Genomic DNA, 45,898 nt, shown 5'->3' with positions numbered 1-45,898 from the left:
CTCCCTCACATTCTCCCCCACCCCCCACCCACCCGCTATCTGTCACAACCACCCACTGGGGGCCGCCCCCTGTCAGCGGGGGCCCGACCCTCTGTACTCGGCACTCTGCCTGGTCAGCGGCTTGATCATGCTGTCCGGACTGAAGTGCCCCCGGCAGGATTCGAACCTGCGCACCCGGCTCCGGAGGCCGATGCTCTATCCCCTGAGCTACGGGGGCGTATCGCTGTGTTGCTCGGCGACGGGTGAAACACTACCAGCTTCGGCGGGGTGTCCGTGAACAGGTATTTCCACCGGGTCGCCGTGCGTGCCGCGCCGGCAGCGGAGGCGTCCGCCGCGCCGTCCGCCGGGGCCGTCCGGGTGCCGGCCGTCCGCCACCCGTCCGGGGGCGGAAGTGGGCAAAACCCGGACGCAGCCCCGTCTCCCGACCTACCCTCGGAGTGTGTCAGGGGCTTGTGGCCGCGTGCTTGTTGTCGATGACAACAAGGTCATCCGGCAGTTGATCAGGGTCAATCTTGAGCTTGAGGGCTTCGAGGTCGTGACCGCGGCCGATGGTGCCGAGTGCCTGGATCTGGTGCACCAGGTCTGCCCCGATGTGATCACCCTCGATGTCGTCATGCCCCGGCTCGACGGCCTGCAGACCGCCTCTCGGCTCCGCTCCGATCCGCGGACCAGACATCTGCCCGTCGCGATCGTGAGTGCCTGCACGCAGTACGAGGTGGAGAACGGTGTTGCCGCAGGGGTCGATGCGTTCCTGGCGAAACCCTTCGAGCCGAGCGAGCTGGTGCGGCTCGTGCGGCAGTTGGCGGACCGCGGGACCCCGCATGCCGTCGACGGCATACGAGGCGCCGGGAGGGCGGGAAGCGCGGCGGGCTGACCGCATGGCGAAACCGGGTCGCGGAACGCCCCCCTTCCTCCCCTACGCTTGTCCCGTGACCCCCGCCGATCTCTCCAGGACCGTGCTGCACGCTGTGCGCCGCGCGGTCGACGAGGACGCCTTGCGCGCGCCCGTGCCCGCGCGCGTGCGGGTGGAGCGGACACGGCCCGGCGGCAGCGGGGACTACGCCTGCGCCGTCGCCCTGCAACTGGCCGCGACCGCCGCACGGCCGGCCAGGGAGGTCGCCGAGATCCTGCGGGAACGGGTCGCCGGTACACCCGGGATCCGGCGGGTCGAGGTCACCGGACCCGGGTTCCTGAACTTCACCCTCGACGCGTCGGCCGACGCCCGGGCACGTGAGGCGCTCGTACAGGACGTGCTGGAGCGGGGCCTGCGGTACGGGCACGGGGACGTGCTCGCCGGGGACGTCCTGCAGCTCAGCCACGCCCGTGAGGTCCGGGCCGCGGTCACCGCGCACGCTCTGCGCACTCTCGCCCGCTCCCAGGGCGCACTCGTGCGCACCAGCTGCGACACGTCGCCCGACCCCGACTGGGCGCGACTGGGCGTCCGCGTCGACGCCACGGGGAAGCCGCCCACCCCGCTCACCGTCGTCCGGCCGGTACCCGCCGGTGCCGGTGCGGGGGCGCTGCTGGAGCGGCTCGGACCCGACGCCACCCGGTGGGGGCTGCTCCGGCCGGCCGGGCACGACCGGGCCCTGCTCGGCGGCGAGCTGCTCGTCCAGACGGCCGGCAATCCGCTCTTCCTGGTCCGCTACGCCCGCTCCCGGGCCCACGCGCTCACCCGTGGCGCCGCGCTCCTCGGCTTCGACGGCTCGTACGACGAGGACGTCGACGCGCCCGTACTGCTGCGCGCGCTGGCCGACTACCCCGAGGCCCTCGCCGCCGCCGCCCGCCACCGCGCGCCCGACCGGGTCGCCCGGCACCTCGAGGACGTCGCGCACGCCTTCTTCGACTTCCAGGACTCCACGCCGCCGCTGCCCGTCGGCGACGAGAAACCCTCGGCCGCCCACCGCTCCCGGCTGGCCGTCGCCGAAGCCGCCGGGACGGTGCTCGCAGGCGGCCTGACCCTGCTCGGCATCAGCGCACCCGAAGTCCTCTGAGAGATCCGAGAGAGCAGAGCAACACGATGAGCCGATCCGCACACCCCGCCGGTCCCCGCCACGCCGACGTGCTGACCGAGGGTCACTACACGGCCCCGGCCGCCGACCTCAACGTCCTCGACGAGAAGGTCTGGGCCCGCACCGTCTCCCGCGACGACGACGGCGTCGTCACCGTCGGAGGAATCGAAGTGACCCGGCTGGCCGAGGAGTTCGGGACACCCGCCTACTTCCTCGACGAGAGCGACTTCCGCGCCCGCTGCCGGGCCTGGGCCGACGCGTTCGGGCGGGACGCCGACGTCTTCTACGCCGGAAAGGCGTTCCTTTCGCGGGCCGTCGTGCGCTGGCTCCAGGAGGAGGGGCTCAACCTCGACGTCTGTTCCGGCGGCGAGCTGACCACCGCCCTCGACGCCGGAATGCCCGCCGAACGCATCGCCTTCCACGGCAACAACAAGACGGTCGCCGAGATCGAGCGCGCCGTCGCGGCAGGCGTCGGGCGGATCGTGCTCGACTCCTTCCAGGAGATCGCCCGCGTCTCGCACGTCGCTCAGCGTCTGGGCAAGCGGCAGCGCGTGCAGATCCGGGTGACGGTCGGAGTCGAGGCGCACACCCACGAGTTCATCGCCACCGCGCACGAGGACCAGAAGTTCGGCATCGCGCTGGCCGGTGGCCAGGCGGCCGAGGCGGTGCGCCGGGCGCTCACCCTCGACGGGCTCGAACTCATCGGTATCCACTCGCACATCGGCTCGCAGATCTTCGACATGGCCGGCTTCGAGGTCTCCGCCCGGCGCGTGGTCCAGCTGCTCGCCGAGGTGCGCGACGAGCACGGTGTGGAGTTGCCGGAGATCGACCTCGGCGGTGGCCTCGGCATCGCGTACACCTCCGAGGACGACCCGCGCGAGCCGCACGAGATCGCCAAGGCCCTCGGTGACATCGTGACCCGCGAGTGCGAGGCGGCCGGCCTCGCGACCCCGCGGATCTCCGTCGAGCCGGGGCGCGCCATCGTCGGACCCACCGCGTTCACGCTGTACGAGGTCGGCACCATCAAGCCCCTCGAAGGACTCCGTACCTATGTGAGCGTCGACGGCGGGATGTCGGACAACATCCGTACCGCGCTGTACGACGCCGAGTACACCGTCACGCTCGTCTCGCGCCGCTCCGACGCCGAGCCGATGCTCGTCCGTGTCGTCGGCAAGCACTGCGAGAGCGGTGACATCGTGGTCAAGGACGCGTTCCTGCCGTCCGACCTCGCGCCCGGCGATCTGATCGCGGTGCCGGCCACCGGTGCCTACTGCCGTTCCATGGCGAGCAATTACAACCACGCGCTGCGCCCGCCCGTCGTCGCCGTGCGCGACGGAGAGGCGCGCGTGATCGTCCGGCGCGAGACGGAGGAAGATCTCCTGCGTCTTGACGTCGGCTGATGAAATAGATGTCTCAGGATCCGGACGGGTAGCAGAAACTCCCGTCCGGTGAGTGAGACTGGTCCACACGTGAGCATGCATGAGAAACGAGGTCGGATGATGCGTACGCGTCCGCTGAAGGTGGCGCTGCTGGGCTGTGGAGTGGTCGGCTCAGAGGTGGCGCGCATCATGACGACGCACGCCGACGACCTCGCCGCGCGCATCGGCGCGCCGGTGGAGCTCGCCGGTGTCGCCGTCCGCCGTCCCTCGAAGGTGCGTGAGGGTGTCGACCCCGCACTGATCACCACCGATGCGACCGCCCTGGTCAAACGGGGCGACATCGACGTCGTCATCGAGGTCATCGGGGGCATCGAGCCCGCCCGCACACTCATCACCACCGCCTTCGAGCACGGCGCGAGCGTCGTCTCGGCCAACAAGGCACTGCTCGCCGAGGACGGCGCCGCCCTGCACGCCGCCGCCGAGCGGCACGGCCGCGACCTCTACTACGAAGCGGCCGTGGCCGGTGCCATCCCGCTCGTACGGCCGCTGCGCGAGTCCCTCGCCGGCGACAAGGTCAACCGGGTGCTGGGCATCGTCAACGGCACGACCAACTTCATCCTCGACAAGATGGACACCAGCGGCGCCGGATACTCCGAGGCGCTCGACGAGGCCACCGCCCTCGGGTACGCGGAGGCCGACCCGACCGCCGACGTGGAAGGCTTCGACGCCGCCGCCAAGGCCGCGATCCTCGCCGGTATCGCCTTCCACACCCGGGTGAGGATCGGCGAGGTGCACCGCGAGGGCATCACCGAGGTCACCGCCGCCGACATCGCGTCGGCCCGCCGCATGGGCTGCACCGTCAAGCTCCTCGCCATCTGCGAGCGCGCCGCCGACGGGCAGTCGGTCACCGCGCGCGTGCACCCCGCGATGATCCCGCTCAGCCACCCGCTGGCCTCCGTCCGCGAGGCGTACAACGCGGTCTTCGTCGAGGCGGAGGCCGCCGGGCAGCTGATGTTCTACGGCCCCGGTGCCGGCGGCTCCCCGACCGCCTCCGCGGTCCTCGGCGACCTGGTGGCGGTCTGCCGCAACAAGCTCGGCGAGGCCACCGGCCCCGGTGAGTCCGCGTACACGCGTCTTCCGGTCAGCCCCATGGGCGAGGTCGTCACGCGGTACCACATCAGCCTCGACGTGGCCGACAAGCCTGGCGTACTCGCCCAGGTCGCAACGGTCTTCGCCGAACAGGGCGTATCCATCGACACGGTTCGCCAGCAAGGCCGACAGGACGGAGGCGGCGAGGCATCCCTCGTCGTCGTCACCCACCGCGCGCCCGACGCCGCCCTCTCGGCGACCGTCGAGGCGCTGCGCAAGCTCGACACCGTGCGCGGTGTCGCCAGCATCATGCGTGTTGAAGGGGAGTAAGGACCCATGACCACCAAGGGCACCCACCAGTGGCGCGGCATCATCGAGGAGTACCGGGACCGTCTCCCGGTCACCGACACGACGCCGGTCGTCACACTCCGTGAGGGTGGAACGCCGCTCGTCCCCGCGCAGGTCCTCTCCGAGCGCACGGGCTGCGAGGTGCACCTCAAGGTGGAGGGCGCCAACCCCACCGGGTCCTTCAAGGACCGCGGTATGACGATGGCGATCACCCGGGCCAAGGAGGAGGGTGCGCAGGCCGTCATCTGCGCCTCCACCGGCAACACCTCCGCCTCCGCCGCCGCGTACGCGGTGCGTGCCGGCATGGTCTGCGCCGTCCTCGTGCCCCAGGGCAAGATCGCGCTCGGCAAGATGGGCCAGGCGCTCGTCCACGGCGCCAAGATCCTTCAGGTCGACGGCAATTTCGACGACTGTCTGACGCTGGCCCGCTCGCTCTCGGACAACTACCCCGTGGCGCTGGTCAATTCGGTCAATCCGGTCCGTATCGAGGGGCAGAAGACCGCGGCGTTCGAGATCGTCGACGCGCTCGGTGACGCCCCGGACATTCATGTCCTCCCGGTCGGCAACGCTGGCAACATCACCGCGTACTGGAAGGGTTACAGGGAGTACGCGGCGGACGCGATGTCCACACACAAGCCGCGCATGTGGGGCTTCCAGGCCTCCGGCTCCGCGCCCATCGTCCGCGGCGAGATCGTCAAGGACCCGTCGACCGTCGCCACCGCGATCCGGATCGGCAACCCGGCCTCCTGGCAGTACGCGCTGGCGGCGCGGGACGAGTCGGGCGGCTTCATCGACGAAGTGACGGACCGTCAGATCCTCTCCGCCTACCGGCTGCTGGCCTCCCAGGAGGGCGTCTTCGTCGAGCCCGCCTCGGCCGCGTCGGTTGCCGGCCTGCTCAAGGCCGCTGAGGAGGGCAAGGTCGACCCGGGCCAGAAGATCGTCTGCACGGTCACCGGCAACGGCCTGAAGGACCCCGACTGGGCCGTTGCGGGCGCCCCGCAGCCGGTCACCGTGCCGGTCGACGCGGCCGCCGCCGCGGAGAAGCTGGGCCTCGCGTAACCGCGACCACAGCAGCTCAGCCGCCCCCTTCCCCGGGGCGGAGAGCGCATAGGAGGCGTGCGACACGCATCGTGCGCCTCCTGTGCGCCCTATGTCGCCACGGAACCTTCCTTCGATAAGCTGTACCCAACCCGCCACGCCACACCTGCCGCGGTGTTGCCGTCGTGGCCATCGGGTTCTCCACAGGCTTTCGACACACTCGGCGCCACCATCCCCACCGCAACACCATCCCCACTGCTGCCTCACAAGGAGAGTCGTCGAAGCGATGGCCGGTCCCGCCTTCCGAGCCGCCGCCGTCCGGGTGCGCGTCCCCGCCACCAGCGCCAACCTGGGCCCGGGTTTTGACGCCCTGGGCCTGTCGCTGGGGCTGTACGACGACGTCGTCGTCCGCGTCGCCGACTCCGGCCTGCACATCGACATCGCCGGCGAGGGTGCCGAAACCCTGCCGCGCGACGAGAGCCACCTCCTCGTACGCTCGCTGCGCACGGCCTTCGACCTGCTCGGCGGACAGCCCCGCGGCCTGGAGATCGTCTGCGCCAACCGCATCCCGCACGGGCGCGGCCTCGGCTCCTCCTCCGCCGCCATCTGCGCCGGCATCGTCGCGGCCCGCGCCGTCACGACCGGCGGCGACGCCCGGCTCGACGACGCGGCGCTGCTGGAGCTCGCCACCGAGATCGAGGGCCACCCCGACAATGTCGCAGCCTGTCTGCTCGGCGGCTTCACGCTGGCCTGGATGGACGGCGGTGCCGCCCGAGCGATCAGGATGGACCCCTCCGATTCCATCGTTCCGGTGGTTTTCGTTCCGGGCAAGCCGGTACTCACCGAGACCGCCCGCGGACTGCTGCCGCGCACCGTCCCGCACGGCGACGCCGCGTTCAACGCCGGCCGTGCGGCCCTCCTGGTCGAGGCGATGACCAGGAGGCCCGAGCTGCTGCTGGCCGCCACCGAGGACCGGCTGCACCAGGAGTACCGGTCCCCGGCGATGCCCGAGAGCGTGGAACTCGTGAACCGGCTGCGCGCCGACGGCGTCCCCGCGGTCGTCTCCGGTGCGGGGCCGACCGTGCTGGCGCTCGCCGAGGCCGGTGCGGCCGACAAGGTCGCACGGCTGGCGGGCGAGGGATGGGCGGCCAACCGGCTCGCTCTCGACGCCCAGGGCGCGAGCGTGCTGCCACTCGCCCCGCAGTGAGAAGTGATTGCCGGTGAGTGAGAGGGGGAATGTTTGTTGGAGCCGGTAGTGTTAACCTCAAGTCTGCAATCGACGTCTATGTGGCGCGTTGCTTCGTGTCCCTTTCCGGGGCCACCATTTCTTCCGAGAGCCTCCCCAACTGCCTGAGCAGCCTGCCTGAGCAGTTTCGAGCACGCTCCGGAACCGGCACGACACCCCTCGCTTGTCCAGGAGTGGGCCGAGCAGGGGGATGCTCGCGCCGGACCCTTGCACATTCATCTCTCCGCCGTACCCGGCGGACCACCGCCCCGGCACGGTCCGCAAGATCAAAAGACCGCAGTCGGACAGCACAACCGGTCGCCGAGCCAGAAGGCCGACGTCCGCTCCAGGGAAGGACCCTTCGTGAGCGACACCACCGATCTGATGGGCGTGACTGCCGACAAGAGCGTCGACAGTGCCGCGCCCGCCGAAGGTGCTGCCACTGGCACCACCGCACGGCGCCGCCGCTCCGGCACCGGCCTCGATGGCATGGTCCTGGCCGAGCTGCAGCAGGTCGCGTCCGGCCTCGGCATCAAGGGCACTGCGCGGATGCGCAAGAGCCAGCTGATCGAGGTCATCAAGGAGGCGCAGGCCGGCAGTGCTGCGCCCAAGGCCGCCTCGGACGCCGAGAGCAAGCCGAAGCGCCGCGCCACCTCCAAGGCGCGCACGGGGGACGAGTCCGCCGCCGCGCCCGCCGAGAAGGCCACCGCCCAGCAGCAGATCGACATCCCCGGCCAGCCGGCCAGCGACGACCAGCCCGCGGGCGAGCGTCGCCGGCGCCGTGCGACCGCGCAGGCGGGCAGCCCGGACACCAAGCCGGAGTCCAAGGCGGAAGCCAAGACGGAGACGCAGGCGGAGCCGAGGGGCGACGACCGCGCCGACGCGAAGGCCGAAGCCGCCGTGGACACCGCGGAAGGCCGTCGGGGCGACCGCGGTCAGCGCGGCGACCGCGGTGAGCGTGGCGACCGCGGTGAGCGTGGCGACCGTGGCGACCGCCGGGACCGTCAGCGCGACCGCCGCGGCAAGGGTGACGAGCAGGGCGGCGGCCAGGGCCAGCAGGGCGGCCAGCGCCAGCAGCGTCAGGGCCAGGGCCAGAGCCAGAGCCAGGGCCAGAGCCAGAGCCAGAGCCAGCAGGGTGGCGGCGGACCGCAGGACGACGGTTACGACGACGAGGCAGGTGGGCGTCGTGGCCGCCGCGGCCGCTACCGCGACCGCCGTGGCCGCCGCGGCCGCGACGACTTCGCGAGCGACGCGCCGCCGGTCTCCGACGACGACGTGCTGATCCCCGTCGCGGGCATCCTGGACATCCTGGACAACTACGCGTTCATCCGTACCTCGGGCTACCTGCCCGGCCCGAACGACGTGTACGTCTCGCTCGCCCAGGTCCGCAAGAACGGCCTGCGCAAGGGTGACCACGTCACCGGTGCGGTGCGCCAGCCCAAGGACGGCGAGCGCCGCGAGAAGTTCAACGCGCTGGTCCGCCTCGACTCGGTCAACGGCATGGCGCCCGAATCCGGCCGCGGCCGCCCGGAGTTCCAGAAGCTGACCCCGCTGTACCCGCAGGACCGGCTCCGGCTGGAGACCGACTCCAACGTCCTGACCACGCGGATCATCGACCTGGTCGCCCCCATCGGCAAGGGGCAGCGAGGCCTGATCGTGGCCCCGCCGAAGACCGGCAAGACCATGATCCTGCAGGCGATCGCCAACGCGATCACCGTCAACAGCCCCGAGTGCCACCTGATGGTCGTCCTGGTCGACGAGCGTCCGGAAGAGGTCACCGACATGCAGCGGTCGGTGAAGGGCGAGGTCATCTCCTCGACCTTCGACCGTCCCGCCGAGGACCACACCACCGTCGCCGAGCTGGCCATCGAGCGCGCCAAGCGCCTCGTGGAGCTGGGTCACGACGTGGTCGTCCTGCTGGACTCGATCACCCGTCTCGGCCGCGCGTACAACCTCGCGGCCCCGGCATCGGGCCGCATCCTGTCCGGTGGTGTCGACTCGACCGCGCTGTACCCGCCGAAGCGCTTCTTCGGCGCCGCGCGGAACATCGAGGACGGTGGCTCGCTGACCATCCTGGCCACCGCGCTCGTCGAGACCGGCTCGCGCATGGACGAGGTGATCTTCGAGGAGTTCAAGGGCACCGGCAACATGGAGCTCAAGCTCGACCGGAAGCTCTCGGACAAGCGCATCTTCCCGGCGGTGGACGTCGACGCGTCCAGCACCCGTAAGGAAGAAATCCTGCTCGGCAGCGACGAGTTGGCGATTGTCTGGAAGCTTCGCCGGGTGCTCCACGCACTCGACCAGCAGCAGGCGATCGAGCTGCTCCTGGACCGGATGAAGAAGACCCAGTCCAACGCGGAGTTCCTGCTCCAGATCCAGAAGACGACGCCCTCCCCGGGCAACGGCAACGACTGACGTCGTACCGTCCCGGCAGTCGTCAAAGGGCCGCCCCCGTCACCTCGGTGACGGGGGCGGCCCCATTTCTGCGTGGTTGCGTCCGGTCCGTCCCGTCCGAGACCTTCGCCACACGGAAGACCGTTCCGCCCCGGCCCCGAAGATGGCTGCACAGGCCAAGAAACTGCAGGTGAGCGCGGGATCACCAGCCGTCCGGCGGGGCCGCGCACCGGTACGGCGCCCATCCGGACCGCACGGACCGCTGTGCAACTCTTTTCGAGGCCGTCGCGTTGAACCAAGTAGCGACAAAGCGACAGAACCAGTGCCCGAACGCCGCTGCAGGGGGTAGCCGGGAGCAAGCGAGGAACGAGGGATTCGGATGACCGGGCAGGACGGGAACAACAGCCGAATACGTGGCACCGGCAAGCGCCGGAGGAAGCCTTCCGGCCGTCGCAGGGCGACGGTCGTGGGGGCCTGGGCGCTGGCCGGTGTGGTCGTCGTAGGCGGTGCTGGGCTGGGGTTCGCCTACTTCAAGCTCGACGGCAACCTCAAGGCGGTCGACATCGACGCCGCGCTCGGCAAGAACCGCCCCGTCGACGTCGACAACGGCTCGCAGGACATCCTCGTCCTCGGCTCCGACTCCCGGTCCGGCGCGAACTCCGCGTACGGCGTGGACGAGGGCGCCGCCCGCTCGGACACGGCGATGGTCGTGCACGTCAACAAGGGTCACAAGACGGCGAGTGTGGTCTCCATCCCGCGCGACACCCTCGTCACCCGCCCCGACTGCACGAGCGACACCACCGGCAGGACCGTCGCCGGCCAGCGGCGCGCGATGTTCAACACGGCGTACGAGGTCGGCGGTCCGGCCTGCGCGGTCAAGACGGTCGAATCGATGTCCGGCATCCGCATGGACCACTACCTCGAAGTCGACTTCACCGGTTTCAAGAAGCTCATCGACCAGCTCGGCGGGGTCAGGATCACCACCACGCAGGCGATCGACGACTCCAAGAGCCACCTGAATCTGCAGCCCGGCACGCACACCCTCGACGGCGAGCAGTCGCTCGGCCTGGTGCGCACCCGCAAGAGCGTCGGCGACGGCAGCGACCTCGGCCGCATCCAGCTCCAGCAGGCCTTCATGAAGGCGCTGATGGAGCAGGCGAAGAGCGTCGGGGTGTTCTCCAGTCCGAAGACCCTGTTCGACCTCGCGGACACGGCGACCAAGGCCGTCACCACCGACTCCGAACTGGGTTCGGTCAAGAAGCTGACCGGTTTCGCCACCGGCCTCAAGGGGCTCGGCGCGAAGAACGTCAACATGGTGACGCTGCCCGTCCAGTACGATCCGGCCGACCCGAACCGCGTGGTACCGCTGGAGGAGTCCGCCCGCCAGGTATGGGCGGCCCTGGGGCAGGACAAGCCGGTCCCGGCGTCCGCCACCGAGAAGTCGGCGGGCGACAAGGGCGACGCCGGCAAGATCGTCCAGTAGGACCCGTCATCCCGGTGACCCGGCGGGCACGGTCCGTTTCCGGACACCCCGGGAATAGTTGCGGCCGCACCCCGGTTTTGGGAGATACGGCCGGTCCTGGCAGACTGGTACGTCGGCCCCGGTTCACGGACGCGCAATCCGTGCGTACGACCCGGAGCCCTCCCGAACCTAGGAGACACCCTTGAAGCGCGACATCCACCCCGAGTACGTCGAGACCCAGGTCAGCTGCACCTGCGGCGCGTCGTTCACCACCCGGAGCACCATCGACGGCGGCGCCATCCGTGCCGACGTCTGCTCCGAGTGCCACCCGTTCTACACGGGCAAGCAGAAGATCCTCGACACCGGTGGCCGTGTGGCCCGCTTCGAGGCCCGCTTCGGCAAGGCTGCAGGCTCCGCCAGCAAGTAGCGAGCACTTGCGCCGGTCCTTGGCGCCCTCTTCCCGGGGGCGCCAAGGCCGGCGTTTTTTTCCGGCCGGGTGTACGTGGCCTGCCCCGCACACCCGCCCGGAGAACACCAGGCCGTCCAGCAGGCACGTCGAGTCACGAAAAACCAGGAGCCCCCGATGTTCGAGGCGGTCGAGGAACTGATCGGTGAACAGGCCGATCTCGAGAAGAAGCTCGCGGATCCCGCGGTCCACGCCGACCAGGCCAACGCGCGCAAGCTCAACAAGCGCTACGCCGAGCTGACCCCGATCGTCGGTACGTACCGTTCCTGGAAGCAGACCGGTGACGACATCGAGACCGCCCGCGAGTTCGCCGCGGACGACCCCGACTTCGCCGCCGAGGTGAAGGACCTGGAGAAGCAGCGCGAAGAGCTCACCGAGAAGCTCCGCCTCCTCCTGGTCCCGCGCGACCCGAGCGACGACAAGGACGTGCTCCTGGAGATCAAGGCGGGCGCGGGCGGCGACGAGTCCGCCCTGTTCGCCGGCGACCTGCTGCGCATGTACCTGCGGTACGCGGAGCGCGTCGGCTGGAAGACCGAGATCATCGACTCCACCGAGTCCGAGCTCGGCGGCTACAAGGACGTCCAGGTCGCCGTGAAGACCAAGGGCGGCAACGGTGCCACCGAACCCGGCCAGGGCGTCTGGGCCCGCATGAAGTACGAGGGCGGCGTGCACCGGGTGCAGCGGGTGCCCTCCACCGAGTCCCAGGGCCGCATCCACACGTCCGCCGCCGGTGTGCTCGTCACCCCCGAGGCGGAGGAGGTCGAGGTCGAGATCCACGCCAACGACCTCCGGATCGACGTCTACCGCTCCTCGGGCCCCGGCGGCCAGTCCGTCAACACCACCGACTCCGCGGTCCGCATCACCCACCTGCCGACCGGCGTCGTCGCCTCCTGCCAGAACGAGAAGAGCCAGCTCCAGAACAAGGAGCAGGCCATGCGCATCCTGCGCTCGCGACTGCTTGCCGCAGCCCAGGAAGCGGCCGAGCAGGAAGCCTCCGACGCCCGGCGCAGCCAGGTGCGCACCGTCGACCGTTCCGAGAAGATCCGTACGTACAACTTCCCGGAAAACCGGATCTCGGACCACCGCGTCGGCTTCAAGGCGTACAACTTGGACCAGGTGCTCGACGGGGAGCTGGACGCAGTGATCCAGGCCTGTGTCGACGCCGACTCCGCCGCCAAGCTCGCCGCCGCATAAGCACCGAAGCAACGCCCCGCCCCGCCCGTGAACCCGTTCGGAGAACCGCGATGAACCTGCTGCTCGCCGAGGTGGCCCAGGCCACCCAGCGGCTGGCCGACGCCGGTGTACCCTCGCCGCGATTCGACGCGGAGGAGCTTGCCGCGTTCGTGCACGGCGTCAAGCGGGGCGAGCTGCACCATGTGCCCGACGCGGACTTCGACGCCCGGTACTGGGAGACCGTCGCCCGCCGCGAGGCGCGTGAACCGCTGCAGCACATCACCGGCCGCGCCTTCTTCCGCTACCTGGAACTCCAGGTCGGCCCCGGAGTCTTCGTACCCAGGCCGGAGACCGAGTCGGTCGTCGGCTGGGCGATAGACGCCGTCCGCGCGATGGACGTCATCGAGCCGCTGATCGTCGACCTCTGCACGGGATCGGGCGCCATCGCACTCGCCATGGCCCAGGAGGTGCCGCGCTCGCGTGTGCACGCCGTGGAGCTCTCCGAGGACGCCCTCAGGTGGACGCGGAAGAACGCCGAGGGGTCTCGGGTCACCGTGCACCGCGGAGACGCTCTGACGGCCCTTCCCGAGCTCGACGGCCAGGTCGACCTGGTCATCTCCAACCCGCCGTACATCCCGCTGACCGAGTGGGAGTACGTGGCGCCCGAGGCCCGTGACCACGATCCGGAGATGGCGCTCTTCTCCGGCGAGGACGGCCTCGACACCATCCGCGGCATCGAACGCACCGCACACCGTCTGCTGCGCCCCGGCGGCCTCGTCGTCATCGAGCACGCCGACACCCAGGGCGGCCAGGTGCCGTGGATCTTCACCGAGGAGCGGGGCTGGGCCGACGCGGCCGACCACCCCGACCTGAACAGGCGTCCCCGGTTCGCGACGGCCCGCAAGGCCATGCCGTGACCGGTACCCCGCACCACCCGCACGACCCGTACCCGTACACGCTTGAGGAGGCCGGCTGATGGCACGGCGATACGACTGCAACGACGCGACCGACCGTACGACGGGCCTGCGTGAAGCCGCGTCCGCCGTCCGCCGCGGCGAACTGGTCGTGCTGCCCACCGACACCGTGTACGGGATCGGTGCGGACGCCTTCAGCACCGAAGGTGTCGCCGACCTGCTCGACGCTAAGGGCCGCGGCCGCAACATGCCGACCCCTGTCCTGATCGGCTCCCCGAACACCCTGCACGGTCTGGTCACGGACTTCTCCGAGCAGGCCTGGGAGCTCGTCGACGCGTTCTGGCCCGGCGCCCTCACGCTGGTCGCGAAGCACCAGCCGTCGCTGCAGTGGGACCTCGGTGACACCCGCGGCACCGTCGCCATCCGGATGCCGCTGCACCCGGTCGCCATCGAGCTGCTCACCGAGGTCGGCCCGATGGCGGTCTCCAGCGCCAACCTCACCGGACACCCGTCCCCCGAGGACTGCGACGCCGCGCAGGAGATGCTCGGTGACTCCGTCTCCGTCTACCTCGACGGCGGCCCGACGCCCGGCATCGTGCCGTCCTCGATCGTCGACGTCACCGGCAAGATCCCCGTGCTGCTGCGCGCCGGCGCGCTCTCCGTGGAGGAGCTCCGCAAGGTGGTACCCGACCTCGAGGTGGCCAATTGACCGCCCCTGAGGGGCGTGGCATAGCGGGGCGGACCGACACTTTCCGCATCCTCCACGTCAGCACCGGCAACGTCTGCCGCTCGCCGATCACCGAGCGGCTGACCCGGCATGCCCTGGTGGACCGGCTCGGGGATCCGCTCATCGGCGGCCTCATCGTGGAGAGCGCCGGTACCTGGGGGCACGAAGGCGCCCCCATGGAGGCCAACGCCGAGATCGTCCTCGCCGACTTCGGCGCCGACGCCACCGGCTTCGTCGGCCGCGAACTGCTCGACGAGCATGTGATCAGGGCCGACCTCGTCCTCACCGCCACCCGTGACCACCGCGCCCAGGTGATCTCGATGGGTCACTCGGCCGGCCTGAGGACGTTCACGCTCAAGGAATTCACCCGGCTGGTCCGGGCCATAGACCCCGCGACGCTGCCCGACCCGCGCGACGAGGGCGTCGTCGAGCGCGCCCGCGCGCTGGTCCGTGCGGCAGCCGCGCTGCGCGGCTGGCTGCTGGCCCCCACCGCCGAGGCCGACGAGGTCTACGACCCGTACGGCGCCCCGATCACGTTCTTCCGCTCCGTCGGCGACGAGATCAACCAGGCCCTCGACCCGGTGGTCACCGCACTGACGGGCGTACCGGCCCCGCACTGACACCTCCGGGCAGAGCAGGCAGCGGGCGCCGTACTGCCCTACCGTGGATCTGACGCAGCGCACCCCCTCCAGGCCCGGAGCCGTCAGATGTCGGTCACCAGTCCCGCCGCACCCTCCTCCGCCCCCGTCGCCGACCTGCCGCAGGACTTCGGCGCCCTGATCCGGGAGGACCCGGAGATCGCCGACGTGCTGCTGGGGGAGATGCTCAGACAGTCGAGCACCCTGCAGCTGATCGCCGCCGAGAACTTCACCTCGCCCGCGGTCCTCGCCGCCCTCGGCTCGCCGCTCGCCAACAAGTACGCGGAGGGCTACCCCGGCGCCCGCCATCACGGCGGCTGCGAAATGGCCGACGCCGCCGAACGCATCGCCGTCCAGCGGGCCACCGCGCTCTTCGGGGCCGAGCACGCCAATGTCCAGCCGCACTCCGGCTCATCGGCGGTCCTCGCGGCGTACGCGGCGCTGCTGCGCCCGGGCGACACGGTGCTCGCGACAGGACTTCCGCACGGCGGACATCTCACCCATGGCTCGCCCGCCAACTTCTCCGGACGCTGGTTCGAGTTCATCGGGTACGGGGTCGACTCCGAGAGCGGCCTGATCGACTACGACCAGGTCCGTGCCCTGGCCCGGACGCACCGGCCCAAGGCGATCGTCAGCGGCTCGATCTCTTACCCCCGCCACCCCGATTACCAGGTCTTCCGCGAGATCGCCGACGAGGTGGGCGCGTACCTGATCGCCGACGCCGCGCACCCGATGGGGCTGATCGCCGGGGGAGCGGCGCCCAGCCCCGTCCCGTACGCCGACGTCGTGTGCGCCACCACGCACAAGGTGCTTCGGGGCCCGCGGGGCGGCATGATCCTGTGCGGATCCGAGCTGGCCGAGCGGATCGACCGGGCGGTCTTCCCGTTCACCCAGGGTGGTGCGCAGATGCACACGGTCGCGGCGAAGGCGGTCGCGTTCGGTGAGGCGGCGAGCCCGGCGTTCACCTCCTACGCCCATCAGGTGGTGACACGCGCGCGGGTGCTGGCGGCCGGGCTGGAGGCCGAGGGCTTCGAGGTGACCACCGGGGGTACGGACACCCACCTGATCGTCGCCGATCCGGCGCCGCTCGGCATCGACGGCCCCACCGCCCGCGGGCGGCTCGCGGCGGCGGGCATGGTGCTGGACACCTGCGCACTGCCGTACGGGGACGCCCGGGGTATCAGGCTCGGTACCGCGGCGGTCACCACCCAGGGCATGAGCGACGGCGACATGGCGCGGCTCGCGGTGCTCTTCGGAGCGGCGGTACGTGAGGAAGACGACGTCCGCGCGGAGGTACGGGAACTGGCAAGGAAATATCCTCCCTATCCGGGGTAGACGAGGCTCGTGGAACCATCACCGGTACCTTCGTGTCCTCAACCATGGGGCCGACGTAGTTAAGGTGTGGGCTGAGATGGCCGGCGAAATCTGTGGGGCAGCCCGTGCGTGATTACTTGCTGACACTGTGTGTCACGGCCGCGGTGACCTATCTGCTCACCGGCCCGGTGCGGAAGTTCGCCATCGCGGTCGGGGCGATGCCCGCGATCCGGGCGCGTGACGTCCACCGCGAACCGACACCGCGGCTGGGTGGCATCGCCATGTTCGGCGGGCTGTGTGCCGGTCTGATCGTCGCGGACCACCTGTACAACCTCGACGGTGTCTTCCAGCTCTCCAACGAGCCCCGCGCGCTGCTCTCCGGCGCCGCTCTGATCTGGCTGATCGGGGTGCTCGACGACAAGTTCGAGATCGACGCGCTGATCAAGCTCGGCGGGCAGATGATCGCCGCGGCGGTCATGGTCATCCAGGGTCTGACGATCCTGTGGCTGCCGATCCCCGGCATCGGCACGGTCGCGCTCACCCAGTGGCAGGGCACGCTCCTCACCGTCGCGCTGGTCGTCATCACGATCAACGCGGTGAACTTCGTCGACGGGCTGGACGGTCTCGCGGCCGGCATGGTGTGCATCGCCTCCGCCGCGTTCTTCCTGTACACGTACCGGCTCTGGTACGGACACATGATCGAGGCGGCCGCCCCCGCGACCCTGTTCACGGCGATCCTGATGGGCATGTGCCTCGGTTTCCTGCCGCACAACATGCACCCTGCCCGGATCTTCATGGGCGACTCCGGCTCGATGCTGATCGGACTGGTGCTGGCCGCCGGTGCGATCTCCGTCACGGGGCAGGTCGACCCGGACGCGATGAAACTCTTCGCGGGCAGTGAACGCGAGGTCACCCATGCGATGCTGCCGGTCTTCATCCCGCTGCTGCTGCCGCTGACGATCATCGCGATCCCCGCCGCCGACCTGGTGCTGGCGATCGTCCGGCGTACCTGGAACGGCCAGTCGCCGTTCGCGGCGGACCGCGGCCACCTGCACCACCGGCTGCTGGAGATCGGCCACTCGCACAGCAGGGCCGTGCTGATCATGTACTTCTGGTCGGCCCTGATCGCCTTCGGCGCGGTCGGCTACTCCGTGCACTCGGCGTCCCTGTGGATCGTGCTGGTGGTCATGGGGCTGAGCGCGGTGGGCCTGGTCCTGCTGCTGATGCCCCGCTTCACGCCGCGCGCCCCGCACTGGGCGGAACACGTCGTGCCGCCCCGCTACCGCCGCCGGGACCGTCGCCGCGCAGGGGGCGCTGCCGGGCCCTCCACGGCGCACGAGGAGCAACAGCAGCCCCAGGGGCCGCAGATGGAGCAGGGGACGCACCAGCCCGACGAACGGCCGCCGGTCGTCGTGGGCGTCTCCGGCGTCAACGGAGCGACCGCGATCGGACCCCGTTCGCGTCTCTCGGGCAGGCGTAAGGCTGATTCGACCCGTTGACGATTCGGGCATCAAGGGGCAATACCAGACAACGTGTTGGGCTGCCGTACTCACGTGCCCGAATTAGCCCCTGCGTGTGACAGCAAGCACACTTTCTTGGTAAAGACCTCATCAAATAGTTTGTGATACCGTTCACTAAGCCCGGTGACGGAGCCGAAGGACCTGAGTAGCACGGTCCATCGGCCCGAGGCATCGACTCGGACCGGGCCTACGCTCGTCCATGACGACACACTGCCCACCCCCTGCAAGCGGAGCTGCCGCCATGCCGTCCAACGACGTCCGGACTCTCCTTCAAGCCGCCGCACCCACCGCTGTCGCCGGCGCTGTCGCCGTTGCCATCAGCGCTGGTGTCGCCGGCGGCAAGGGTGCCCTGGGCGCGGTCGTTGCGACGATCGTGGTCGTCCTCTTCATGGGGATCGGCCTCATGGTCCTGCAACGGACCGCGAGGTCCCTGCCCCACTTGTTCCAGGCGATGGGGCTGATGCTGTATACGGCTCAGCTCCTCCTGCTGTTCATCTTCGTCGCCGCATTCAAGAACACGACGCTGTTCAACCCGAAGGCCTTCGCGATCACTCTGGTCGCGACGACAGTCGTGTGGATCGGCGCACAGGCGCGTGCGCACATGAAGGCCAAGATCCTTTACGTCGAACCCGAGTCCGACCCGGGTGAGAAGCCCGAAAACAAGGGCCCGCGGACGTGAAGGGTAGGGGCGGAATAAGTGCAGGTTCGAGACCCTGCTATCGTCCGTTTTCAACTGCGGCACTGCGGGCGCGGGCATGTGAGCTGACGCCTGCTCGATCGCGAGGCTCAATGCCTGACTGCCGCTCACACATCCGTAACACCAGTCCAGTGCCGAACCGCGGCTGCGCGCCGCGCCGACACAACGAGGTTGCCGTACCTATGCGCCACGCTGAAGGAGCCCGCGGTGAGTGCTGACCCGACACAGGTGCTCGCCTTCGAGACCGACTGCCACATCTTCCAGGACAGCCATTGCGGCTTCCCTGCACCCGGCTTGCACTCGTTCCTGTTCCAGCCCCTCTGGGGCGACGCGGACAGCAACCTGTACTTCAACAAGCCGATGCTGCTGGCCCTGCTCGGCTCGATCATCGTCGTCGGTTTCTTCTGGGCCGCCTTCCGTAAGCCGAAGGTCGTCCCGGGCAAGCTGCAGATGGTTGCCGAAACCGGCTACGACTTCATCCGTCGCGGCATCGTCTACGAGACGATCGGCAGGCGTGAGGGCGAGAAGTACGTTCCGCTCGTGGTCTCGCTGTTCTTCTTCGTCTGGATGATGAACCTCTGGTCGATCATCCCGGTCGCGCAGTTCCCGGTGACGTCGATCATCGCGTACCCGATCGCGCTGGCCCTGATCGTGTACGTCCTGTGGGTCAGCCTGACCTTCAAGCGGCACGGCTTCGTCGGCGGCTGGAAGAACATCACCGGTTACGACAAGTCGCTCGGCCCGGTGCTCCCGCTGGCCATGCTCATCGAGTTCTTCTCGAACCTGCTGGTCCGCCCCTTCACCCACGCGGTGCGACTCTTCGCGAACATGTTCGCAGGCCACACGCTGCTGCTGCTGTTCACGATCGCCAGCTGGTACCTGCTCAACGGCATCGGGATCGCCTACGCGGGCGTCTCCTTTGTGATGGTCATCGTGATGACCGCGTTCGAGCTCTTCATTCAGGCGCTGCAGGCGTACGTCTTCGTGCTCCTGACCTGCACCTTCATCCAGGGCGCGCTCGCCAAGCACCACTGAGCACCTCGCGCTCCGACCCTTATTCGTCCGGTGGCCAACCCCCATCGGTCCGTGAAAGAGAAGGAAGAACTGGCATGTCCCAGACCCTTGCTGCCGTCAGCGGCTCCCTCGGCTCCATCGGTTACGGCCTCGCCGCCATCGGCCCCGGCGTCGGCGTCGGCATCATCTTCGGTAACGGCACCCAGGCTCTCGCCCGTCAGCCCGAGGCTGCCGGTCTCATCCGCGCCAACCAGATCCTCGGCTTCGCCTTCTGTGAGGCGCTCGCCCTCATCGGTCTGGTCATGCCGTTCGTCTACGGCCAGTGATCTTCGGATCCACGACCAGCCCACTAGACGAAAGGCAATGACGTGAGCCAGATGCTTACGGTCGCGGCTGAGATGGAAAACCCTCTCGTCCCGCCGATCCCCGAGCTCGTCATCGGCCTCATCGCCTTCCTCATCGTCTTCGGCTTCCTCGCCAAGAAGCTCCTCCCGAACATCAACAAGGTTCTGGACGAGCGCCGCGAGGCCATCGAAGGCGGTATCGAAAAGGCCGATGCGGCCCAGACCGAGGCCCAGAGCGTTCTTGAGCAGTACAAGGCTCAGCTCGCCGAGGCCCGCCACGAGGCCGCGCGCCTGCGCCAGGAGGCACAGGAGCAGGGCGCCGTGATCCTGCAGGAGATGCGGGCGGAAGGCCAGCGGCAGCGCGAGGAGATCATCGCTGCCGGTCACGCCCAGATCGAGGCCGACCGCAAGGCCGCGGCTTCCGCGCTGCGTCAGGACGTGGGCAAGCTCGCCACCGACCTGGCCGGCAAGCTCGTCGGCGAGTCCCTCGAGGACCACGCCCGGCAGAGCCGCACCGTCGACCGTTTCCTTGACGAGCTCGACGCGAAGGCCGAGGCCGTCCGATGAACGGCGCGAGCCGCGAGGCACTGGCTGCCGCACGTGAGCGTCTCGACGCGCTGACCGACAGCACGTCGGTCGACGCGGCGAAGCTCGCCGAGGAGCTGGCCGCCGTCACGGCGCTGCTCCAGCGCGAGGTCTCACTGCGACGGGTCCTGACCGACCCGTCGCAGGCCGGCGAGGCCAAGGCGGAGCTGGCGGGACGGCTGCTGCGCGGTCAGGTGGGCGGCGAGACCGTCGACCTGATCTCCGGCATGGTCCGCTCCCGCTGGTCGCAGTCGCGTGACCTGGTCGACTCGGCCGAGGAACTGGCGAACACCGCAGACCTCACCGCCGCCCAGCGCAGTGGAGACCTCGACGACGTCGAGGACGAGCTGTTCCGGTTCGGCCGGATCGTCGCCTCCGACAAGGGGCTGCGCGCCGCGCTCACCGACCGGTCCGCGCCCGCCGCCGCCAAGGGCGAGCTGCTGCGCAGCCTGCTCGGCGGCAAGGTGCGGACGGCCACCGAGCGCGTCATCGTGCGGCTTGTCACCCAGCCCCGGGGACGTAGCCTGGAGTCGGGAATCGATTCCCTCTCCAAGCTCGCCGCGGAGCGCCGGGACCGCATGGTCGCCGTGGTCACGTCGGCAGTGCCGCTGAGCGATCAGCAGAAGCAGCGCCTCGGCGCCGCACTGGCGAAGATCTACGGTCGGCCGATGCACCTGAATCTCGATGTGGACCCCACGGTCCTCGGTGGGATCTCGGTGCGGGTCGGTGACGAGGTCATCAACGGCACCATCGCGGAGCGCCTCGACGAGGCGACCCGTCGCATGGCCGGCTGACACAGCGCAGCAAGAGAACACAAGCAAGACCAGCGGCCCGGTTGGGCCGTGCAGAAATTGCAGAAGATTCCTGGGGGTCGGCCCCCAGACCCCCTTAAGAAACTTCGGGCCCAACAAGGAGAGCAGGGAACCCAGATGGCGGAGCTCACGATCCGGCCGGAGGAGATCCGGGACGCGCTGGAGAACTTTGTCCAGTCGTACAAGCCGGACGCGGCCTCGCGCGAGGAGGTCGGTACGGTCAGCGTTGCCGGCGACGGCATCGCGAAGGTCGAGGGTCTTCCCTCGGCCATGGCGAACGAGCTGCTGAAGTTCGAGGACGGAACCCTCGGTCTCGCCCTCAACCTCGAGGAGCGCGAGATCGGTGCGATCGTTCTCGGCGAGTTCAGCGGAATCGAGGAGGGCCAGCCGGTGCAGCGCACCGGTGAGGTGCTCTCCGTCGGCGTCGGCGAGGGTTACCTCGGCCGCGTCGTCGACCCGCTCGGCAACCCGATCGACGGTCTCGGCGAGATCGCGACCGACAGCCGCCGCGCCCTCGAGCTGCAGGCCCCTGGCGTCATGGTCCGTAAGTCGGTGCACGAGCCGATGCAGACCGGCTACAAGGCCGTCGACGCCATGGTGCCGATCGGCCGCGGCCAGCGTCAGCTGATCATTGGTGACCGTCAGACGGGTAAGACCGCTCTGGCCGTCGACACGATCATCAACCAGCGCGACAACTGGCGCTCGGGCGACGTGAACAAGCAGGTGCGCTGCATCTACGTCGCCATCGGTCAGAAGGGCTCCACCATCGCCTCTGTGCGTGGTGCCCTCGAAGAGGCCGGCGCGCTCGAGTACACGACCATCGTCGCCGCCCCGGCGTCCGACCCGGCCGGCTTCAAGTACCTGGCGCCGTACACCGGTTCGGCCATCGGCCAGCACTGGATGTACCAGGGCAAGCACGTCCTGATCATCTTCGACGACCTCTCGAAGCAGGCCGACGCCTACCGCGCCGTGTCGCTTCTGCTGCGCCGTCCGCCGGGCCGTGAGGCCTACCCGGGCGACGTCTTCTACCTCCACTCGCGTCTGCTGGAGCGCTGCGCGAAGCTCTCCGACGACATGGGTGCCGGTTCGATGACCGGTCTCCCGATCGTCGAGACGAAGGCGAACGACGTGTCGGCGTTCATTCCGACCAACGTCATCTCCATCACCGACGGCCAGTGCTTCCTGGAGTCCGACCTGTTCAACGCCGGCCAGCGTCCGGCCCTGAACGTCGGTATCTCGGTCTCCCGTGTCGGTGGCTCCGCCCAGCACAAGGCCATGAAGCAGGTTTCCGGCCGACTCCGCGTGGACCTCGCCCAGTACCGTGAGCTGGAGGCGTTCGCCGCCTTCGGTTCCGACCTGGACGCCGCGTCGAAGGCCTCGCTGGAGCGCGGTAAGCGCATGGTCGAGCTGCTGAAGCAGGGCCAGTACCAGCCGATGCCCGTCGAGGAGCAGGTCGTCTCCGTCTGGGCCGGTACCACCGGCAAGATGGACGACGTCCCGGTCGAGGACATCCGTCGCTTCGAGAGCGAGCTGCTGGAGTACCTGCGCCGCGAGCGCAAGGAGCTCCTGACCAGCATCGTCGAGGGCGGCAAGATGTCGGATGACACGCTGCAGTCGATCGCCGACTCCATCGCGGCCTTCAAGCAGCAGTTCGAGACCTCGGACGGCAAGCTCCTGGGCGAGGGCTGATCGATGGGCGCTCAGCTTCGCGTTTACAAGCGCCGCATTCGCTCCGTCACCGCCACGAAGAAGATCACCAAGGCGATGGAGATGATCGCCGCTTCGCGCATCGTCAAGGCGCAGCGCCAGGTGGCGGCGTCGACGCCGTACGCGACCGAGCTCACCCGTGCGGTGACCGCGGTGGCGACCGGCTCCACCACCAAGCACCCGCTGACCACCGAGGCCGACGCTCCGGCGCGGGCCGCGATCCTGCTCATCACGAGCGACCGCGGTCTGGCCGGCGGTTACTCCGCCAACGCCATCAAGGCGGCGGAGCGACTGACCGAGCGTCTGCGCGGTGAGGGCAAGGAGGTCGTCACGTATGTGATCGGCCGCAAGGGTGTCGCCTACTACGGCTTCCGCGAGCGCAAGGTCGAGGAATCGTGGACGGGCTTCACCGACAGCCCGACGTATGCGGATGCGAAGCGGGCTGCGGCCCCGCTGATCGAAGTGGTCACCCAGGAGACCGCCGAGGGCGGCGTGGACGAGCTGCACATCGTCTTCACGGAGTTCGTGTCGATGATGACGCAGAACCCGGTGGACGACCGGATGCTGCCGCTCAGCCTCGACACGACGAAGGACGAGGAGGGCAAGGGAGAGATCCTGCCGCTCTTCGACTTCGAGCCGTCGGCGGAGGACGTCCTCGACGCCCTGCTTCCGCGGTACGTCGAGAGCCGGATCTACAACGCACTGCTGCAGGCCGCTGCTTCCGAGCACGCTGCCCGCCGCCGCGCGATGAAGTCGGCCACCGACAACGCCGGAGACCTCATCAAGAGTCTCTCCCGGCTTGCCAACGCGGCCCGCCAGGCCGAAATCACCCAGGAAATCAGCGAGATCGTCGGTGGTGCCAGTGCGCTGGCCGACGCGACCGCGGGGAGTGACAAGTAATGACGACCACAGTTGAGACGGCCGTCGCCACGGGCCGCGTCGCCCGGGTCATCGGCCCGGTCGTCGACGTGGAGTTCCCCGTCGACGCGATGCCGGAGATCTACAACGCGCTGACCGTCGAGGTGGCCGACCCGGCCGAGGACGGCAAGATCAAGAAGCTGACCCTCGAGGTCGCCCAGCACCTGGGCGACGGCGTGGTCCGCGCGATCTCGATGCAGCCCACCGACGGTCTGGTCCGCCAGGCCCCGGTGACCGACACGGGTACCGGCATCACGGTGCCGGTCGGCGAGATCACCAAGGGCAAGGTGTTCAACACCCTCGGTGAGATCCTGAACAAGCCCGAGGCCGAGTCCGAGGTCACCGAGCGCTGGCCGATCCACCGCAAGGCGCCCAGCTTCGACCAGCTCGAGTCGAAGACCGAGATGTTCGAGACCGGCGTCAAGGTCATCGACCTTCTCACCCCGTACGTCAAGGGTGGAAAGATCGGTCTGTTCGGTGGTGCCGGTGTCGGCAAGACCGTTCTGATCCAGGAAATGATCTACCGCGTGGCCAACAACCACGATGGTGTGTCGGTGTTCGCCGGTGTCGGCGAGCGCACCCGTGAGGGCAACGACCTCATCGAGGAAATGGCCGACTCGGGCGTCATCGACAAGACCGCCCTTGTCTTCGGTCAGATGGACGAGCCCCCGGGCACCCGTCTCCGTGTCGCGCTTGCCGGTCTGACCATGGCGGAGTACTTCCGCGATGTGCAGAAGCAGGACGTGCTCTTCTTCATCGACAACATCTTCCGGTACACCCAGGCCGGCTCCGAGGTGTCCACCCTGCTCGGCCGTATGCCGTCCGCGGTGGGTTACCAGCCGAACCTGGCCGACGAGATGGGTCTGCTGCAGGAGCGCATCACGTCGACCCGCGGTCACTCGATCACCTCGATGCAGGCGATCTACGTCCCCGCGGACGACCTGACCGACCCGGCCCCGGCCACCACCTTCGCCCACCTCGACGCGACGACGGTTCTCTCCCGTCCGATCTCCGAGAAGGGCATCTACCCGGCCGTGGACCCGCTGGACTCCACGTCCCGGATCCTGGACCCGCGCTACATCGCCGCGGACCACTACGAGGCCGCCATGCGCGTCAAGGGGATCCTCCAGAAGTACAAGGACCTCCAGGACATCATCGCGATCCTCGGTATCGACGAGCTGGGCGAGGAGGACAAGCTCGTTGTCCACCGTGCCCGTCGTGTCGAGCGCTTCCTGTCGCAGAACACCCACGTCGCCAAGCAGTTCACCGGCGTGGACGGTTCGGACGTGCCGCTCGACGAGTCGATCGCCGCGTTCAACTCGATCTGCGACGGTGAGTACGACCACTTCCCGGAGCAGGCGTTCTTCATGTGCGGTGGCATCGAGGACCTGAAGGCCAACGCCAAGGAGCTCGGCGTCTCCTGAGCCCATGGCTCACCGAGGGGGGCGGGTGCGTCCCGTCCCCCTCACCACGCCCCGTAGAATTGACCCAACACCCGGCTCCAACGGCCGGGTGGTGACCCGAGGAGCCACTCTTGGCTGCTGAGCTGCACGTCGAGCTGGTCGCCGCGGACCGCAGTGTCTGGTCCGGCGAGGCCACCCTGGTCGTCGCGCGTACCACGTCCGGCGACATCGGCGTCATGCCCGGTCACCAGCCGCTTCTCGGTGTGCTGGAGTCGGGCCCTGTGACGATCCGTACGAGCGAGGGCGCGACCGTGGTCGCGGCCGTGCACGGCGGTTTCATCTCGTTCGCTGACGACAAGCTTTCGCTGCTGGCGGAGATCGCCGAGCTGGCGGACGAGATCGATCTCCAGCGCGCCGAGCGTGCGCTGGAGCGCGCGAAGTCGGAGACGGACGGCGCCGCCGAGCGTCGCGCCGATGTGCGAATCCGCGCGGTGGCGGTGCGTTAAGCACTCCGCGCAACGGCTTTACCCTCAGCCGCGGCCCGAGCTGGAACTCTCCAGACCGTGCCGCGGCTGAGGCGATGCAGGTGCAGGTACAGTCCGGGCAGTACGCGTTACTCGACGATGCGAGGAGGTCGGTGGAGATGGTCCTCGCTTTGTGGGTGTGCGGCCTGGTCGTCGTACTGGTCGCGGCAGGTCTCTTCGTCTTCGGTCTGCGCCGGCGGCTGATCCAGCGCTCCGGCGGGACCTTCGACTGCAGCCTGCGGTGGAACGTGTCCGCCGAGCCCGACATCTCCGGCAAGGGCTGGGTGTACGGCGTCGCCCGCTACAGCGGTGACCGCGTCGACTGGTTCCGCGTCTTCTCGTACGCTCCCCGGCCCCGCCGGGTCCTTGAGCGTTCCGCGATCGAGGTCGTCGACCGCCGGCTGCCCGAGGGCGAGGAGGAGCTCGCGCTGCTCTCCGACTCCGTCGTGCTCGGCTGTCTCCACCGGGAGACGCGCCTGGAGCTGGCGATGAGCGAGGACGCGCTGACCGGATTCCTCGCCTGGCTGGAGGCGGCGCCGCCCGGCCAGCGGGTCAACGTCGCCTGAGAGCCCCCCTCGCACCGCGGGAGAGCCGCCGGACGCCGCGTCACGGAGGGGCCGGACTCCTGAGAACGTGCCCCTCGGCCGCGGGCGCGCACGTACGGCACGAAAAAAGGACCGGGGAGACAGGGGGCGGACCTGTCTCCCCGGCTGCTTTTCGGGGTCACGCGCCGATCTGTGCGAGGACCGCGGTGACTACCTCAGCCCGCTGTCGATCGCGCTGACGAGTTCACCGTTGCTGGTGTCCCCGCTGAACTCCCAGAAGAACGCGCCCTTGAGGCCCTGGTTCTTCACGTACGTCATCTTCCCGGCGATGGTGGCCGGGGTGTCGTAGCTCCACCAGTTGTTGCCGCACTTGGCGTAGGCGGTGCCGGCGATGGTGCCGGTGGCCGGGCAGCTGGTCTTGAGGACCTTGTAGTCCTCGATGCCCTGCTCGTACTTGCCGGGCGCGGGGCCGGTCGCGGTGCCGCCCGGGGTGGCCTGGGTGACGCCGGTCCAGCCGCGCCCGTAGAAGCCGATGCCGATGTTCAGCTTGCTGCCCGCGATGCCCTTGCTCTTGAGCTTGGTGATGGCGGCGTCGGTGTTGAAGCCCTCCTGCGGGATGCCGCTGTACGAGGTGAGCGGGGAGTGCGGAGCGGTCGGGCCGTCCGCGTCGAAGGCGCCGAAGAAGTCGTACGTCATCACGTTGTACCAGTCGACGTACTGCGCCGCGCTCGCGTAGTCGGCCGCGTCGATCTTGCCGCCCGACGAGGCGTCGGCGGTGATGGCCGCGGTGACCAGGTTGGAGCTGCCGAACCTCGTCCGCAGTGCGGAGACCACGTTCTTGAAGGCAGAGGCGCCGCTGCTGTCACAGGACAGACCGCAGGCGTTGGGGTACTCCCAGTCGATGTCGATGCCGTCGAAGACATCGGCCCAGCGCGGGTCCTCGACCAGGTTGTAGCAGGAGTTGGCGAAGGCGGTGGGGTTCTGCGCGGCCTGGGTGAAGCCGCCGGACCAGGTCCAGCCGCCGAAGGACCAGATGACCTTGAGACCCGGGTGCTTCTTCTTCAGCTCGCGCAGCTGGTTGATGTTGCCGGCCACCGGCTGGTCCCAGGTGTCGGCGGTGCCGTCGACGCTGGAGGCCGCGTCGTAGGTCTTCTGGTAGGCGGCGTAGGCGTCGCCGATCGCGCACTGGCCGCCGGTGACGTTGCCGAAGGAGTAGTTGATGTGCGTGATCTTGGCCGCGCTGCCGCTGGTCTCCAGGTTCTTCACGTGGTAGTTGCGGTCGTAGACGCCCCACTCGGTGAAGTAACCGAGCTTGACCTTGGTGCCGGGGTCGGGGTTTCCGCCACCGCCGCCCGTGGTGTGCACCGACACCGAGGCACTGACCGGGCCCGTCTGGTCGGCGGTGTCACGCGCCTGGACGGTGTACGAGTAGTCGGTGCCGGCGGTCAGCGCGCTGTCGGTGTAGGTCAGGCCGGTGACCGTGGCGACCTTGTTGCCGTTGCGCAGGACGTCGTAGTTCTTGATGCCCTTGTCGTCGGTGGCCGCGGTCCAGCTGATCTTCACGCCGGTGTCGGTGATGTTGCTCGCGGTCGGAGTACCGGGGGCGGAGGGGGCGTTGTCGCCCGGGACGCTGCCGCCGTCGCAGGAGGCACCGTTCAGCTTGCAACCGGTGGGAGCGCCGGTGCCGGCACCGTTGAAGCCGAAGCTGACGCTGGCGCCGGGGGCGACCGTCCCGTTGTAACCGGCGTTCTTGGCGGTCCAGTGGGTTCCGGAGCTGGTGACGGTGGCGTCCCAGGCGGAGGTGACCGACGTGCCGGAGGGGAAGTCCCACTCGATGGTCCAGGAACTGAGGGCGGTGGTACCGGTGTTCTGCACCGTCCACTGCCCCTCGAAGCCGGTGCCCCAGTCGGTCTTCTTGAGATACGTGGCGGTCGCCGAGGTGGCGGCCTGGGCCGGGGTGGCCAGTCCGACCATCGCGGCGAGGGGGAGCAGCAGCGCGGTGAGGCCCGCTATCGCTCTCGTACGGGTGGTGGTGGCCAGGCCGAGTCCGAATCTTCGGCGTCGGGGGGTTTCGGTGGTCAACGGTGCTCCTCGGGTGAGGTCCGGACAAACGGGGGGTGGTCCGTGGACTGCAAACCCTGCGCCGCCCTGAGCCCGCCTTGTCATGGCGTGCTCACCGCAGTGCTCGGTGACACTAGGAAGGTCTGGACCAATCGTCAAGAGGTCTGGACCAAAGATCGGAAGTAAACATCGGTCGCCCAACTCCCTTGCGGGAAGGGCCGACCGGGCCCGGAAGCGGATCCCCTGCGCCCTCGCGTTCACCGACCGGCGCGCGTCCCCGCCCTCGCCGGCGGCGGGCATCCGGTGGTCTCCGCATGTGACCTCCCCTGACCCGGGCGTCCCCACGCCCGGCGCGGCAGGGCGGAACTCTCCCGCATCCCGGCGGCCCGCGAGCCGGGAATCCGTACCCACACCGCGAGCTCGACGCGGTGGGCGACGCGGCGGCCGCAGGTGCCCCGCGCGTGAACCGGCCGGTGGTCCTCCGTAACACGGGTGAGGCGCGGCTCCGCCGAAGGGCGCAGTCGCGGCCGGTCACCGCCGACGCCACCGGCCGCCGGTCTGCGGGCGCGCCGGGGCGGCGGCGGGGAAGCCGCCGTGACCGTCGCGCCGACCGGGCCCCGGACCGGTCCGGTCCGGCTCCCGGGGAGGGAACCGGCGCCCCGAGGTCCTACCGCTCCCCGCCGGGTACCCACAGCACGTCGCCGACCTCCTTGTTCGCGGTCCGCGCGAGGATGAACAGCAGGTCGGAGAGGCGGTTCAGGTACGTCGCCGTCAGTGCGTTCATCACCTCGCCGTGCACCTCCAGCGCCGCCCAGGTGGACCGCTCGGCGCGCCTGACCACCGTGCACGCCTGATGCAGCAGCGCCGCCCCCGGCGTGCCGCCCGGCAGGATGAAGCTCCGCAGCTTCTCCAACTGCTCCAGGAAGTGGTCGCAGTCCGCCTCCAGCCGGTCGACGTAGTGCTGTTCGACGCGCAGCGGCGGGTACTTCGGGTTCTCGGCGACCGGCGTCGACAGGTCCGCGCCCACGTCGAACAGGTCGTTCTGCACGCGGACCAGGACCTTCACGACCTCCTGCGGCAGCTGTCCGAGCGCGATCGCGGTACCGATGACGGCGTTGGCCTCGTTGGTGTCGGCGTATGCCGAGATCCGCAGATCGGTCTTGGCGGTGCGGCTCATGTCGCCGAGGGCGGTGGTGCCCTGGTCGCCGGTACGGGTGTAGATGCGCGTCAGATTGACCATGCGGCCGAGCCTATCCGGGCCCGTTCACGCTCCAGCGGTCCGGAACGCCCGTGTGCCGACCGTCACGCCGCCCGGGGTGCCCGCGCGGCCCCGGATCCTCCGTCCGGAGCGGGCCGGTCCCCGCGCGCCGCGGTGCGGGCGAAGGCCCTCGGTCCCGCTCCGTGGGACGGAGCGGCCGCCCGGCGGCCCGGTGCTCAACTGCGGGCGGCAGGCCGTCGGATGAGGGGCGCGGGTGTGATGTCCGTCATGTGAGACGTGACGCGCATCTCTTCACCGCCCCAGTGCGCCTCACGGGTACTAATCTCCGCCGGGGAGCAAGTGAACAACCGTTAAGAATCCGTCCCGGCCGTCGCCGCGGACGGCGGCCGCCGTCGGGGCCGAACACAAAGGGGTGCGAACGTGGCCAGGAAGCTCGCCGTCATCGGGGCCGGACTCATGGGGTCCGGAATCGCGCAGGTCTCCGCCCAGGCGGGTTGGGACGTCGTGCTGCGCGATGTCACCGACGCGGCCCTGGCCCGAGGGCGCGACGGCATCAGGGCCTCGTACGACAGGTTCGTCTCCAAGGGGAAGCTGGAGGCGGCCGACGCCGACGCCGCGCTGGCCCGCATCACCACGACCACCGACCTCGACGCGGTCGCCGACGCGGACGTCGTGGTCGAGGCCGTCTTCGAGAAGCTCGAGGTCAAGCACGAGATCTTCCGGAGCCTCGACAAGATCGTCCGGGATGACGCCGTCCTCGCCTCCAACACCTCCGCCATCCCGATCACCAAGATCGCGGCGGTGACGGAGCGCCCGGAGCGTGTCGTCGGTGTGCACTTCTTCTCGCCGGTCCCGATGATGCAGCTCTGCGAGCTCGTACGCGGCTACAAGACGAGCGACGAAACCCTGGCCGCCGCCCGGGAGTTCGCCGAGTCGGTCGGAAAGACCTGCATCGTCGTCAACCGCGACGTCGCCGGCTTCGTCACCACCAGGCTGATCTCGGCGCTCGTCGTCGAGGCCGCCAAGCTCTACGAATCGGGTGTCGCCTCGGCCGAGGACATCGACATCGCCTGCAAGCTGGGCTTCGGCCACGCCATGGGCCCCCTCGCGACGGCGGACCTGACCGGCGTCGACATCCTGCTGCACGCCACCTCCAACATCTACACCGAGTCGCAGGACGAGAAGTTCGCGGCACCGGAGCTGATGCGCCGGATGGTCGATGCAGGTGACATCGGCCGCAAGAGTGGGCAGGGCTTCTACACCTACTGATCGTCATTCGGGCCCCGGGCTACTGATCTGCCGTTGATCAGGGCCCGGGGGAGCCGGGGGGAAGCCCCCGGCTGGGGTGGATCCTCAGCGGGCCGTTGTCACTCCACGGAGTGAATTCGGTATCGGTTCGCTTACAGACGGCAACTTCTCCGTCTCTGCCGCAGTCACTTGGGGGAGAGACGGGACAGAGACGGAACAGACAGACGGACCGTGCCATGGAGCATTCCAGGGGAGCGCATATGCACATCAGGGGCGACCACACCGAGCTGGTCGTCGGGGGCCGCCTCGACGTCCGCAGCGCGGCGGACGCCCGTACGGTCCTGCACTCCGCCCTCGACGACGGAGCCGGCGACCTGGTGCTCGACCTCACCGAGCTGGACTCCTGGGACGCCACCGGACTCGGCGTCATCATGGGTGCGCACCGGCGGGCCGGCCGGGCCGGGCGACGGCTGGTGCTCCGTGGCGTGCCGCCGCAGATGCAGCGCCTGCTGGTGGCGACCCGGCTGCACCGCATTCTCGCGATCGAGGGCGGAATCGCGGCGGACTCCCTGCCGCGGGTGTAGCCCCACACCTCTCACCCGAATCCGCACAATCCTCACAAGACCATGACGTCCCGGACGGCGTGGCACCCCGATGGTTTGTGAATGCCGTGCGACGGTCTAGGGTTCGGCCGTCCGCCGATTGACCCAACCCATGGGGCGGACACCGGACCAGAAGCGACAGCGGTGCGTGCGCGGCCGGGAGGGGCAACCGCGCGACGCGTCTGGGGGACTTTGGCGATGGACCCGATACACCGGGGGCCGGAAGATTTCGGCCACGACAACGACGGCTACGGCGAGGACGGCGGCCGGCGGACACCGTCCCGCACCACCGGGCTGTCCACCGATTTCGGGCAGCAGCCGCAACAGGCGCGGGTCGTGCAGGTCGTCGCAGGCGACCTCCTGCTCACCGTCAACCCGGTCGACGGCAGCGAGGTCGAGCAGTGCCCGCCGGGGGAGCTGCCCCCCGTCCCGGTCCGCCGCACCGCCGCCGAGCGCACGGACCGCGAGCGTGCCGCCGCACCGCCCGTACCGCCCGGTCCGCCCGCCCCTCAACTTCCTCTTCTGGAGCGGCAGGAGGAGCGCGAGCAGTTGGTGCGCCTGCTGGCGCGAGGCCGCTCGGTGCGGCTCACCGGGCCCGCCGGGTCCGGTCGCACGGCACTGCTGAACGCCGTCGCCGCCGACTGCACGGACCTCGCGCCGGACGGGGTGGTGCGGCTCTCCGGCTGCAAGCGCACCGTCACGGACCTGCTGTACGGGCTCTTCGAGGCCGTCCACGACGCGCCGCTCCTCCGCCCGGACCGCGCCGGCCTCCTGGAGCGGCTCCGGTCCGTCGGTGCGGTCGTCGTCCTCGACGACCTGGAGTTCGGCGGGGCCGCGCTGGACGAGCTGCTCGACGCGACGCCGGAGTGCGCGTTCCTCTTCGGTACGACCCCCGACGCCCCGGCGCCCGGCCCCGACGCGCACCTCGAAGAGGTCTTCCTCGCCGGACTGGGCCGCAGCGCCTCCATCACCCTCCTGGAAAAGGTCGTCGAGCGGCCGCTCACCGAGGAGGAGGCGAACTGGGCGGGTGACCTCTGGTTCGAGTCCGAGGGACTGCCGCTGCGCTTCGTGCAGGCGGGCGCCCTGCTGCGCCAGCGCGACCTGCTGCGCACCGACACCACCGCGTACGACGAGCACGGCTACTTCGACGGGCGGCCCGGCGACGACGTCTTCGTGAAGGGTTCCGCCTCCGACGGTTCCGACATCCCGCTGCCCAGTCTCGGCGAGGGTGCGGCGCCCGCCGCACTGCTCGCCTCCAGGCTGAGCGGCCCCGCACGGGACACCCTGCACTTCGCGGTCGCGCTCGGCGGTGAGGTGCCGCACCAGGCGCACCTGCCGGCGCTCGTGGGTGACACCCATGCCGACGCCGCGCTCGGCGAGCTGGCCGGCTGCGGACTGCTCTCCCCGGCGGGCTCCCGCTACCGGCTGGCCCCCGGCGTCGTCGCGCAGCTGGAAGCCGCCGGATACGGCGAGGACGCCGACGACCGGGCCCGTACCGCCGCACAGCACTACGCATGGTGGACCGGGCACCCGTCGGTCAGCCCCGCCCGGGCGGTCGCCGAGGCCGACGCGATCGTCGCGGCCATGGCCCGGCTGGTCCCCGGCGAGGGGGCCGGACAGGCCAGCGCCGCCGTGCTGCTGGCCCGCAGCGCCGCCCCCGCCTTCGCGGCCGGGCTGCACTGGGGCGGTTGGGAGAAGGCCCTGCGGCTGGGCCAGGAGGCCGCCAGGAACGCCGGCGAGGTCGCCGAAGAGGCCTACTTCCACCATGAGTTGGGCGTCCTCGCACTCTGCAACGGCAATCCGGACCGGGCCAGGGCCGAGCTGGAGACCTCGATCGGCATGCGGGGGGCGCTCGCCGACAAGCCCGGGGCGGTCGCCGGACGCCGCGCGCTCGCGCTGGTCGAGGACCGGTCCGGTGGCCACGCCCGGGCGGGCGAGGAGCTGCCGGCCGCGCGGTACGAGGAGTCGCCCCTGCCCGCCGGTATACCCGCGGCCGGGCCCATGGCGCTGCCGAGGGGCGCAGAGGACCAGACCGCGCTGATATCCCGGGTCGTCCCGGTGACCGGCTCCGGCGCGTCCGGCGGCCGCAGGGCGGTGCTGACCGGCGCCCGGCGCAACGTGGTCGCGGCGGGCGCGGGCGTACTGCTGGCCGCGGTGCTCGGCACGGTGGTGACGGTCTCCCTGACGTCCGGCAGCGACACCCAGGACGGCAGGGGGGTCTCGACCGAGCAGTCGGCGGACGAGGACGACGGCGAGAACGGTTTTCCGGCCGACCAGCCGGCGGACGGCTCCGCGCCGGGCGGCTCCCCTTCGAGTGGCGCGCCCTCGACGCCCCACCCGTCCGGCAGCCTGATCACCCCGAGCGGCAGCGTCGCACCGTCCACGGAGTCGAGCGGGCCGTCCGACAGCCCCGGTCCGGGCAGGACGACGAGCGGAAAGCCCAGCTCCCCGGTCACGCCCAGCAAGTCGCCGAGCAAATCCCCGACGAAGGCGCCGACCAAGACTCCGACTCCGACCCCGACGGCGACGGAGACGACCGAGACGCCCACCCCGACGGAGACGGCGACGACCACGCCCGAGATCTCCGACTCGGCGAGCGGCCCCTCGACGACCAGCGCGTCAGGCACGCCTCCGGAGCCGGTCGTGGCCTGAGCGCGGCCGCCCGGACGAAGCGGAAGGCCCCGGACCGCGTGATGCGGTCCGGGGCCTTCCGTACGCCGGGGCCGTGGGTCAGAACAGGCGCAGCTTGTCGTCCTCGATACCGCGCATCGCGTCGTAGTCGAGCACCACACAGCCGATACCGCGGTCCGTCGCCAGCACCCGGGCCTGCGGCTTGATCTCCTGCGCCGCGAAGATCCCCTTCACCGGGGCGAGATGGGGATCGCGGTTGAGCAGCTCCAGATAGCGGGTCAGCTGCTCGACGCCGTCGATGTCACCGCGACGCTTCAGCTCCACCGCGACGGTCTGCCCGTCCTTGTCCCGACACAGGATGTCGACCGGCCCGATGGCGGTGGGGTACTCGCGACGGATCAGGGTGTGGCCTTCGCCGAGGATCTCGATCCGGTCGGCGAGCAACTCCTGCAGGTGCGCTTCCACGCCGTCCTTGATGAGACCGGGATCCACCCCCAGTTCGTGCGACGAGTCGTGGAGGATCTCCTCCATCGTGATGATCAGTTTCTCGCCCGCTTTGTTCACCACGGTCCAGACGCCTTCGGTGTCGTCGGCGCCCTCCTTCAGCGTGCAGGGCGGTGACATCCAGTTGAGGGGCTTGTACGCCCTGTCGTCGGCGTGGATCGAGACGCTTCCGTCCGCCTTCACCAGGATGAGACGGGGAGCGGAGGGCAGGTGGGCCGTGAGCCGGCCCGCGTAGTCCACGGAGCAGCGGGCGATGACGAGACGCATGGTCGGCAACGCTACTCGACGAGGGGCGTCCGACGCGATTCTCCCTCCGGCATCCCACCACCACCGTCCACCCCAGCGGCTCACGGCCCGGGGCTTGCCCCTCTTTACGCACCTTCGTTATTGGCCGGTTGTGTTCCCAATCTCCTGGTGCGGCCCGGACTGCACCCTTACCGTGTAAGCAGGAGGTCGCCGCCCGTGTACGCTGCGTCGCCCTCCTCCTTCCCTGCCCGTAAGGCCCCGGTCGTCCGCCGGGGTCGCGAGAGGAGAACCCATGTCGCTCGACGTCTCACCGGCGCTGTTGGAACAGGCCGAGCGAGGCGAGGTCGACGAAGCCGACTTCGTCGACTGCGTCCGGACCTCCCTGCCCTACGCATGGGAGATGATCAGCTCTCTGGTGGCCCAGCTGAAGGTCGACGGTGGAGAGTTCGCCGACAACCAGACGCCTCCGCCGAACGAGCAGGCACGTGGTCAGCTGCTGCGTGCGCTCGCGAGTGATGCGATACGAGGTGCGTTGCAACGGCACTTCGGGGTACGCCTGGCATTCCAGAACTGCCACCGCGTCGCGGTGTTCCCGCTGGACGCATCGGTCGACGACCGGTTGGCCCGATTCACCTCGGTGAGAGGCCAGTTGCTCAACCAGTCGCCCGAACTGCGGGACTGCTGAACGCTTCTGCTGCCGTCCCGGGCCGCGGGAGGTGCAACTGGTCCCGGGGCGGCAGCTCCCCGTACTCCTACGGGTGTTCATGTCAGTAGCGGCAGCACTTCGGTACCCAGCCGCGCTACGTTCTCCTCCGTGGCCGCCAGATCTCCGGAACCTTCCACCAGAAGCGCGAACCGGGTGATCCCTGTCCGCTCCGCGGTGGCGGCGAGCCGGTCCGCCGCGAGCCGGGGCGGGCCCACCGGATGAAGGCCGCACAGCAGCTCCGTATAGGCGACCGGGTCGCGCATCACGCGGTGCCTGCCGTCGACCGTCACATGGGCGTCCAGCCCCTGCCTCAGCCAGCCCGGCATCGCCTTCACGAGCGTCTCGACGGCCGCCGCGGACCGGTCCGCGATCTGGGCGACACCGGCGGAGACGTGACCCGCTTCCCGGACGCTCTCGGGGGACCGGCCCGCGGCGAGGGCGGTGGAGCGCCACAGGGCGACCATCTCGGCCTTCTCCTCGTCCCCGCAGTGCATCCCGAGGAGCATCGGCAGGCCGTTCTCGGCCGCGAGCCGTACGGTCTTCGGCGAGGTGCACGCGACGACCACCTCGGGGCCGTCCGGGCCCTGCGCGCCGGTCCCGTACTCCTCGACGAGCAGATCGTCGGCCCGGGGGACCACCGCCACCTCGCGGAATCCGAACCGCTCCCCGCTCCCCGCCACCCGGGGTTTGCGCAGCCAGTCGAGCAACAGCTCCAGCGACTCGGGGAAGCCCTTCTCGTACGCCTCCAGGCCGCCTCCGAACACCTCCAGGTCCACCCAGGGGCCGCCGCGGCCCACACCCAGGGAGAACCTTCCCCCGCTGGTGAGATGGAGCAGCGCCGCCTGTTCGCCCAGTGCCACCGGATGCTGGTTCGGCAGCACGCTCACCGCCGTTCCGACCCGGATCCTGCGGGTACGGCCGAGCAGCAGGGCGGCCAGGGTCACGGCGGACGGACAGACGCCGTACGGTACGAAATGATGTTCGGCCAGCCAGACCGAATCGAGACCGGACTCCTCCGCGACCTCGGTGGACCGGATCGCGCGATGCAGTGCCTCTCCCGGCCCCTGCCCCGGAAACTGGGCTGCCAGTACGAACGTTCCCACGCGCATCGCCAATTACCTCCTTGCGGCCGACGTGGCTCTCCCCTACTGGCAACAACGTCTGACACGTGCCAAAGGCACGGTCCACCGCGAAGTTGTTGCGATTTTCCGCTAACCCGTCCCGTCCCGGTGCCGGCCGGGGGCCGTACCGGGCGTCTGCCCCGCCCGAATGGCCCTACGCTGGACGGGAACTGCCCAGCCTGCCCAGTGAGGTGTCACGTGTCCCCGCGCCGCAACCGCCCCCGAGGCGGCGAGAGTCCCACCGACAGCGCAGGTGGGGCCGGGGAGCGGTACGGCGGGGGCGGACGCGCCGAGGAGTGGCAGGGCGAGGAGTGGTCGGTCCGCCCGGTCAGCGGCGCGAGCGCGGCCGGGAAGCGGTACCGCTGCCCCGGCTGCGACCAGGAGATCCCGTCCGGGGTCCCGCACCTCGTCGCCTGGTCCGAGTACGGCGGGATCGACGACCGCAGGCACTGGCACAAGGCCTGCTGGAACGCGAAGGACCGCCGCACCACGAGGGTGCAGCGGTCCAGGAACGCGCCGCGCTACTGAGCCAGGCCGGCCGGCCGGCGGTCAGACCCCACGCGGGCCGGACCTCGCATCCCGCCGGTCAGACGTCACGCCGGTCCAGCGCCACATAGGCGCCGGTCATGACCACGGCCGTGACACCGACCATGATCCAGAGCGGTTCCCAGCCGGACGGCCCCGACGCGGAGACCGAGGCGTCGTACAGCCCGCCGAGCTGGCTGGGGATCGAGTACTCGAAGAGCGCCTGCTGCACGTCGGCGAGCGACTCCGCGAACATGAACATGGCCAGAACCAGCGGCAGCAGCACCGCGGCGATCATGATCGTGATCGCACCGGCGGAGTGCCGGATGAGGGCGCCGACCGCGAGCGAGAGCAGTCCCAGGGTCGCGATGTAGAGGCCGACGCCCACGGTGGCGCGCAGCCAGTCGTCACCGCTCGCGCTCCCGCCGTCCAGGACGGCAGTCTGCAGCGCCGCGACGAGCGCGGTCGTCACCGTGGTGATCACGAACGTGAGCAGGAAGAAGACGATCGACTTCGCGGTCAGGACCCGGGCCCGGCTGGGGCAGGCCGTGAGCGTCGTACGGATCATGCCGGTGCCGTACTCGGAGGCGATGGTCATCACGCCGAGGGTGATCACGCAGATCGAACCGAGGAGCACGCCGAAGAAGCCGAGGCTCAGCACCGGGGTGCTGCCGAGAGCCGTGCCGGAGGCGTTGACGGCGACGGCCGACAGCAGCCCGATGACGAGCAGCAGCACGATCATGACGCCGAGCGTCCACATCGTGGAGCGCACCGAGCGGATCTTGGTCCACTCGGAGGCGAGCGCGTCGCCGAGGGTGGCGTCGCGCTGCTCGATCGGCGAGGCGTAGTGGCCGGCCGACGGCGCCTGCCAGTGCTGCTGCGGGGCCGGCTGGGGCTGGTACGGAGCCTGCGGGGTCGGCGGAGTGGTCATCGGGCGTCCTCGCTGGTGTCGCGCGCGGTCTGGTCTGCTGCGGGGCCTGCGGACGCGGCCGGGGCGGCCACGGGCCCGGCGGGAGGAGCGGCCGGGGCCGCCGCGTACGGGTTCTGTCCGGGCGGCGGCGGGGCGTACCAGCCCTGCTGCGGCACCTCTTGGAAGGGCTGCTGCGGCGGGGCGTACCCGACCGCAGGCACAGGCTGTTGCAGCCCGGCCTTCTGGTCCGTCGTCGAGCGGTAGTCCACGGCGCCCTGCGTCATCCGCATGTACGCCTCCTCCAGCGAGGCCTGGTGCGGCGACAGCTCCCAGAGCCGGACGTCCGACTCGTGCGCCAGATCGCTGATCCGCGGCAGCTTCAGCCCGGTGACCCGCAGTGCCCCGTCCGGCTCCGACATGACCCGGCCGCCCGCCTCGGTGAGCGAGGCGGTCAGCTTCTCCCGCTGCTCCGGCTGGGCATCCGGGACCCGTACCCGGGCGAAGTCGGCGGAGTTGGCGGAGATGAAGTCCTTGACGCTCATGTCGGAGAGCAGCTGCCCCCGCCCGATCACGATGAGATGGTCGGCGGTGAGTGCCATCTCGCTCATCAGGTGGCTGGAGACGAAGACCGTCCGCCCCTCGGCGGCCAGCATCTTCATCAGGTTGCGCACCCAGAGGATGCCCTCCGGGTCGAGGCCGTTGACCGGCTCGTCGAAGAGCAGCACCCGCGGGTCGCCGAGCAGCGCGGCCGCGATCCCGAGCCGCTGCCCCATGCCGAGCGAGAAGCCCTTGGAGCGCTTCCTCGCGACGTCCTGGAGGCCCACGACGCCGAGCACCTCGTCGACCCGGGCGGCCGGGATGCCGGCGAGCTGGGCCAGCGAGAGCAGGTGGTTACGGGCGCTTCGCCCGCCGTGCACCGCCTTGGCGTCCAGCAGCGCGCCCACCTGGCGGGGCGCGTTCGGCAGGCTGCGGTACGGGTGTCCTCCGATCGTCACATGGCCGGAAGTCGGCCGGTCCAGACCGAGCATCATGCGCATCGTGGTGGACTTGCCCGACCCGTTGGGACCGAGGAAACCGGTGACGGCGCCCGGCCGCACCTGGAAGGAAAGGTTGTACACGGCCGTCTTCGCGCCATAGCGCTTGGTCAGGCCGACTGCCTCGATCATGCTCCAGCCCCATCGACTTATCTGCCGTCGGGGCCCAGGCCGTCAGGCCGTACGCCCCCCGTAAGAGTTAGGAGGATATCCAGGCCTTGACGGTTCCGGCCAAGCCGCTGCGGGGCGCGTCACCTCCGTGACACGCCGGACGGCCGCGCTCCCGGCCGGCCTCGCGGCCGTCAGGCGTCCCGTTTCTTGAGCACGAGGTAGCCGCCGGCCAGCGCGGCCACCACCCACGCGGCCAGGATCCCGAGCCCGCCCCACGGGCCGTACGGCGCCGCATCGCTGTTCATGGCGTCGGGGACGACCTGCATGATCTTGGACCCGGCCTGGTCGGGGAAGTACCGGGCCACGTTCTTGGCGCCCGGGACCGCGGAGAGGATCTGCGAGACCAGGAAGAAGAACGGCATCAGGATGCCGAGCGAGAGCATCGAGCTGCGCAGCATCGTCGCCACGCCCATGGAGAAGATCGCGATCAGGCCCATGTAGATGCCGCCGCCGAAGACCGCGCGCAGGACGTTGTCCGCGCCGATGTCCGTGCTGTGGTCCCCGAGCAGCGCCTGGCCGAGGAAGAACGAGACGAATCCGGTGGCCAGTCCGACCACCAGCGACAGCGCGCCGGCGACCAGAACCTTGCTGAAGAGGAACGAGCCGCGCTGCGGCACGGCCGCGAGCGAGGTGCGGATCATGCCGGAGCTGTACTCCGTACCGACCACCAGGACGCCGAAGACGACCATCGCCAGCTGACCGAGGATCATCCCGGAGAAGCTGAGCAGGGTCGGGTCGAAGGTGGCCTGCTCCGCCTCGGGGAGGCCGTCGAACTGAGAGTTCATCAGCGCGCAGAGCGCCGCGCTCAGTGCCACCGTGACGGCGAAGGCGGAGATGAGGGTCCAGGTGGTCGAGGAGACCGTACGGATCTTGGTCCACTCGGAGTTCAGGACAGCGGGTACCGATGCCATCGTCGTCACGCACCCTTTCCCGGGCCGGAGGTGCTGGGCGCGGAGCCGCCGCTCCGCTGGTTCCACTGTTCGCCCCAGTGCGGGCCGGCCGGCGGTGGCGCCCCCTCGTGGTCGGAGTGGGCGTGGTACTCCACGGAGTCTGCCGTCATCTGCATGAACGCCTCCTCCAGCGAGGCCCGCTGGGAGCTCAGCTCGTGCAGCACGATCTGGTGCCGGGCGGCGAGCTCGCCGAGCTGTTCGGTGGTGGAGCCGTCGATCTCCAGCGTGCCGTTCCCCGATTCGACCGCGACGAGGCCCGCTTCGTGCAGCACGTCGCGCAGCCGTTCCTGCTGGGGGGAGCGCAGCCGTACGTAGCTGCGCGAGTTCTGGTGGATGAAGTCGGCCATCGACGTGTCGGCGAGCAGCCGGCCCTGACCGATGACGATCAAATGCTCCGCGGTGAGGGCCATTTCGCTCATGAGATGCGAAGAGACGAAGACGGTCCGGCCTTCCGCCGCGAGCATCTTCATCAGATTCCGGATCCAGTGAATTCCCTCGGGGTCCAGACCATTGACGGGTTCGTCGAACATCAGGATCTCGGGATCACCGAGCAGCGCGGCCGCGATTCCGAGCCGCTGGCCCATTCCGAGCGAGAATCCCTTGGACTTCTTCCTCGCCACCGCGCTCAGGCCCACGGTGTCGAGCACCTCGGAGACCCGGCTCGCCGGGATGCGGTTGCTCTGCGCGAGACAGAGCAGATTGTTGTACGCGCTGCGGCCTCCGTGCATCGACTTGGCGTCGAGCAGCGCACCGATGTACTTCAGCGGTTCTTCCAGATCGCGGTAGTGCTTGCCGTCGATCCGCACCGATCCGCCGGTCGGGTTGTCGAGATCGAGCATCATCCGCATCGTGGTGGACTTGCCCGCCCCGTTCGGACCCAGAAAGCCCGTCACCATTCCGGGCCGGACCTGGAACGAAAGGTGGTCGACAGCAACCTTGTTGCCAAAGCGCTTGGTGAGGCCATCCAGCTCGATCATGCGTTCACGCTAGAACGGCCGCGCGCCCGGCGCCACCACAAAGGCGGAACCGGGCGCGCAAAAAGTACAGCTGAGGTGCTGCGGCGTCAGCGGGTCTGCTGAGCCGGGACACCACGGGTGACGGGCTCGTCGTCCACCGGCGAACCGGCGGCTGCCACCGCGGCACCGGTCAGCGTCGCCAGCATCTCGCGGACGTTGGTCAGCTGCGCGTTGATCGAGTCGCGGCGGTTGGTGAGAGCCGCCAGCTCGCGCTCCGATTCGCTGCGGATCCGGTCGGCCTTCGCGTTCGCGTCCGCCACGATGTCCTCGGACTGGCGCTGCGCGGTCTCCACCGTCTGACGCGCCCGGCGCTCGGCGTCCGTGCGGAGCTTCTCGGCCTCCAGGCGGAGCTGCTCGGCGCGGTGCTCGATCTCGGCGAGGCGCTTCTCGGCCTTGGCCTGGCGGGACGCGAGGTCGCGCTCCGACTGGTCGCGGCGCTTGGCCAGGTTGGTCTCGAAGTCCGCGGCGGCCTGGGCGGCCTTGGCGCGGGTCTCCTCGAAGAGGGCGTCGGCCTCCTCGCGCTTCTGGGCCGCGTCCTTCTGGGCGTCGGTGCGCAGCGCGGTGGCCTCACCCTTGGCCTTGTCGACGATCCGGACGCCCTCGTCCTCGGCCTTCGCCTTGCGCTCGGAGGCGAACGACTCGGCGTCGTTGCGCACCTGCTGGGCGGCCGACTCGGCGAGCTCGCGGTGCTGCTCGGCGGCGCGACGGGCCTCCTCGCGCAGGTCCTTCGCCTCCTCCTCGGCGAGGCGGAGGATCTTCTCCACGCGCGCACCGAGACCCGCGTACGACGGCTCTGCGTCGTTCACCTGGGCCTGGGCGTTCTGCGTTTCGAGGTGGAGCTCCTCGATGCGCTTTTCCAGAGACGTGATGCGGGTCAGAGCACTATCACGGTCGGCGACGAGCTTGGTAATGCGGTCATCCACCTGACCGCGGTCGTAACCACGCCGCACGAGCTCGAAGCCGAAGGGGGAGGAAGGGTCACTCATGGGGTTCCTGTCGAAGTAAGACCGGTGAGGTGATAGGGGGAATCCTAGGGGCCGGAGCGGCGTGTCATCGAGCGGATGCCCGTTTGATCTGGAGAATGACACCCCTTTTGAGTGGCTAACCCCCCGAACCCTTGCCACCCGGAGGGTTGAACGTCCCTGTCGAAGCACGTGACACGGTCGATGGACTACCCCTCCGACGACTTGCCACTCGATCGAGTGCCCGCGGAGGCTCCGGCTTTGACGCCGCCACCGGATCCGCCGCCCGCACCCTTCCCGCCACCCGCCGGTGCCTCGAAAGACTCCAACGCCTCCAGCACGTCCTGGACACGGGAGATCTCCGTGTTGATGTCCTCGCGACGGCGCACCAGGACATCGAGCTCGCGCCTGCCCTCGTCGACCGTCCGCTTCGCCTCCTGCCCGGCGTCGGCGAGCAGCTTCTCGGCCTCACGGACCATGGTGGCCTTCTTCTGCTCGGCCTCCTTCAGCAGCGACTCGGCCCGCTTCACCGCGGCGATCCGGACCTTGCTCGCCTCGGAATTGGCGTCCGCCAGGAGCTCCTTGGCCTTCGCCGCGGTCTCCTCGCGCTGCTCCGTCGCCGCCTTCATCAGCTTGTCGACCCGCTCGCCCGCCGTCTTCATCTGCTCGGCGGTCTCCCGCCGGGCCCGGTCGTGCAGCTCCTCGATCTCGCTCTCCAGGCGCGCCCGGAGCTCCTCGGCCCGCTCCCGGATCGCCGTGGCGTCCCGGCGCGCACCGACCAGCAGCTCGTCCGCGTCCGTACGGGCCCGCTCCACCAGGCTGTTGCCCTCGACGGTCGCATCCGAGGTGATCCGCACGGCCTCCTTGCGGGCCGCGCCGACCATGGTGTCGGCCTGCTCCTCGGCCTCGGTGGCGGCGCGCAGCGCCTCCTCCTGGGCCTTGTTCATCAGCTGGTCGGCCTGCTCGGCGGCGTCGGCCCGGCGCTTGGCCGCCGCCTCACGCGCCTCGTCGAGCAGCCGGTCCGCCTCGTCGCGCGCCTCGGCGCGCATCTGCTCCGCCGCGGCCTCCGCTTCGGTGCGCACCCGCTCCGACTCCTCGCGGGTACGGGCCGCGTGCTCCTGGGCCGAGCCCACGGTGGCCGCCGCCTCCGCCCGCAGCCGCTCCGCTTCGTCGGTGGCCTCGCCGACCAGCCGGTCGGCCTGGGCCGTCGCGTCGGTGACGAGGGTCGTCGCCTGCTGTGTCGCCCCGGTACGGATCCGCTCCGCCTCGGCGGTGGCCTCGCCGACCAGCCGGTCGGCCTGGGCCGCGGCGTCGCCGCGCATCCGGTTGGCGTCCTCGCGGGCCTCCGCACGGCTGCGGGCGGCGTCCTGCTCGGCCGCGGCCAGCGCGTCGGACGCCTCGGTGCGCATCCGCTGGCTGTACTCCGCGGTCTCCGTGTGCAGCCGCTCCGACTCGGTGATCGCGTCGCTGACCGTCCGCTCGGCCATCGCCTTCGCGGCCTCGGACTCCTCCTGCGCCTCCCGGCGGATCCGGCCCGCGTCCTCGCTGGCCCGCTCCCGCTCCGCGTACGCGTCGGTGCGGACCCGGTCGGCCTCCTCCTGCGCCTCGGACTTCGTCCGCTCCGCGACATGCTCGGCGGTGGAACGCAGCCCGGCGATCTCGGCCTCGGCCTGCTCCTGGAGACCGGAGACGGAGTCGCGTACCTGCTGGGCGGTCTGCTCGGCCGCGGAGACCATCTCGGTCGCCCGTGCGTCCGCCTCCTCGACCAGCCGGTGCGCCTCGGTCTGCGCCTCCTCGACCCGCTTGCGGGCGGAGGCCAGCAGCTCCTCGCTCTGCTCGCGGGCGCGCTCTCGCTCCTGGTTCGCCTCGGTGCGTGCCCCGTCGAGGGTCTCCTCCGCCTCGCGGCGGCGCCGGTTCGCCTCCTCCTGGGCGGCGGTCAGCGCCTCGGCAGCCTCCGTGCCCACCCGCTCGGCCGCGGCCGCGGCCTCGGCCCGCATCCGGTCGGCGCTGTCCTGCGCCTCGGACTTGAGCCGTTCGGCCTCGGCGGCCGCCTCGCTGCGCAGCCGTACGGCGACGGTCTCGCCCTCGGCACGCGACCGCGACGCGTCCGCGGCGGCCTCGTCGCGAAGCCGCTCGGCCTCGGTCTCCGCACGCTCCCGCAGGGAGCGCAGCCGCTCGGCCGCCTCCGCACGCAGCCGCTCGGACTCCTCGGTCGTCTCACGCCGGATCCGTTCCGCCTCGGCCCGCGCCTCCGTCAGCGCCTGCTCGGAGTCGGTGACCCGGGTCTCGGCCTCGGTGTGCAGCCGGGTCAGCTCGTCGGCGGCCTCGGCATGCCGGGCCGCGACCGCGCGCTCGGTCTCCTCGCGGAGCTCCGTCGCCGCCTGCTCGGCCGCTGCGGTGGTGGACTCCGCCTGTTCCTCGGACTCCGTGCGCAGCCGGTCGGCCTCGGCGCGGGCCCGCTCCAGGGCCTCCTCGGCCTGATTGCGCAGCGAGGTGGCGCGCTCGATCGCCTCGGTACGGACCCGGTCGCTCTCGGTGCCCGCGGAGTTCCGCAGCTCCTCCGCGTCCGCCTTCGCCTTGGACAGCAGCTCCTCGGCGGTCTTCGCGCCCTCCTCGATCTGCTGGACCGCCTCGCGGCGGGCCTCGCCCCGGATCCGCTCGCCCTCGGCGACCGCCTCGGAACGCAGCTGCTCGGCCTCGCCGCGCAGCCTGCGCGCCTCCTCCTGCAGCTCGACGGTCTTGGCCCGGTACTCCTTGGTGTCGTCCTTGGCCGCGCCCTTGAGCTGGTCGGCCTGCTCGGCCGCCTCGCCGCGCAGCCGCTCCGCCTCGGCCTCCGCCTCGTGGCGGATCCGCTCGGCCTCCTCGCCGGCCGCCTTCGTGGTCGACCTGGCGTCCTCGGACGCCTTGGTCAGCACCTCCTCGGCGGCGCGTGCCGCCCTGGCGAGCTGAGCTGCGGTGTCCTCGGCGGCTGCCGTGCGGGCCTTCTCGGTCGCCTCGGACGTCAGCCGGTCCGCCTCGGTGCGGGCGTCGGCGAGCGCCTGCTCGGCCTCCGCCTTCAGCGCCTCGGCGTCCTTCGTGGCCTCGCCGACCAGCCGGGCGATCTCCGACTTGGCCGTACGGGTGCGCTGCTCGTTCTGCGACTCGGCACCGGCCAGCCGCTTGACCGCGGCCTCCTTCGCCTCGGTGAGGACCTTCTCCGCCTCCAGCCGCGCCTCGCGCAGCTGGGTCCCGGCCTCCTGCATGCGCTGCTCGGCGGTCCGGTTCAGCTCGGCGGTCTGCTGACGGGTCTGCTCGATCTCCGCCGTCGTCGACGAACGCAGCTGCTCGGCGTGGGTGGTGGCCTCCTGCGCCTGGCTGGAGGCGGCGTTCAGCAGCCGCTCCGCGTCCCTGCGGGCGCGCAGCAGGATCGCTTCGGCCTCGGAACGGGCCGACTCCGCCTCGGAGCCGAGCCGCTGCCTGGTCTCGTCCGCCAGCCGGGCGGCCTCGGCGCGGGCGGCCGACAGGGACTGCTCGGCCTCGGCCCGGGACTCGTCGAGCAGCCGGCGGGCCTGCGACTCGGTCCTGGCCCGGAGCTGCTCGGCCCAGGCCACGTTCTCGTTGACGTGCGACTCGACGGTCTGGCGGCGCTCCGCCAGCTCCTGGTCGAGCCGCTGCCGCCGCTGCACGGCCTCGTTGTGCAGTTCGGCCTGGAGCCGTGCCTGGTGCTCGGCGTGCTCCTGCAGGATCCGCTGCGTCTGCGCCCGC

The 45,898-nt window shown here is 70.2% G+C and carries 40 protein-coding genes and 1 tRNA gene (1 of these 41 running past the window's edge); 30 read left to right on the top strand and 11 right to left on the bottom strand.

The genetic code is table 11. The features are described 5' to 3' along the window. Window positions 1–145: 145 nt before the first annotated feature. A tRNA-Arg gene (locus ACFVXE_RS11250) sits at window positions 146–217 on the bottom strand. Between the two features lie 243 nt (window positions 218–460). Here ACFVXE_RS11250 and ACFVXE_RS11245 point away from each other — a divergent pair. From ACFVXE_RS11245 to ACFVXE_RS11125, 25 genes are all read left to right on the top strand, one after another. Next, on the top strand, window positions 461–874 hold the full coding sequence (locus ACFVXE_RS11245) for a response regulator (protein WP_389670778.1): 414 nt from the start codon (window positions 461–463) through the stop codon (window positions 872–874). Window positions 875–929: 55 nt separating this feature from the next. Continuing rightward, window positions 930–1,994 carry an ArgS-related anticodon-binding protein NrtL gene (gene nrtL / locus ACFVXE_RS11240; protein WP_389670777.1) on the top strand — a complete coding sequence of 355 codons (1,065 nt, stop codon included), beginning with the start codon at window positions 930–932 and terminating at the stop codon, window positions 1,992–1,994. 26 nt (window positions 1,995–2,020) lie between these two features. Beyond that, window positions 2,021–3,412, top strand: a complete 1,392-nt coding sequence (lysA, locus tag ACFVXE_RS11235) for a diaminopimelate decarboxylase (RefSeq protein WP_389670776.1) — start codon at window positions 2,021–2,023, stop codon at window positions 3,410–3,412. 96 nt (window positions 3,413–3,508) lie between these two features. Further along, window positions 3,509–4,810, top strand: a complete 1,302-nt coding sequence (locus ACFVXE_RS11230; RefSeq protein WP_389670775.1) for a homoserine dehydrogenase — start codon at window positions 3,509–3,511, stop codon at window positions 4,808–4,810. A gap of 6 nt (window positions 4,811–4,816) precedes the next feature. After that, window positions 4,817–5,887, top strand: a complete 1,071-nt coding sequence (gene thrC, locus ACFVXE_RS11225) for a threonine synthase (RefSeq protein WP_389670774.1) — start codon at window positions 4,817–4,819, stop codon at window positions 5,885–5,887. A 265-nt stretch (window positions 5,888–6,152) separates the two neighbouring features. After that, entirely contained in the window at window positions 6,153–7,073 is a 921-nt protein-coding gene (gene thrB / locus ACFVXE_RS11220) for a homoserine kinase (protein WP_389670773.1), read from the top strand. Between the two features lie 381 nt (window positions 7,074–7,454). Beyond that, a complete protein-coding gene (gene rho, locus ACFVXE_RS11215; protein WP_389670772.1) occupies window positions 7,455–9,506 on the top strand; it encodes a transcription termination factor Rho in 2,052 nt (683 codons plus the stop codon). Window positions 9,507–9,864: 358 nt separating this feature from the next. Beyond that, a complete protein-coding gene (locus tag ACFVXE_RS11210; protein ID WP_389670771.1) occupies window positions 9,865–10,968 on the top strand; it encodes an LCP family protein in 1,104 nt (367 codons plus the stop codon). Window positions 10,969–11,149: 181 nt separating this feature from the next. After that, window positions 11,150–11,374 carry a 50S ribosomal protein L31 gene (rpmE, locus tag ACFVXE_RS11205; protein ID WP_030915942.1) on the top strand — a complete coding sequence of 75 codons (225 nt, stop codon included), beginning with the start codon at window positions 11,150–11,152 and terminating at the stop codon, window positions 11,372–11,374. Between the two features lie 156 nt (window positions 11,375–11,530). Continuing rightward, complete coding sequence (gene prfA / locus ACFVXE_RS11200; protein WP_389670770.1) at window positions 11,531–12,607, top strand: peptide chain release factor 1; 1,077 nt, start codon at window positions 11,531–11,533, stop codon at window positions 12,605–12,607. Between the two features lie 50 nt (window positions 12,608–12,657). Next, window positions 12,658–13,503 (top strand): peptide chain release factor N(5)-glutamine methyltransferase, encoded by an 846-nt coding sequence (gene prmC, locus ACFVXE_RS11195; protein WP_389670769.1) that lies wholly within the window; start codon window positions 12,658–12,660, stop codon window positions 13,501–13,503. A gap of 58 nt (window positions 13,504–13,561) precedes the next feature. Continuing rightward, window positions 13,562–14,209, top strand: coding sequence for an L-threonylcarbamoyladenylate synthase (locus ACFVXE_RS11190; RefSeq protein WP_389670768.1), 648 nt, complete (start codon window positions 13,562–13,564; stop codon window positions 14,207–14,209). Beyond that, entirely contained in the window at window positions 14,206–14,847 is a 642-nt protein-coding gene (locus ACFVXE_RS11185; protein WP_389670767.1) for a protein-tyrosine-phosphatase, read from the top strand. The genes ACFVXE_RS11190 and ACFVXE_RS11185 overlap by 4 nt, the downstream gene beginning before the upstream one ends. Window positions 14,848–14,934: 87 nt before the next feature. Further along, window positions 14,935–16,200, top strand: a complete 1,266-nt coding sequence (gene glyA, locus ACFVXE_RS11180; protein ID WP_389670766.1) for a serine hydroxymethyltransferase — start codon at window positions 14,935–14,937, stop codon at window positions 16,198–16,200. Between the two features lie 92 nt (window positions 16,201–16,292). Then, the gene (locus ACFVXE_RS11175) at window positions 16,293–17,678 is read left to right on the top strand and encodes an MraY family glycosyltransferase (RefSeq protein ID WP_389670765.1); all 1,386 of its coding nucleotides are present in this window, start codon (window positions 16,293–16,295) and stop codon (window positions 17,676–17,678) included. A 262-nt stretch (window positions 17,679–17,940) separates the two neighbouring features. Further along, window positions 17,941–18,378, top strand: a complete 438-nt coding sequence (locus tag ACFVXE_RS11170) for a hypothetical protein (protein WP_389670764.1) — start codon at window positions 17,941–17,943, stop codon at window positions 18,376–18,378. A gap of 225 nt (window positions 18,379–18,603) precedes the next feature. Next, window positions 18,604–19,431 carry a F0F1 ATP synthase subunit A gene (gene atpB, locus ACFVXE_RS11165; RefSeq protein WP_389670763.1) on the top strand — a complete coding sequence of 276 codons (828 nt, stop codon included), beginning with the start codon at window positions 18,604–18,606 and terminating at the stop codon, window positions 19,429–19,431. Window positions 19,432–19,505: 74 nt separating this feature from the next. Beyond that, window positions 19,506–19,736 (top strand): ATP synthase F0 subunit C, encoded by a 231-nt coding sequence (atpE, locus tag ACFVXE_RS11160; protein ID WP_030915976.1) that lies wholly within the window; start codon window positions 19,506–19,508, stop codon window positions 19,734–19,736. Between the two features lie 51 nt (window positions 19,737–19,787). Then, window positions 19,788–20,321 (top strand): F0F1 ATP synthase subunit B, encoded by a 534-nt coding sequence (locus ACFVXE_RS11155; protein WP_389670786.1) that lies wholly within the window; start codon window positions 19,788–19,790, stop codon window positions 20,319–20,321. Next, a complete protein-coding gene (locus ACFVXE_RS11150; protein WP_389670762.1) occupies window positions 20,318–21,133 on the top strand; it encodes a F0F1 ATP synthase subunit delta in 816 nt (271 codons plus the stop codon). The genes ACFVXE_RS11155 and ACFVXE_RS11150 overlap by 4 nt, the downstream gene beginning before the upstream one ends. Window positions 21,134–21,268: 135 nt before the next feature. Continuing rightward, window positions 21,269–22,840 carry a F0F1 ATP synthase subunit alpha gene (gene atpA, locus ACFVXE_RS11145; RefSeq protein ID WP_389670761.1) on the top strand — a complete coding sequence of 524 codons (1,572 nt, stop codon included), beginning with the start codon at window positions 21,269–21,271 and terminating at the stop codon, window positions 22,838–22,840. 3 nt (window positions 22,841–22,843) lie between these two features. Then, window positions 22,844–23,758: a F0F1 ATP synthase subunit gamma gene (locus ACFVXE_RS11140; RefSeq protein WP_389670760.1), complete on the top strand. Its 915-nt coding sequence runs from the start codon at window positions 22,844–22,846 to the stop codon at window positions 23,756–23,758. Continuing rightward, window positions 23,758–25,200, top strand: coding sequence for a F0F1 ATP synthase subunit beta (gene atpD / locus ACFVXE_RS11135; RefSeq protein WP_389670759.1), 1,443 nt, complete (start codon window positions 23,758–23,760; stop codon window positions 25,198–25,200). The genes ACFVXE_RS11140 and atpD overlap by 1 nt, the downstream gene beginning before the upstream one ends. 110 nt (window positions 25,201–25,310) lie before the next feature. After that, window positions 25,311–25,685 carry a F0F1 ATP synthase subunit epsilon gene (locus ACFVXE_RS11130; RefSeq protein WP_389670758.1) on the top strand — a complete coding sequence of 125 codons (375 nt, stop codon included), beginning with the start codon at window positions 25,311–25,313 and terminating at the stop codon, window positions 25,683–25,685. A 137-nt stretch (window positions 25,686–25,822) separates the two neighbouring features. Then, window positions 25,823–26,269 carry a DUF2550 domain-containing protein gene (locus ACFVXE_RS11125; protein WP_389670757.1) on the top strand — a complete coding sequence of 149 codons (447 nt, stop codon included), beginning with the start codon at window positions 25,823–25,825 and terminating at the stop codon, window positions 26,267–26,269. A 189-nt stretch (window positions 26,270–26,458) separates the two neighbouring features. Here the strand turns inward: ACFVXE_RS11125 and ACFVXE_RS11120 are convergent, their stop codons facing one another. Beyond that, window positions 26,459–28,330 carry a glycosyl hydrolase family 18 protein gene (locus ACFVXE_RS11120; protein WP_389670756.1) on the bottom strand — a complete coding sequence of 624 codons (1,872 nt, stop codon included), beginning with the start codon at window positions 28,328–28,330 and terminating at the stop codon, window positions 26,459–26,461. Window positions 28,331–28,976: 646 nt separating this feature from the next. After that, complete coding sequence (locus tag ACFVXE_RS11115; protein WP_389670755.1) at window positions 28,977–29,549, bottom strand: cob(I)yrinic acid a,c-diamide adenosyltransferase; 573 nt, start codon at window positions 29,547–29,549, stop codon at window positions 28,977–28,979. A 399-nt stretch (window positions 29,550–29,948) separates the two neighbouring features. On the opposite strand from ACFVXE_RS11115, the gene ACFVXE_RS11110 reads away from it, so the two are divergent. From ACFVXE_RS11110 to ACFVXE_RS11100, 3 genes are all read left to right on the top strand, one after another. Then, window positions 29,949–30,797, top strand: a complete 849-nt coding sequence (locus tag ACFVXE_RS11110) for a 3-hydroxyacyl-CoA dehydrogenase family protein (protein ID WP_389670754.1) — start codon at window positions 29,949–29,951, stop codon at window positions 30,795–30,797. Window positions 30,798–31,036: 239 nt separating this feature from the next. Beyond that, a complete protein-coding gene (locus ACFVXE_RS11105; RefSeq protein ID WP_327244317.1) occupies window positions 31,037–31,360 on the top strand; it encodes an STAS domain-containing protein in 324 nt (107 codons plus the stop codon). A gap of 216 nt (window positions 31,361–31,576) precedes the next feature. Then, a complete protein-coding gene (locus tag ACFVXE_RS11100; protein WP_389670753.1) occupies window positions 31,577–34,030 on the top strand; it encodes an ATP-binding protein in 2,454 nt (817 codons plus the stop codon). Window positions 34,031–34,108: 78 nt separating this feature from the next. Here the strand turns inward: ACFVXE_RS11100 and nucS are convergent, their stop codons facing one another. Then, window positions 34,109–34,780, bottom strand: coding sequence for an endonuclease NucS (nucS, locus tag ACFVXE_RS11095; protein WP_389670752.1), 672 nt, complete (start codon window positions 34,778–34,780; stop codon window positions 34,109–34,111). A 271-nt stretch (window positions 34,781–35,051) separates the two neighbouring features. Here nucS and ACFVXE_RS11090 point away from each other — a divergent pair, with 271 nt between their 5' ends. Beyond that, entirely contained in the window at window positions 35,052–35,444 is a 393-nt protein-coding gene (locus ACFVXE_RS11090; RefSeq protein ID WP_136328739.1) for an SCO5389 family protein, read from the top strand. Window positions 35,445–35,521: 77 nt separating this feature from the next. On the opposite strand, the gene ACFVXE_RS11085 is transcribed toward ACFVXE_RS11090, so the two are convergent. Beyond that, a complete protein-coding gene (locus tag ACFVXE_RS11085; protein ID WP_389670751.1) occupies window positions 35,522–36,574 on the bottom strand; it encodes an LLM class flavin-dependent oxidoreductase in 1,053 nt (350 codons plus the stop codon). Between the two features lie 210 nt (window positions 36,575–36,784). Between ACFVXE_RS11085 and ACFVXE_RS11080 the strand changes: the two genes are divergently transcribed. Beyond that, the gene (locus ACFVXE_RS11080) at window positions 36,785–37,114 is read left to right on the top strand and encodes an ATP/GTP-binding protein (RefSeq protein WP_389670750.1); all 330 of its coding nucleotides are present in this window, start codon (window positions 36,785–36,787) and stop codon (window positions 37,112–37,114) included. Between the two features lie 58 nt (window positions 37,115–37,172). Here the strand turns inward: ACFVXE_RS11080 and ACFVXE_RS11075 are convergent, their stop codons facing one another. From ACFVXE_RS11075 to scy, 6 genes are all read right to left on the bottom strand, one after another. Then, window positions 37,173–38,042 (bottom strand): ABC transporter permease subunit, encoded by an 870-nt coding sequence (locus ACFVXE_RS11075; protein ID WP_389670749.1) that lies wholly within the window; start codon window positions 38,040–38,042, stop codon window positions 37,173–37,175. After that, window positions 38,039–39,187, bottom strand: coding sequence for an ABC transporter ATP-binding protein (locus ACFVXE_RS11070; protein ID WP_389670748.1), 1,149 nt, complete (start codon window positions 39,185–39,187; stop codon window positions 38,039–38,041). The genes ACFVXE_RS11075 and ACFVXE_RS11070 overlap by 4 nt, the downstream gene beginning before the upstream one ends. Window positions 39,188–39,357: 170 nt before the next feature. Next, the gene (locus tag ACFVXE_RS11065) at window positions 39,358–40,137 is read right to left on the bottom strand and encodes an ABC transporter permease subunit (RefSeq protein WP_389670785.1); all 780 of its coding nucleotides are present in this window, start codon (window positions 40,135–40,137) and stop codon (window positions 39,358–39,360) included. A gap of 5 nt (window positions 40,138–40,142) precedes the next feature. Further along, the gene (locus ACFVXE_RS11060) at window positions 40,143–41,153 is read right to left on the bottom strand and encodes an ABC transporter ATP-binding protein (protein WP_389670747.1); all 1,011 of its coding nucleotides are present in this window, start codon (window positions 41,151–41,153) and stop codon (window positions 40,143–40,145) included. Window positions 41,154–41,239: 86 nt separating this feature from the next. Then, entirely contained in the window at window positions 41,240–42,178 is a 939-nt protein-coding gene (locus tag ACFVXE_RS11055; protein ID WP_389670746.1) for a cellulose-binding protein, read from the bottom strand. Window positions 42,179–42,363: 185 nt separating this feature from the next. Next, window positions 42,364–45,898: the 3' portion of a polarized growth protein Scy gene (gene scy, locus ACFVXE_RS11050; RefSeq protein WP_389670745.1), read on the bottom strand. The gene runs 296 nt beyond the window's last position; 3,535 of the gene's 3,831 nt are visible here — the last part of the coding sequence; the start codon falls outside the window, past its right edge; its stop codon occupies window positions 42,364–42,366.

The organism is Streptomyces sp. NPDC058231, from assembly GCF_042882275.1.
Lineage (GTDB): Bacteria > Actinomycetota > Actinomycetes > Streptomycetales > Streptomycetaceae > Streptomyces.
Note: the sequence above shows the minus strand (reverse complement) of the source record. Positions and strands in the feature narration are given on the sequence as shown.

Excerpts from the sequence above, each read along its gene's own strand:
- lysA (WP_389670776.1), top strand. The coding sequence starts at position 2,021 with ATGAGCCGATCCGCACACCCCGCCGGTCCCCGCCACGCCGACGTGCTG.
- ACFVXE_RS11230 (WP_389670775.1), top strand. The coding sequence starts at position 3,509 with ATGATGCGTACGCGTCCGCTGAAGGTGGCGCTGCTGGGCTGTGGAGTG.
- thrC (WP_389670774.1), top strand. The coding sequence starts at position 4,817 with ATGACCACCAAGGGCACCCACCAGTGGCGCGGCATCATCGAGGAGTAC.
- thrB (WP_389670773.1), top strand. The coding sequence starts at position 6,153 with ATGGCCGGTCCCGCCTTCCGAGCCGCCGCCGTCCGGGTGCGCGTCCCC.
- ACFVXE_RS11210 (WP_389670771.1), top strand. The coding sequence starts at position 9,865 with ATGACCGGGCAGGACGGGAACAACAGCCGAATACGTGGCACCGGCAAG.
- prfA (WP_389670770.1), top strand. The coding sequence starts at position 11,531 with ATGTTCGAGGCGGTCGAGGAACTGATCGGTGAACAGGCCGATCTCGAG.
- prmC (WP_389670769.1), top strand. The coding sequence starts at position 12,658 with ATGAACCTGCTGCTCGCCGAGGTGGCCCAGGCCACCCAGCGGCTGGCC.
- ACFVXE_RS11190 (WP_389670768.1), top strand. The coding sequence starts at position 13,562 with ATGGCACGGCGATACGACTGCAACGACGCGACCGACCGTACGACGGGC.
- glyA (WP_389670766.1), top strand. The coding sequence starts at position 14,935 with ATGTCGGTCACCAGTCCCGCCGCACCCTCCTCCGCCCCCGTCGCCGAC.
- ACFVXE_RS11170 (WP_389670764.1), top strand. The coding sequence starts at position 17,941 with ATGCCGTCCAACGACGTCCGGACTCTCCTTCAAGCCGCCGCACCCACC.
- atpE (WP_030915976.1), top strand. The coding sequence starts at position 19,506 with ATGTCCCAGACCCTTGCTGCCGTCAGCGGCTCCCTCGGCTCCATCGGT.
- ACFVXE_RS11155 (WP_389670786.1), top strand. The coding sequence starts at position 19,788 with ATGCTTACGGTCGCGGCTGAGATGGAAAACCCTCTCGTCCCGCCGATC.
- ACFVXE_RS11150 (WP_389670762.1), top strand. The coding sequence starts at position 20,318 with ATGAACGGCGCGAGCCGCGAGGCACTGGCTGCCGCACGTGAGCGTCTC.
- atpA (WP_389670761.1), top strand. The coding sequence starts at position 21,269 with ATGGCGGAGCTCACGATCCGGCCGGAGGAGATCCGGGACGCGCTGGAG.
- ACFVXE_RS11140 (WP_389670760.1), top strand. The coding sequence starts at position 22,844 with ATGGGCGCTCAGCTTCGCGTTTACAAGCGCCGCATTCGCTCCGTCACC.
- atpD (WP_389670759.1), top strand. The coding sequence starts at position 23,758 with ATGACGACCACAGTTGAGACGGCCGTCGCCACGGGCCGCGTCGCCCGG.
- ACFVXE_RS11125 (WP_389670757.1), top strand. The coding sequence starts at position 25,823 with ATGGTCCTCGCTTTGTGGGTGTGCGGCCTGGTCGTCGTACTGGTCGCG.
- ACFVXE_RS11115 (WP_389670755.1), bottom strand. The coding sequence starts at position 29,549 with ATGGTCAATCTGACGCGCATCTACACCCGTACCGGCGACCAGGGCACC.
- ACFVXE_RS11105 (WP_327244317.1), top strand. The coding sequence starts at position 31,037 with ATGCACATCAGGGGCGACCACACCGAGCTGGTCGTCGGGGGCCGCCTC.
- ACFVXE_RS11100 (WP_389670753.1), top strand. The coding sequence starts at position 31,577 with ATGGACCCGATACACCGGGGGCCGGAAGATTTCGGCCACGACAACGAC.
- nucS (WP_389670752.1), bottom strand. The coding sequence starts at position 34,780 with ATGCGTCTCGTCATCGCCCGCTGCTCCGTGGACTACGCGGGCCGGCTC.
- ACFVXE_RS11090 (WP_136328739.1), top strand. The coding sequence starts at position 35,052 with ATGTCGCTCGACGTCTCACCGGCGCTGTTGGAACAGGCCGAGCGAGGC.
- ACFVXE_RS11085 (WP_389670751.1), bottom strand. The coding sequence starts at position 36,574 with ATGCGCGTGGGAACGTTCGTACTGGCAGCCCAGTTTCCGGGGCAGGGG.
- ACFVXE_RS11075 (WP_389670749.1), bottom strand. The coding sequence starts at position 38,042 with ATGACCACTCCGCCGACCCCGCAGGCTCCGTACCAGCCCCAGCCGGCC.
- ACFVXE_RS11070 (WP_389670748.1), bottom strand. The coding sequence starts at position 39,187 with ATGATCGAGGCAGTCGGCCTGACCAAGCGCTATGGCGCGAAGACGGCC.
- ACFVXE_RS11065 (WP_389670785.1), bottom strand. The coding sequence starts at position 40,137 with ATGGCATCGGTACCCGCTGTCCTGAACTCCGAGTGGACCAAGATCCGT.
- ACFVXE_RS11060 (WP_389670747.1), bottom strand. The coding sequence starts at position 41,153 with ATGATCGAGCTGGATGGCCTCACCAAGCGCTTTGGCAACAAGGTTGCT.
- ACFVXE_RS11055 (WP_389670746.1), bottom strand. The coding sequence starts at position 42,178 with ATGAGTGACCCTTCCTCCCCCTTCGGCTTCGAGCTCGTGCGGCGTGGT.